Consider the following 49,579-nt stretch of genomic DNA (forward strand, 5'->3'; position numbering starts at 1 on the left):
AGCCACTCTGAGGTATTCTCCGAACATTGCAGTGTTAGCGTTATTTCACTGTACTCTGGGGCTGCGTTCAGTTGCCGGTCAATCACCGTCAGTGGTTCGATATGCAGAGGGCAGCAGGTTTCAAAACGGATTTCCTCTTCGCCTTCCCCGGCAGAAACCAACGTCCCTTCGGGTAGCGTCAGCGCGGCCAGGTGATGTTTCCCCGCGGGTGAAAATTGAACGATGCTGGTGGGCAGGACCGGGCACATGGCATATGGCCAAATATGTGCCATCATCCCTAAGGTGAGTTCGGGAAATTCATCCTCAATCTTTTCGCGAATACGGGCGGCTGACAGCGCAAAGCCCTGTATCACTCGCTCAATATCCGGATCACCGGCGCCCTCGGATAAAAAATCTGCCAGATGCGGATTTTTTTTTGCGACTTCCTGCGCCAATTGCCGTATATATTGCAATTCTTGTAGGAATAGAGACTGTTTTTTATTCATAACACACTGTCCTATAAGGTTTTTATCTGGAAAGATGTTTGTGAGGCGATTGCTGTAGCCTCACAAGGGGCATATTTTTCCCAGAGTTGAAATAATCAATTTTTTGTTAGAGAAATAACCTAGTAAAAATCCCATCATCACAGATAAAAGCAGTGCTTATAGCGTGAATAATGGCGAGCTGAATGAGAGGGAGAGAGAGATCAATCCCAATCAGTTAGTCCCCAAGGATAAGGGGAACAGGGGGTAATTTTTAAATATAGCCCATATAATGGCATTTAAGTAATAATTAAATATTCATCAGATAGCAAGAATTTTTTTCAAATTTACAAAAATATAAATTTGTAAGAAAGTGTTACAAATTCGATATGGAGTCAAAGAGATATTAGCCCATCTCGAATTCGCTAATTAAAAAAATATCTTTATTACAATCTCTTACGATGATTAATGGCATTATCTATTTAGTCGTTGTTTTAATAACTTTGTTAATGCAACCGGAAAGAAGTGGTGAGAGAAGAGAATCTTATATTCATGCTTCATTTTTGCATACGGTTTTTATTTTCTATTGATTGATAAGAGCGGTCGGTAATAGTAATACCTGCTGCGATAGTTACTCTGTTTAATATCAGATGGGTGATGATAATGGTATTAAATACCAGTGCAGTTTGATAGGGTTAATCTCAAAGCCCTCAGAAACTGCACTTGATACTGAGCTGAGTACCACCTAATACCATGAGAAAAGTTAATTCAAATCAAGCTCCAATGTCCATCATGGCGATTCATCCGAAACTTTTCTCAATGATGATAGATTTATCCTGCTGCTAGGTTTATTCCCAATCCCACAAGAGATGGTAACGATCTCGTGACCAGCGATAATAGAGCGCCAGGAAAGCATTGATATTGTTAATAGGAAATTGCTCGAAGTTGAATTGTTCATCTTCATCCAAATCAAGTAATTCACTTATCCATTGCCGCGTTTCTGCGTATTCCTCATGGTCAGGATCATTCAGTATTGCGATTAAATTTTCATAACTGTCAATTCCGCCGGTATCTTCAACAGGACAAGCGCGAGCGCCATCCAGACAATAAAAAGGAAACGGCAGGTCATTTATAGGATAATGACAGTTTTCTAAAGTAATTTCGTGTTCCCATCCATCACCAAAATCGTAGAGATAAGTGAAAGATCGCCCTTTTTGTTTAATCAGGTCAACCAGACGGTATAAATCTTCTTCCTTACCATCAGATGGGCTTTCTGGCGTTTCTGTTAATCGCAGTTTGCCAATACGAAATTCATGTAGATGACTATCCTGCCATCCCATTACGATCTGTATCACGTCATGCAGTCTGTCAAATGAAATAGAGGCTGGCACGACAAATTGCCGCCAAATAGCAGGTTTTGAGTCTATAAGTGTTATTTTTAATTGATAGAATCTTTCATTCATCGCTAATCTCCTCATGGTTTTGAGATGATTCTTTCTGTGTGTGCTATCTATTGTCAATATTTTATTGAGTTTTCCTGGCTGGATTTACTGGAATACCAACATGTTTGGCTATGTATGAAGAGCTTAGGTCATGTCATCAATTTCAGCAGCTAATGTTCATAATAGCTTTTAATAACCAATAATTTGACCTGATTTGCTTTCTCTTTACTGAGTATCGATTACGAGGATAATGTTTCTTTAAGATGTACAGTGTTTAAATAGATATTTTCACTATTTTTCAGTTAGTTACCTTTGTCATCGGATATATGTCTTCGTGCATGGGTTGCTGATTAAGTATAGTTTAAAATCGTGAGCAGGATCGATATAGTCATAGTTTTTGCTATTAACAAAAAAAACGCATATTATTTACATGCTGTTAATCAAATATGGAAGGTTACTAACTGTCCTATCTCAGGAAATTCCTTAACTAAAGTTACAGATATGAGTAAGGTGTTTTTTTATGCGTTAGTTTAATGGCTTAGTGTCGCAATCTGAATGGTGCTGCTTGAAGCTGTATCATGATGGTAGCTGATTAACCACAGATTTTCTTATTGTAAAATCACTCCTATTAATAAGAAATGATTATGAATTTTTGGTGTTTTATTGCATAGATTGAAGGAAATGAGTGAGTATGCTATTGGGTAAAAAAATCAAAGAAAATTTCACTTTGATATGCTTGTTTGGTTTTATTTCATTGGTTCATTTAACCCTTGGATATCAGTTAAAGTTTATATATGTATTTAGTGCTTTTTCAATGCTGATATTATTGTCCAGTTTGAATAAATATATATATTATATTTTGGTATGCATGATTGGATTAATTGGTGTGTTCTATGCTCCCGTAGGATTGAATTATGGCTGTCCCGATATCAATTCAGTAGGGTCTTTAATTTATACTAATAAAAATGAAGCGTTAGAATTTATCAGCGGGTTGCCTCTTTTTACCTATTTGGTGGTGTCGGCTACTATTATATTAATGATTTTATCTTTGAAGGTAAGAGTGACGCTAAAGAGAAAAAGTATAATATTTCTGTCACTGTTTTCTGTATTGTCAGCTTTCTGGTCACCGGTAAAAGGGTATATAAAATCTGATTTCGATCCTAACTTTAATCTATTGGCATCAGGATTACCCGAAATTAGGTTTTTTAGTGATGTCGTTGAGAGCTATAAAGCGGTTAATTCAGAAAGAATTAGGTTCGCTGAAATAATAAAACAGAAAGACTCTTGGCAGCCGGTGATAAAAGAGGATAAATATGAAACCTATATTATGATCATTGGTGAAAGTGTTCGAAAGGACTTTATGAATGCATATGGTTTCCCTTATAACAATACGCCGTGGCTGGACAAGGCGAATGGCAAGATATTTACAAATTACATCTCATCAGCGGCATCGACTCAGTTATCTTTGACCAACTCACTGGCCTTGAAAGGTGAGAATGCGATCAATTTGAATGATAGTGTCATAACATTGGCGAAAAAAGCCGGGTTTTATACCTATTGGATATCTAATCAGGGGATGAAGAGCACTTTTGATTCTCCGGTGGCGTTGATTGGACAACAGGCGGATAGTGTCCATTTCCTGAAAAGCGGCAGCTCTGATGACCGGCGTTATTTGCCTGATGATAAATTGATGCCTTATATTAAGGAGGCATTAATACCAGAACAGAAGAAAAAACTGATTGTTATTCATCTGATGGGATCTCACCCACAGGCGTGCGTCAGAACGAATGGGAAATATGATCTGTTCTTACAATCGGAAGAAATTTCTTGTTATGTTAAAAGCATATCTAATACAGATCAGCTACTTTCTGAAATTGCGGCTGAGACTAATCATCATCATGTAAGATGGACGATGCTTTATTTTTCAGATCATGGGCTTTCTTATGTTGATAAAGGAACCGATCAAGAAAACCTGACACATGATGATGAAAATAAACAGAGTTTTCAGGTGCCGTTTTTTATTACCGGCAGTGATTACTCTTATCGTGAGGAGATAACAGCACAAAGAAGTGGATTGCATTTTCTGACGCTATTTTCTGAATGGCTTGGAATAAGTGAAAAGAATATTCCTGATGATTGTAATATGGTATCTAATAGTCAATGCAGTGGGCAAGATAAGATTATTACCTTTAACAATGAAGTTAAAGATTATGATGAATTAAATGACGATCTCCCCGATACACAATTCTTGTCGAAGAATATCAACTGATAATTTACTTTAGGTAATCATTATAGTGATGATTATTTTATTGATGAATTAATCGTTGAGTAAAATTGAATTAAATAAGAGGGTTTCTTCTTTGAGGAAATCCTTCTTAAGGCAAGTCATAATGTAGAATTTGTTAATATAAAAATATCGATAAGGTTAATATCTTCGAGATTAAATAATACAATCAATTATACCTTAAAAGAGTACTAATCTGTTTATGAACTAATATCGTTATGATATTAATTTGATATAAATTCTTTTTTTAAATAATAAATTATTGGTAGGATTTGGCTGTGTCTAAAAAGATTTCTGATAAATATATAAGTAATTTTTTTATCTAAACTGTGATTTATACCAGTAGTTATTTCAGGTTTAGTAGTTAATTATTAGGATGATAGAGGACTCTTAGTTCAACTTAATCCAATGAGGGTTAATCCAATGAAGGGGTGCAAAAATGAATCAAACTGTAAGTGTTCTTATTTGTGTGGATGTTGATGGTATTATTAATGATTACGATAAACTGGGAACAAATCCGGATAACCCTACAATGGTAGGTAATAAATATTTTCATTACATTACTAATAATGAAAACGCTTATACACCTAAAGATAATGCTACGGGTGGATTGATAGTGAAAATAGGTGTCGACGATACTATCCGGTGGAGAGTCATATCTTTAACGCAACAATTGATACATTCAGTAAACTTATACAAAAAAACTAAAGAAAATAGCTATAAAGCTATAGCGCCGCTAAAATATACTCAGGAAGTAACAAAGGTCACTTACCCAGAACAGAACAATAATCAATTACCCGGTACGCCGTTTAAATATGGCATAGAATCTATAACGCAATCCTATATGGAATCAAAAGGTAAGAAATCAGGTAAAGAAAAATTGACTTTTATAATAAGCATACACTATAACCTTGAGTTAATTGGGTATATTTCTCATAGCTCTTTTGTTCAAGTTTTATAAACTACAAAATTAATATAAGGTAATAGGGCTAACATTATGAATATTGATGATAATGCTGAATTTACTAATAACATAGATATTTTAATCTGTATTGATGTGCAATCTATTTTAAATAAACTGAATAGAAATAAACTAAGTCTTAGCCAAGATTATAAAAAGCCGACTAAAATTGATGATAGTTTCTTCTATTATATTACCACTGAAAGTCAAGAGTATTCTCCTGAGAAAAATTCTACAAATTCACTTAAAGTTACAGGTAAGGTAGGTGATATAGTTAGATGGCAATCTTCTAGCATATCTGCTCAATTTAACCATAAGGTGTTTTTATATCGAGTGGAAAAAAAAGATGCGAATGATTGCGTTTCTCAACCAATGACTGTATATACATTAACTAATGTTGTTGTCCCCAAGCTTAAAAAAGCATTAACGCCTCAGGAAGAAAATAGCATTGAATTGCCACAAGCTCCTTTAGCTGATTTTATCCATGAAAAAAGACATATTTACTATCAAAAATCTACGCTGCGTAAGCCAGGTATAGTTCAATATGCATGGTATATATCTATTTATGATAATTTAAATAAACTTGTTGGTTATTGCTATCATACTCCATTAACTAGTATCGTTGTTTCTGAGGATTAGTTGTAATCTAATTGTTCAACATAATTAATGTAACTCAGTATTTTAGTTTACCGAATTAATATACGTGTTACGCCAAGGATAGGCAGAATTACATTTAATATAAAAATTAAGAGTTTCATTGCCATATTACTGACTAAATATATGAAATTTATTTTCATTTAATTTTACAGTTAAATATCACAAAAGTATAACTTTAACATAAGAGAGAATATTGAATTATTCATGTTTGCAAATAGTAATTCAATACTGAAAATAATAATTTTTTGTTTCAATATTAATACGAAACTTATTTATATATTAAGCAATTATTTCAAATATATAGATAATTTATTTTTTAAAACTATGATTTATATCAGTGGTTTTTTTAGACTTAATTATTAATATAATAGATGATTGTTAAACAATCTAACACTTTATTGTGAAGGAGAATAGATATGAGCGACGTTATAACGGCTTCTAAATATCAAACTGTAGATATTCTTATTTGTGTGGATGTAGAGGCTATCCTTCGTAATTATGATTTAAGTAAATCAAAAACGCTAGGGACGGCGAAATCAATACATAACAAATATTTTTATTATGTAACAAGCAATGGAAATCTTTATACTCCTAAAAATAATGCTAAAGGAGAGCTGGAGGTAGTGGTTAATGTTGCTGATGACATTAGATGGAGGCCGATGTCTTTGACACAGCAATTTGAATATACAGTACTTTTATGCTACATGAGATTACAAGCTGATGACGGTGGTGATGTTTCGCTTATAACATTACCGCAACTTGATTATGGTGATATTTCTATTCCTTATTTAGCTAAAACTGATAATAATAATGTCAATAATGTGGTATATAAAAGAGATGGAGAAGATAATGGCGGATTAATAACAAGATATTATCATCAATCAACAGCTCAGAGGGCGGGACGCGGTTCGTATGTCTGGTATATGAAAATATATCGTAAAAAACAACTCATTGGATATATTGGTCATGATCCTTTCATTACAGTTTTAGATGATTAAATACTTATAAAACCGATATATAAAAATAGGAATAGTATTATGAATAATGTTGAATATACAGATCTGGATGATATAAAACCCATTATTGGTGTACAATTGATTGATGTTCTTGCCGTTGTCGATGTAAAAGCTATCAAAAACGATCTCGGTGATTCTATTAGTAAGGAACCTGGCGCACCAACGATAATGGATGATAAATACATTTATTATATTACCTCTCAAAATAATATCTATGTGCCCAAAAATAATGCTCAAGCTACACTTCTAATTCAAGGTAAGGTGGGGGATGTCGTTAGATGGCGAGCTTCCACTTTATCAGCTCAATTTGATGATCAGGTTTTTCTATATCATATGGCAGGGGTAGATGCTAAATCGATAATTTCGCCGCCAACTCTAACATCAGCGATATCTCAAGTTGCAGCTCCAAGCAAAGAGGCGACATTAGGGACTAATCAAGACTATCCTGTAGTACTGGAAACACGTAATATTTTCAATCAAGGATCTAAATTACGTACTCCAGGTATAGCCAAATATTCATGGTATATATCTATTTTCGAAAGATGGAATGTTAAAGACAACATTGGCAATCTTGTTGGCTATCTTGCTCATTCTCTAAATGTTCAAGTGGTTGATTAAATTTAACATTGCCTAAGAGTTTAATAAATCAACCATGAAATATTAAAAGTTGGTAAGTTATCACTGGAAAACAGAGTATAATTTCCAGTGATTTTACTTTATTTACGATGATTAATTGTAACCTAATATTTTGGCTTACCGAATTGATATACTTATTACTCCAAGGATGGGCAGTATGATATTTAATATAAAAATTAAAATTTTACTGCCATATTGCTGACTAAGTATATCAAATTTATTCTCATTTTATTATTAAACTAAGTGTTTTTATTGTTAGCTATGAAAAAAATAATTTCATAGTTAAATATCAGGAAAGTATAACTTTAACGCAAGAGAGAATGTTGAATTATTTATGTTTACAAGTGGTGATTTAATACTAAAAGTAATAATTATTCATTTCAATATTAACAGGAAATTTGTTTATATATTAAATGATTTTTGTAAATATATAGATAATTTATTTTTAAAAACTATGATTTATATCAGTAGTTTTCTTGAACTGAATTATTAATATAATAGGTGATTGTTAAATAATCTAACGCTTTATTGTGAAGGAGAATAGATATGAGCGACGTTGTAGCGGTTTCGAAATATCAAACTGTAGATATTCTTATTTGTGTAGATGCAGAAGCTATCGTTAGTCATTATGATTTAAGTAAATCACAAACATTAGAGACTGCGAAAGTGGTATCTAACGATTACTTTTATTATATAACAAGTACTGGGAATCTTTATGCTCCTAAAAATAATGCTCAGGGAGAGTTGGAAATAACCGTCAATGTTGCTGATGACATTAGATGGAGGCCACTGTCCTTGACACAGCAGTTTGAATTTACAGTACTTTTATGCCACATGACAGGATCAGCTATTGATGGTGATGATGTTACGCTTATAACATTACCGCAACTTGATTATGGTGATATTTCTATTCCTTATTTGGCTAAAGATAATAATACTATAAGTAGTGTGGTATATAAAAGAGATGGAGAAAGTAATGGTGGATTAATAACAAGATATTATCATCAATCAACAGCTCAGAGAGAGGGATACGGTCAATATACCTGGTATATAAAAATATATCGTAAAAGGCAACTCATTGGATATGTTTGTCATGATCCTTTCATTAGAGTTCTGGATAATTAAATACTTATAAAACCAATATATAAGAATAGGAACAGTATTATGAATGATATTGAATATACAGATCTAGATGATATAAGATCCATTAGTGGTGTACAATTGATTGATGTTCTTGCCATTATTGATGTAAAAGCTATCACAAACGATCTCGGTAATTCCATTAGTCAGGACCCTGGCAAACCAACGGTAATGGATGATAAATACATTTATTACATTACCTCTCAAAATAATATCTATATTCCCAAAAATAATGCTCAAGGTACACTTTTAATTCAAGGTAAGGTCGGGGATGTCATTAGATGGCGAGCTTCAACGCTATCAGCCCAATTTGATGAGCAGGTATTTCTGTACCATATGGAAGGGGTAGGCGCTAAATCGTTAGTTTCGCCACCAACCCTAACTTCGGCTGTATCTCAAGTTGCGGCCCCAAGTAAAGAGGCGACGTTAGGGACTAACCAAGACTATCCTGTAGTACTGGAAACGCGTAATATTTTCAATCAAGGATCTAAATTACGTACTCCAGGTATAGCTAAATATTCATGGTATATATCGATTTTCGAAAGATGGAATGTTAAAGACAATATTGGCAATCTTGTTGGTTATCTTGCTCATTCTCCAAATATTCAAATAGTTGATTAAATTTAACATTACCTAAAAATTTAATAAATTAACCATGAAAGATTAAAAGTCAGAAAGCTATCACTGGAAAACAGAGTATAATTTCCAGTGATTTCATTTTCTTTATTTCGGCGAAAATATCCATTTATGCACTAATGGAAATTATTATTTAAATTATCCTTAACTAGATGTTTTTATTTAATTGTTTTATCAGTTAGTTTCCAAAAAAACTATTTAAAAAGTAATTATAAGAAATAATAGGCAGTGTCTTATGATATGGATAATGGGTTTGTTGTATGAAAAATCCTCACCAATAGGTGGACGAGGATTTTTACCATTGGATGATTAGATGATTTTTTTGTTTCCAAGAGAAATAGTTTCTCATACTACATATCTTACATAAAAAGAGATATTGAAATTAATCGAGTCCTTTTGCAGGAGCCTCCCATATCTTGAAGAATCGTTTTACATTGCTTGCGGTGTAAATAACGGTATGGGATATATTTCGATGACCGAGATAATCTTGAATAAGGCGTGTATCTCTTCCTAAATCAGCGAGAGCATAACCACAAGCATGTCTTAACATGTGTGGATGAGGTGAAATATTAACTAATGCTTGCTTGCCATAACGTTTTAATAAACCATAAACTTGCTGGCGTGAAATAGCTCCTGATTTTTGTGATAAAAACACCCATTCTGTATCTGATTCTCGCCAACTCTTTCTAATATTAAGCCATTGATTTAGCGCTTTAATTTCTTCTGGTATTAGCGGGTGTGTGGTTGATAATCCCCCTTTTAATCGCCTGACATGAATAATTTCTGAGCTAAGATCAAGATCGGATAACGTTAGATTACATAGTTCGCTCACTCTAAAACCATGAATAAAGCACATCAATAACATGCAATAATCTCGCTCGGCGTGACGTCCCTGACGTGCTTTTTCTAAAATCGCATTAATTTCATATCTGGTCAAAAACTTACGTTTCTTCATGAAAATAATTCCTGTGCAATTGGGGCGGATAGTTATAGGTAGAAAAATAATATTAATCTACCGTAATATATCAATGAATAGAACTTTTATAAAATTATTAGCTGGTAACTCTAATTATTTTGACCAAAATCTATAATTATCGTTTTTAGATAGTTATAGATAGCCATTTTTTAATAGAAAATATCAGCTTGTAAGCTTTGTAATTATATATATGGAAATTATTTGACAATAAAAAGAAACTAAACAGAATGCACCAAACTGTAAATATGTTCCTATAAAACGACTGATTAAGTCAAATTTTGTGTAATGCCAAATTGCTAATGTTTAACTATTTATAATAGTTGGTTTTTTTTCATTGTTTTTTACTATTTTTTACACTCTGCCATTAATTTATTGTAAAAAATTAGTAGGTTCATCTGAATTCAATCAAATATTAATCGATTAATTAGATTATAAGTTCAAATTAATATCTTTTTTCGAGTGTTAACTCCGAAATATTATGTACTCTTAGTGTTTTTGACTGAAAAAAACAGTTTGGTGCATTTTGTTTGGTTTAGAAAATATTAATCCGAGATTTTTAAACTATTTTTGCACTGAATATTGGGTGCATGGAGCTGGAGTCCTGCACGGTTATTTTTTTATGGTATTGGGTATTTTATCCTTAAATTCAAGGAATTAATTCACATGATATTGAATAAATTGGTTATGGCCCTGGGGTTAGGCGTAGCTTTGGCTGCGGGTTCTGTAAATGCAGCAAATCCTAGCCAAGGTCACGGAACGGTGACTTTTACCGGGTCTATTACTGATGCGCCTTGTTCTATCACCCCGGAAACGGTTGATCAGGTAGTTCCAATGGGCTCTATTTCTAGCAAATCTTTGCAAAACGGTGGTCGTTCTTCTTCCACGCCATTCAAAATTTCTTTAGATAACTGTACGACTGAAACGATAAGTACAGTCACCACGACATTTGTCGGCGCTAAATCTAGCATCACCGGCGGTGATGGTTTGCTAGGTATCGAAGGCGTTGCTAAAGGCGCGGGTATTGCGATCACTGATGCGGGCGGTAACAAAATCAAACTAGGTACCCCTTCACCGGCTGTAGCTCTGCATGATGGTAATAATGATTTGCATTTTGCTGCCTATCTTCAAGGGGATACTTCACCTGATGCCGTTGTCCCGGGTAATTTCACCGGCATTGCCAACTTCCAGCTGACTTATCAATAAGTCTTTTCATGCATGGAAACGCTGACAGGGAGGCGAGCGTTTCCTAATTAAAAGTTTTGAATGAGTTTAGCTGGAGAGACGTTATGAGTCGATATGCCGCCGTTGTTGTAGTGCCCTGCCTGTTAATGTTTTCCTGTGTTATTGCAGCTGAAACGGCAGCTCCACAAGGAACACAAGGATATGGTCGCGTTAGCATGCAAGGCGCCATCATTGATACGGCCTGTGCGATTGACGCAGGTAGCCGTGACCAGACGATTGAGTTAGCCACGATCCCGGTAAGCCGGATGATACATGATGGACAGGGACTAGCGCGCCCCTTTTCCATCCGTTTGATTAACTGTGTTCTGACTTCCGCCACTTTGGGTAAACCTGATTGGCGCCACTTTCAGGTGACGTTTGACGGCGTACCGGATGGGAACAATTTCCGCTTATTGGGTGTGGCTCAAGGAGTGGCGTTACAAATTACCGACATATACGGCAATCAAGCGTACCCGGGAACTCCACTACCGGTGGGGGACTTACAGGCAGGGCAGATGACGCTTAATTACGCGATGCGATTGGTGGGTAATCACCAGTTATTGCAAGCAGGGCAGTATCGAACCTCTGTTCGGTTCAGGCTGGATTATTACTAATCATCGATCTGGGAATGCTATGGCTTTATTTTTGGGTTCGACCACTGAATATGACAAGGTGGTCTCGGTTCGGTGTGTCCTGAAACCTCTTATTATTTCGGTATTGCTTGCTTTAATAGGTACTCATGCTGTGTATGCGGAAGAGGAAATTGAATTTAATACGGACGTGTTAGATGTTCAGGATCGTTCTCGGATTAATTTAACAGAGTTTTCCCGTGCGGGTTATATCATGCCGGGGGATTATCAGATGGCGATACGTCTGAACAAGAGCGAATTGCCGGAAATGCCGGTCACTTTTATGGTACCACCGGATGATCCTCAAGGCAGCGTGGCGTGTTTGCCGCCTGAATTGGTGAAGCGGTTGGGGTTGCGGGCGGAATGGGAATCAAAGATGACCTGGTGGAACAATAACCAGTGTCTGGAGACTAAAACGCTGCCGGGCATGAAGGTGCGCGGTGATCTGAGCAGTGACACGTTATACCTGAGTATGCCTCAAGCTTATCTCGAATATAGCTCACCCGACTGGGACCCGCCGTCACGTTGGGATGAAGGGATTTTCGGGATGATGTTTGATTATAACGTCAATGCTCAGGTCTCTAAGCCAGCGAAGGGAAATGAAAATCAGAATGTCAGCGCCAATGGTACGACCGGGATAAATTTGGGCGCGTGGCGTCTGCGGGCAGACTGGCAATCACAGTATAACCACACTACGGGACGGGGAGGGGGCACTGAGAAAAATTGGGATTGGAGCCGTTACTACTTATATCGGGCAATACCGCGTTGGCAGGCGAAGCTAACGTTGGGTGAGGATTACCTCAATTCAAATATCTTTGACAGCTTCCGTTTTACCGGGGTCAGTCTGGTGACGGATGACAATATGTTGCCTCCGAACCTGCGAGGCTATGCGCCGGAAGTGACAGGGGTGGCGAAAACCAATGCCAGAGTGACTATTCGTCAGCAGGGACGAGTGTTGTATGAAGCTCAAGTCGCGCCAGGGCCATTCCGTATTCAGGACATCAATGACGCAGTGAGCGGTAAATTGGATGTGCGGGTAGAGGAGCAAGATGGCGGTTTACAAGAATTTCAGATCGATACCGCGAATATTCCTTATTTAACCCGTCCGGGCCGGGTGCAGTACAAACTGGCGGCGGGGAAGCCAACCAACTGGAAGCATCACAGTGAAGGATCGGGCTTTGGTATCGGCGAATTTTCCTGGGGAGTAAACAACGGTTGGTCATTGTACGGCGGGATACTGGGAGCCGGGGATTATAATGCGTTGTCGTTGGGGGTTGGTCGTGATCTGATGACCTTCGGAGCGCTCTCCTTTGATGTCACTGAATCCCGCGCCCATCTACCGGCTGAGGATCAAACGTTGACTGGCGGCTCTTATCGTCTCAGTTATTCCAAGCGTTTTGAGGAGTATGACAGCCAGGTGACTTTTGCCGGTTATCGTTTCTCGGAACGTGACTTTATGAGCATGAGCCAGTATCTGGATCGTCGTTACCACGATGGTGATGCAGAGAGCAATAAAGAACTTTACACCATTATGTTGAACAAGCAGTTCACGCATATTGGTGCCAGTATCTACTTGAATTACAGCCACCAGACTTACTGGAATCGTTCGAATAACGATCGTTATAACGTATCAATATCACGCTATTTTGATATTGGCAGTTATAAGAACATTAACCTGAATCTGTCTGCTTACCGTAATAAATATGAAGGTAAAAATGACGACGGGATGTATATGACATTATCCCTGCCGTGGGGTAATTCAGGAACTATCAGTTATAACGCAATGGCCAACCGGGAAGGTAATTCCCACACGGTAGGTTATTACGATCGAATTAATGAAAACAGTAACTATCGTTTAGCGGTTGGCACCAGTATTGATGGCAAGGCCGCGGCTAACGGTTATTTAACCCATTACGGCGATCGTGCTCAACTGACGACCAGTGCGAGTTATCAGGATGGACGTTATACCACGGCAGCGCTTTCTATCCAAGGGGGCATGACCGTGACGCCGAAAGGCGCGGCGCTGCATCGCATTAATATGCCGGGGACCACCCGTTTGATGGTGGATACCGATGGTGTCGGCGGCGTACCCGTGAAAGGTTTCGGCGCGATTACCCATACCAATATGTTCGGTAAAGCGGTGATCTCTGATGTGAACAACTATTACCGTAACAGTGCGAGTATTGATTTAAACAAACTGCCGGACAATGTGGAAGCAGTACGGTCGGTACAACAAGCAACACTGACGGAAGGGGCGATTGGTTATCGCAAATTCCAGGTGATATCCGGTGAAAAAGCGATGGCCCTGATCCGCTTGCCGGACGGTAGCGCGCCGCCGTTTGGGGCAGCGGTACTGAATAAGGATCAACGGGAGATCGGTATCGTCAGTGATGGTGGGAATACCTACCTGAGCGGGATAAATCCCGGAGAGAAACTGGATGTGCGTTGGGATGGGGAATTGCAGTGTGTGATTGAGCTGCCGCATCAATTACCAAAAGTGGAAGAGATGGCTTCGTTATTGCTGCTCTGCCAACTGGCCGACGGTAATAAACAGCCATGATTTTAATTGACTGGCAGCGTGGGAACCTTGTCGCAGTCACAGAAGTGTATTGCGGTGACCTGAAATGATTATTCTAAGAATGAGTAATTGAGTATGAAATTGAACAATACAATCAATGTAATCACGATAGCTATCTTAAGTCTGTCAGTGATCAGTGAGTCAATGGCGGCTATTGCGCTGGATCGTACCCGCGTTGTGTTTAACGGTGAGGACAAATCCACCAGTATGGATATCAGCAACCAGAATAAAGAGTTGCCGTATCTGGCGCAGGGATGGATAGAAGATGAACAGGGTAACAAAATCAATGGTCCGTTAGTGGTGACGCCGCCGGTACAGCGGGTGGAACCGGGCGCTAAGAGCCAGGTGAAAATACAGTCACTGCCGACAATCGCACAGTTACCACAAGATCGGGAAAGCTTGTTCTATTTTAATTTGCGTGAAATTCCGCCGCGCAGTAAGAAACCAAATACCTTGCAGATTGCGTTACAAACTCGGATCAAACTGTTCTATCGTCCGAAAGCCATTTTTGCCAGCCGTACCGATTTGGATAATCCGTGGCAAGAGAAGATGACTTTGACGCGTCAGGGAGACCGATATCAGGTGAACAATCCGACACCGTATTACATCACCGTGGTGGATGCATCGAGCCAGCTTAAGGGCGGGACGGCGGCGGGCTTTAAACCATTGATGATAGCGCCTAAAAGTAGTGCGGTGCTGAGTGGCGGTGCCGGGGCGTTAGGGAGTGCGCCGGTACTAACGTATGTCAATGATTATGGCGGCCGACCGCAATTGACTTTTAATTGTGCGGGGAACCATTGTCAGGTGACTAAACATTCGTCGTGATGGGTAAAGTCGGGAGGGGCGATGATGAACATCAAGCGGATAAGTTGCGCACTGGCACTGGCGATCTGGCTGATACCGATGACGGAGAGTCAAGCGAGGGAGACGCGGGCAGCAGATATAGACGGGCTGCACGGTGAACTGCATGTGTTTGGTGGGCTGACTGAGGCGGCCTGTCGACTGGACATGACCTCTGCATGGCAGGAGGTGAATTTAGGGAGCACGCCAAACAGTGACTTACGCCAGCCAGGTGATAAAGGGACGCCGATACCGTTCATATTGAAGTTTCGTGACTGTCTAAGAACTAAAGGGGCAGTCAATGACAGTCGGACCGGCAATCTGACGTGGGATCAGTTACAGCCGGTGGTAACGGTCAGTTTTGCGGCGCCGATGGATCGCGATTATCCACATCTGGTGCAGGTGACTGGTGTCACCGGGGTGGGGTTACAGATAACAGATACCGCGAATAATGATATCCGGTTGGGAGAGCGGGGACGCCCACGTTTTGCGGCAGCCGGGCAGGATAGTTTGGAATATTACGTGACGCCGGTGCGGACGCCGAGAGCGCTAGGGATTGGGCAATATCGCGCGGTGGTGGATTTCAGGGTGAATTATGACTAATTCTCTTTGTTCTCTTTTTCAGTGTTCTCTGCGAATAGAAAGACAGTATCGCAGGCAGAAAAAATGGAGCGTATTACTGTTTGGCTGTTTGTTGAGTGTAAATGCTCAGGCTGATTTACTGACAAATTTATCGGCAAGACCGGCCAGTAATTTTGCGGGTAAAACACCGGTCAATATTTACGGCGTGGTTATCGCTCCTCCACCTTGTGTGATTAATAACGGTAATACTATTGATGTGGATTTTGGCGACGTGATGATTACCCGGATTGATGGGGTTAATTATATGCAACCCGTAAAATACACCGTGAGATGTGAAAAAATGCCGGCTAATGCGATGAAAATGATGATATCGGGTAACACTGCCAGTTTTGATCGAACGGTGTTACAAACTAATCACTCTGGGCTAGGTATCGCTGTTATTCATAACGGACGAAAATTGCCCATCAATGACTGGATGAAATTTAGCTATCCTAATTTTCCTGAATTGCATGCGGTGCCGGTAAAAAATATGGCTGCGGTATTGAAAGGCGGCGACTTTGGCGCGGGCGCAACCATGATGGTTGAATACCAGTGAACGGGAGACATGCAATGAACCCTCTGATCTATCGTGTTTTCTGGGGTGCGTGCTTGGGGTTAACCAGTGTGATGCCGGGACAGGCGGCAGATAATATGTGGTTTCACGGCACACTGCTTGAAGCGCCTCCTTGCGTTATTAATGACGGCAATATGATTGATGTCGATTTTGGTCGCAATGTTGGCATCTATCAGGTAGACGGGGTGAATTATACCAAGCCCGTGAATTACCAGTTGGTATGTGCGCCTAATATCTCAGGTTGGAGTTTAGGATTAACGGTGGTCGGCCCGCCAACCTCATTTGATGCTGCCGCGTTGCAAACCAATATTACTGATTTAGGCATTCGTCTGACGTTGGATGGTAAAGCATTCACCCTTAATGAGGGTATTCCGGTGACATCACAGAAACAGCCGGTGATACAAGCGGTGCCGGTGAAAAAACCGGGAAGTACATTGCCGGAAGGGGCATTTGAAGTGACGGCGACATTGCTGGCGGAATACCAGTGAAAGGAAACTTAATGAAATATTTAAAATTATTCGTGTTGCGTGTTGGTTTTATGGTTATTGCCGCCACGGTTTATGGTCATCAAGTGGTACAGGCCGCGGATAATATGCGTTTTCACGGTGCATTGGTTAAAGAACCTTGCTCGATTAAAACGGGTGATGAAGATATCCAGCTCGATTTTGCGACAATTTCTGAAAAATATTTGTATCTGCATGGTAGGACCCATAGCGAACCTTTTCTACTCAGGTTATCTGGTTGCGATATGAGTGTGGGGAAATCGATTAAATTGACGTTCAGCGGCATAGAAAATACGCAATTGCCGGGCTTATTAGCGTTAAGCGCAGGGAGCCAAGCCTCTGGGATTGCCATCGGTATAGAAACGGCGGAAGGCAAACGGTTGTTGTTGAATAAAGAGGGGGAAGAATATCCATTAAAAGAGAGGGAAAACTTGATTGTACTGCAAGCATATGTGCAGGCAGAACCTGCTGCGCTAGCTAACCAGACGATTAAGCGAGGTGCATTTCATGCGATTGCGACATTTAATCTGAATTATGACTAACTTGCACGGTTTTATTAGGTAACTAAATGAAAAAGTTATTCTCTGTTTGCCTGGTACTTTTATCGCTGTTTTCATCAAATGCGGTTGCATCGATATTTTCATATATCACTAAATCCGAGGGGATTCCGACAAATGCCTATTATACTTTTGTCATTGAACGTTGGGACCCAGAAAACGATTTTACGCCAAATCCTTGTTATGGTTATTCTGCGTGTTGGATATCGGTTAACCATCGTCATTTTGTTGATGGTTATTCAGGGCAGCCCTATAGGATATTTAATACTCGCGTGGAAAGATTTAAGACCATGAAACAAGTGCAATCGGAGATATTGAAATATACCAGTTTTCCGATCACCGGAGTTGCAAAACATTTTGGTCCTGCGATTCGGTCTCATCAGGAATGTGTCGGGCTATTTTATGAAACTGATCAAAATGGTTTTCATGGAAGATTATTACCTGGATCTTTATGTGGCGTTGCACCACCGCCGATAGGATTTTGCCAAGTCAGTGAAGGCTCCGTTGAACTTAATTACGGTAGTATTGATGAGGCAAAGCTAGAAGGCGCGACCAAAACGGAAAATATCAATGTAACCTGCAATGTAGACATCGAGATTATCGTGACAGCGACGGGGCCTGATCGGGGATTCGTACCGTTAAGAAGTGACGGTAGTTTGAAAGCTAAATTGCTATTAAATGAGAAAAACGGTGAAGAGGGTGTCACGGTGTTTGTACCGGCTGGCGGAAATGTACCCGTTACAGTGAAATCAATTTTACAGAAAAATGGCAGAGTAGAGGCAGGACCTTTCTCAGGATCAGGGGCAATAATTTTGGCGATGCCATAAAAAGGTGTTTTTTTAATTTAAAGGCTGGGATGAAAATGAAACAAGATCATCTATTAGTAGGGAAGCGGATTCAAAAAAGAAGGAAAGAGTTGGGTATGACCGCCGCAAGATTGGCGGAAAAAATAGGTATTAGTCAGCAACAACTCTCACGTTATGAGAGGGGGATAAACCGAATTAATTTATCCCATCTGGTGCGGATCGCTTCAATATTGGAGACGCCGATAAACTGGTTTTTCCTTGATTGTAGTTATCCTGTAACCAATAACAGCATCAATAAATTAACAGACCAATATATCCCTATTGCGGAGGCTACATTGGGTAAATTTGGATGTTAACTGATCTCGACGCCAATCGGGGGATCTATAAACCCGTTGATGACTGAGTTTCGTGACCGACGGAACGGTCACTTTTATGATTTATTCGTTAACCGTGTTATTACCATAACGTTATTACCACAAATTAAAAAGTCCATTCTTATTTATTTCCCCTTTTGACGAAGTTATTAAAGTTCAGATAGTAATTTAATTGAGGAACAAATACTCACGACACCATAACGTTCAGGAATTAATGTTGAATATGTCGGGGGCTAATAACTCGTTGTCTCAAAAAGAGAACAAACTGCCACTCAATATTTCCCGCTCAAAAATAGATATGTTATCGACGGTTTAACCAAAATTCAGAAGTTAATCAGCAAACAAAATAACTCAAATGACAAGTAAAACGCACCGCGTTAGCAATCTGGTTGTTTAATTTGTCGTGATGTTGTTTTAGGCAAAATGTATCGAATAAATAAAAGGAATCGATGAAATGAAAAAACAAATTTTGCAGACCTGTGCGATAGCGGCGCTGTGTCTGGGGGGGATGTCGCAGGCGATGGCGGAGGAAGTGAGTGCCGGTACTCTGACGGTGAACTCTTCAGTGACCGCGGAGACTTGTAAGTTTGCAGCAATAGAGCCTGTTAGCCTCACCGCGTTGGTATCTGATTTCACTGCGGTAGGAAATGGTGCAATCGTAGCTAACACGCAAAAATTCGTCACGATTAAAACGGAAAAATGCCCTCTGTGGAGTTCCGCGAAAAGCGTTAAATTGACGGTTGCCGGTACCGCATTAGCATCATCCGCTAATTACTTTCAGCTTCTTAACACTGCGGGTAATACTGCAATCACCGACCATGCGGTTGTGCTGACGTTAAACGATAAAGTTGTAGCAGCAAATGCAGGAATTAACCTAAAAGATCCCCAATACGCCCCCGCAGTAGCCGGTGATAATGCCATCACGCTTAAGGTAGGGTTGGCTAAGATTGGTGCGGCGGCGGTAAAAGCAGCAGACTCCAAAGCAAACCTGACCGTGAAAGTAGAGTATGACTAATTCAACGCCGCTAAGCGTTAGAAACAGATAGTTGTGGAATTGGACAGGGAGGTCCAATTCTTACTTATGCAATACCAACCCAGACATTTTCAGGTGAGTCAGTGAAAAGATTGATGACAGCAATGATAGTGACCGGTCTGTTAGGCTGGCCGGTTACTTCCGCGCAGGCGGAAGGGGTGGGGATTAGTACTACCCGCATTATCTATCCAGCGGATAGCCGCGCGACAACCGTCTCAGTGAGCAATACCAGTAAAGAGGCGGTCTATTTAATACAGGCGGCAGTCAGCTCTACTTCTGAGGGAGATAAAACCGCCCCATTTCTGGTGACACCGCCCCTGTTTCGTATGGAACCAGACAGCCAGAATCAGGTGCGCATCATCAAAACTGGCCCGTCGCTGCCTGCCGATCGGGAATCTCTGTTCTGGTTTACGGCGAAGGCCATTCCGTTAAGCTCTGAATCCGATAATCGCTCCCAGCGGAATGTCTCCGGCGGAATACAGTTTGCTATAGCCAACACGATTAAGCTGATGTATCGCCCGTCGGGATTGTCGGTTTCGCCGGAGCAGGGATTTGGTTCACTGCGCTTCAAACCGACAGCCGCAGGAATCACGATAACCAATCCGTCACCCTATTACATCACCTTAACCTCCCTAAAGGTGGGTGGACAGGAGGTGATGACGCAGCAGAAAGCGAACATGGTCTCCCCATTCTCTGACCTCTCTCTACTACTTAAAGGAGGGCATTATCCAGCCAAAGTAAGCTGGTCGGTGATTAATGACCTCGGCGGAGAATCCACCTATCAAGGGGAGATACGGTGATGCGTAAACCGTGGCCCCTTATCAGACGGGCAACACTGGCTTGCTTGCTCTGTATCGCCTCTCAGCCCGGGGGAGCGAACCCAAACACGGCGGAACTGACATTGGCGCTGACGCTGGAGCAGCCAACCTGTGAGCTTTACATGCAGACATCTCATGTCGAGTTTTCATCCGTACCACTCACCCAGGTGCAGCGCAGTACGGAACATATCGCAGCGGCGGGCAGCAAACCCATTATGTTGGCGTTGTCGGGCTGTGCGGGATCAGCCAGAGCAGGCCGTACTCCGGCCATTAAAATAGCCGGCCCCACGTCAGAAGGCCACCCGACGCTATTTCGGGATAAAGCTTCCACGGTGGCGGGAAATGTGGGATTTGGCCTGCGCTATCAATTGCCGGGAGGCGGATTGGGGAGCTACCTAAAAAATGGCGATTATGTGAATTTGGCGCCATCGGGTAACGCCGCTAAAGAGAGTCAAATTACCTTCCTGATGGATATGCGACATGAATCCGGCACGGTTGTGCCGACTCCCGGTGAACTGACCGCGCACATTCAATTTCAATTTGATTATCACTGAGCGCAGCTCGGGCAACAGGTTTCAGGAGACGTTGTGGAAACAGGTCGAGTACGCCCGGCGCGGTGCCGGTTGGCGCCATTGATGTTCTGGCTAGGGCTAGGGATGACCGGCACAGAATTCTGTCAAGCAGCCGGTATCAGCCTGAATAAAACCCGGGTGATTTTTACCCAAGGCGAGCGGGCGCAAACGCTGACGGTGGTCAATACCACACCTCAGGCGTGGCTGGCGCAGGTAAGGATAACGGAAGATCAGGAGAAAACTACTCCGTCGTTTGTGGTGACGCCGCCGTTGTTCAGGTTGGAAGCCAACAGTCAAAACAGCCTGCGTATTTTGTCAGCCTTTAATCAGTCTCCCTTTCCGGCGGATCGGGAATCGCTCGGATATGTGCAGATAAATGCCCTCCCCGCAACTCAGCGGGCGACGGATGAACTTGTTCGGGATCAGGTATCGATGAGCATGGGGATGCGGATTAAGTTTTTCTGGCGACCGCGTAGCCTGCCTCTGTTGCCGGAAGAGGCGTATGGACAGCTTCGCTTTCAGTCGCAACCCGATGGTATTGAGGCGTGCAATCCCACCCCGTATTTCTTGTCGCTGGACAGTCTCATGTTGGACGGACGAGCGCTCGATCTGAACCGCTATCCCTCAATGATAGCGCCGCAAGACTGTGTGACCTATGCCGGGCTGGTGGGTAAAAAATCGGTGAGCTGGTCGATGATTAATGATTACGGCGGGGCTTCAAACCTATTTACGGCCAGAGTGGAGCGTTAAATCCGCCATTGTTTTCTATTTTTCTACTTTTTTTCTACTTTCTACGGAGTTGGAGAATGAAGAGATTCAGTGACCGGCATGGGCGGACATACTGGGGGTTAATGCTTTATTCCCTCGGTTTCGTTCTGCTGTCAGGGAATGTATTTAAGGCGCAGGCGGTTGATAATCAAGGCTTATCGTTCTCCCCGATGCAGTTGTCTTATGTGGCTAAAGATAGCCCGAGAGGCGTGACGCTCAGCATGACTAATCATACGGGGCAGAACTATCTGGTACAGGGATTTGTCAGCCCGATGGACCCTGATACCGGTCGCTTTGACACTAAAGCTAGGCAAGTTCCCCCTTTTATCGTTCTGCCGCCGTTAAAACGGGTTGAGGCTGGCGAGAAATTTTCGTTCCGTATTCGCCAGCTTGGGGGGCAATTACCGTCGGATCGGGAATCGGCCTTTATAGTCTCGCTGCGAGCTATCCCGGGAGTTGCTGTACCGGATACCGAGGAGGCGCCGGCATTAGGCCACCGGACGGACAAAGCGTCGCAGGTGCAGGTCGCCTTACAGATGAATATTCGGCTGTTTTATCGTCCTCAAGGCGTGCCCGCCCGGGATAATGCCACGGTGGCTAAACAGGTGAAATTTTCCATTCATGGGACGCGGTTACGGGTGGAAAATCCCACGCCCTATTTTCTGACCTTTTCTGCCCTGAAAGTAGGTACCCAACAGGTAGATGATCACATACGTCAGGCGATGGCGCCCCCGAAAGGCATACAAAGCTATTCGTTTCAAGCCCATTCGTTTCAAACCCGTTCGTTTACCGCTGGGATACCGGGGCCGCTGGTCTGGCGTTTTCCCGGCGACAGTCAGGATCGCCATGTTTCGTTATAACGCGTCCTCATCTACAGGTAATGACCGGCTCCGCCCTGTATATGTATGTTTGCTATGCTCACTGACGGCGACAACCTTGCCCATCTCCGCGCGGGAATATTTTAATCCCGCTTTCTTGATGGGGGCGACGGGGGAGCAGGAGCATATCGATCTCTCGGCGTATGAAAACGCGGGCTATGTCGCACCGGGACGCTATTTGGTGGATATCTACATGAACCAGAATAAGGTGGATAACCGTGAGATTGAATTTAGATTGGTCAACGACCATCTGCAACCGGTGTTAACGGTTGCACAGCTCGAAGAGTATGGCGTCAACGTTCGTGGATTACCGGCTTTTCAGGGAAAAGCGAGCGACAGCCCCATCACAGATCTGACGAAACAGATCCCACACGCCAACGCGATATTGGATTTCGCCCGTTTGCGTTTGGACCTCAGTGTTCCTCAGGCGGCTATGCAGCCCCATCATTCTGGGATGGTCGATCCGTCACTGTGGGATAACGGGATACCGGCCTTTTTGATGAACTACACCGTTAACGGTTCGGAGGGGCGTTATGAAGGTCAGGAAACTGGCGGCGGATCACGCTCCCGTAACCTGTTTGTCTCTTTTCGTAATGGGTTGAATCTGGGAGCGTGGCGTCTGCGCAGCACGCAAACTTACAGTTACAATCGCCAGCGCAATGGAGGGGCCGCCGGTTTTTCCCCCTCTACCCAGACTCAATGGCAGGTGAGTAATACCTATTTGCAACGTAATGTGCAGTCACTGCGCAGTGAGTTCACCGCTGGTGAAACCTATACCGGTGGGGATATTTTTGACAGTATCCCGTTGCGTGGCATGAAATTGGCTTCTGAGGAGGCTATGTTGCCTGAAAGTCAGCGTGGTTTTGCCCCGGAGATAACCGGTGTGGCGAGCTCCAATGCGCAGGTGACCGTATCCCAGAATGGTTATACCGTGTATCAAACCACGGTGGCGCCGGGGCCGTTTCGTTTCACCGACCTGTACACCATCGGGGATTCTGGCGACTTGACAGTTACGATCAAAGAGGAAGATGGCAGTACTCGTGTCTCTACCCTCGCTTCTTCATCGGTCCCGATGATGCAGCGTCCCGGCGGCGTTAAATATGAGTTAACGGCCGGTCAATATCACGGCGGCAACCTCACCGATGGCAGCCGTTCCCCGGTATTTGCTCTGGGCACCTTGGTTTATGGTTTGCCGCACAATATCACCTTGTACGGCGGGGGATTGGTGGCAGGCAACTACCAGTCGGGTGTATTAGGTTCGGGCGTGTCACTGGGGGCATTAGGCGCACTGTCCGCGGATGTGACGTTTGCTTGTACTCAGTTACAAGGGGCTAAGGGTCAGGAAAATAACCGGCGGCAGGGCCAGGCTTATCGAGTGAAATATGCCAAGAACTTGATCAGTACCGGCACCAGTATTGATCTGGCAGCCTATCGCTATTCCACTCAGCATTATTACAGTTTCAGTGATGTTAATAGCATAGGGTACAACCTGAATGAATATCAGGTCCCGTGGGCGCTTGACCGACGTCAAAGCACCTGGCAGGTGAACCTGCATCAAACGCTGGGACGTTGGGGCGGTCTCTACGTCTCCGGGACGCGTAGCGATTATTGGAATGGCCGTACCGACAACAATCTGAATTTGGGTTATAACGCGATGCTGATGGGGATCAGCTATAACCTGAGTTATAACATTTATCGCATGGAAGGGGCTGGCAATTGGTCGGAGAATCGTCAGGTGTCATTCAATATGCAGGTCCCGTTCAGTCTCTTTGGTTCATCGTCTGCGCTACGGGGCGTTTACACCCGTTATACAGCCTCGCGCGACTCGCAGGGTAACCTCACTCAGCAGACCGGGATCAGTGGCATGTTATGGGATAACCGCTTGAATTATAACCTCCAGCAAGGTTGGGGGAACAGCGGCCGACAAAACAGCCGGGCCTTGTCTCTGAGTTATCAGGGCAGTCAGGGAAACGTTAATCTTGGCTACAATGATAGCGCAAATAGCTATCACTTCACCTACGGGGCTGCCGGCGCCCTCCTAATCCATCCTTACGGCTTGACGCTATCACGTTCACTGGGTGATGAAGCGGTGTTGGTCCGTGCGCCCGGGGCGAAAGGGGTGACGGTCGGCGACGGCAATGTGCAGACCGACTGGCGTGGCTACGCTGTACTGCCGGGTGGATCGGTATATCAAAAAAATACTATCAATCTGGACCCGTCTACCCTGTCGGAAGGGATCGATATTGACCAGACCAGTAAGAACGTTTATCCGACCAGAGGAGCAGTGACGTTGGCGAATTATCAGGTTCGTTCAGGCAGCCAGTTACTGTTGACGTTGATACATCATGGCAAACCCGTGCCTTTTGGCGCTATTGCGACGCTGGAAGAGAACGCCGCTCAGGTCGGCAGCGGCATTGTGGGCGATAACGGTCGGGTTTATCTCAGCGGCATGCCCCCTGCCGGTTATGTGAAAGTTAAATGGGGAAATGGGGCAACACAACAATGCGCCACCCGTTATCAGGCGCCGTCCGATACACCCGGGCAACTGGTACAGGCCGATGCCGTGTGTCTGTAAGCATTACCTTCATGTGGGCAGTCTGACCGGTGTGCCCGATAAGCAATTTGGAGAAAGAAGAATGTTAAACACTGAACGCTTGTGGGGCGGTAGTGTAGAAAATCCCGTGATCGGCTTGGGAGTATTATTGCTCTTTTTATTGGCCGCTTTGCCACTCCAGGCGGCGGAGACTTATCAGGACTGTGAGATTGAAATGGTGCAAATGGTTCGTAATGTCACCGGTTATGCAATGGCGCCAAATAACAAAAATAAGCGTGATTACTCACGGGATGAGATAGTGGGTTATACCACCAGCGGCCCTCTTGATTGGTCGACAACTTGTCGCGTCCCCATTGGGACGCGGTTTATGGCCTACACTGTGGGATTGGGAACGCGTCCATTGATCTCTTCGTCGTCACCGAGTAGTGTCCGGGTAGGAAGGATCGGCGACTTTATGGTTGATATCGGGCAATCTTCACTCTCTTGCCAAACGCATGGTTTACCCGGTACCTATCAATCAGCCAGTTTGGCTAAGGGGAATGCCAGCGTTAACATTCCATGCGTTCCAGATGCCAACGGTCTGGTTGATGTCACTATCCGTACCGTGACAGGGGCAATTTACCCGGACAGTGACGGTAATTTCAATGTGAAAGCCGGAGGTAGTCCCCAGTCAGTGGGCGCGATCGGCTGGACTCCTGCGCCCATATCGGGTTCTAACGGCATGCTGAAATCCCTATGGAGCACGGTTATTCTTTCACCAGTTAAAAAGCCATCCACTTGTGCGGTTGCCCTGACCCCTTCATCGGTGGATTGGGGCACGGTGAAAAGAGCCGGTAAACAGGCGGGAGATCCACTGGCGTCGGCCAGACAGATAGGGGTAAACAGCACATGTTCCGGCGATGACGCTGTATTCCAAAATTCACGCCTACTTTACCGAATCGATGGGCCATTTGTGCCGGGTAAACCGAATGCATTAGCTTCCTCAATAGCGGAAGTCGCCTTTGTGTTTTTCGATTCTGCCAATAAACCCTTATCTCTCGGGACTGGGCGCAGAGGCGAAGGAGAGAACGCAAGATACGTTAAACGGGGAGACGATAGCTATACCGCATCAACACAACTGTCTGTGGTACCGATTTTGTTGAGGACTGATGGCGCCGGAGGGCGAGCCAGCGCCGTAGCGGTTATTTCCGTGTGGTCGGATGTTAATTTTGTCGAACCATCTGCCTGGCAAAGACCGCCGTAAGCCCTTGTATCTTGAACATTGATTACAATGTCAACATGATTAACCTCAGTTTTGTTTAAACTGATTTATTGTGCGGAAAATATCTACAGAGTGTCATTATCATCATCGTATGTTCGACTCGCTTCCTGGATAACAAACTCTTTAACAGATTGAACTTTAGTGGGGCCGTTGGGGCCATATTTGTAGACATTACCAGCCAGATTGCTAACTAAAAACATGACATATGACATTCTATCGCGCTGCCCATTTCTTTCTGTGCGAGCAACGCCATGTATATTGGCCCGAACATTCGGGGTTAAATTCTCAGTCAGCACTTCGATCGAACTACCAAAGTTAATGATTAGGTGTCCTGGAACAGGATCAATAGCTAAAAGTTCATCATTTATATAGGCAAGAAGGCCACGTTCAGTTGATCTTAGAACTGTCACCCATCCTGAATCCCGGTGAAATTTAGAGCCTCGGGTGGCTTTCTCTGATCGGAAGTGGTTAAACGATAACATCTGGTTTTCTAACCCTTCTGAAATACCATTGGTAATGAGTTCCCAGTCACGACGAGGAATGCCAACATAAGTTAACACGGAGCGTAGTACACATATACCGATGTGCGCCATATGGCGACCCAGTGTCGCGACCTCTGATGGCATGAGGTGCCAATGTTTCCGTTCGAGGCGAAAATGTTCCCATTGATCATGTTCTCTGTCGAAATAACCTTCGTAGCTATTGGAAAAAGTAGTATATGATTTGAATCCCGTATAGGGGCGAAGGTCACCTTCTGTGGCGGGTTCAAAGAAATGGTATGCAAATCGATCGCCGTGTTCAAAATCCATGTATGATGGTGCTTTCAGGAGGAAAAAGCCATCCCGGAGGGCTCGATCAAAGCCGTCGTTGTCATCAAAAATAAGGTTATCTCCCTCTAGATAGGAGCGCGCCATATCTACTGATTTATATGTTTTTGAAGCTTCACTTTCCGATGGCATTGGTGGGAGTTTGACTGGAGTTCGCATTGTCGATGATGTTGTCATAATGATAGCCTTTAGATGTGGTAAAAGAACTTTTGTTTATTCTTTTTTATCTCGGAAATGTATATTGCCAATATTACATGTGGTGCTTATTCTTATATTGTTTTTTTATAGTGTATTAATCTATTTTTTCGTTATATTAACGGCTGGGTAATTATATTAACAAGTTTATTTGTTAAAACGTTAAGTAACTATTCGGCAAAGTAATCAATATTGAACGCTAACTATCCTAGCTGACTTTTTGAATATTACAAGAATTCGATGGATTATATATGAAAAATAATAGAAATATAAATGGCGACAATAGAGTTATATTCTTTTAATCTGTTGTTAATGTGAATGTTTTATAAATTATTTGGTGATGTTTTATTGCTTTTATTATTTGTTGTTAAACGTAATAGTTTATCAATGATATTTTTATGATTTTCATTAAGTTTAGTAATTAATGTTTTATCGTGATTATATTGTTGCATTATTTAAATGCTATTTCTTAAATAGCATGTTTAATACTTTAATATGTTGATGGTTAATTTGGTTTTAATGATTTAATTTTTTGTTTATCAATTAGTTATGTGATTATATTGCACTGTTTACCAATTCGTTTGATTCTGAAAAGAATGAGCAAAGGATTATTCCACTCAATATGAAGGAATGGCTCTAAAAGAGAGCCATCTATTATCTTCGTTCAACAATATAATACCTACTGGAAAAGATTTTAAGCTTCATCAGAAAATTCATCGACATAGAGCGTTAACTCAATTCCTGGTTTGATATCTGTTGTTTTTATGCCATCGTTCCAGTTCATTAAATCCTTAATGTTGATACCGTGACGTTTAGCAATACTGGCGATTGAATCGCCTTGGCGTACACGGTAAATAATGGCGTTGTCATTATTTACCCTTAATACTTGCCCAATTTTTAATAGTCTGGCGGTTCTCAGATTATTCATGCGTTGTAATTCACGGGTAGAAACGTTAAACCGCTTTGCAATAGCGGATAATGTATCACCTGAACGAACTTTATATTGGCTTTGTTGACTCAATCGGCGGTTGCTGTTAGCAACTTCCTGACGAATATTGCTTAAAACGGTTTTATTTGCCAGCGAGTGTTTAAATTGATCAACTTTTGCCTTTGGCAGCATGATGTAATGTGGACCGTTAGGCGATGTTACTCCTCGCTTATATCCGGGGTTATAGGCTTTAATCGATGTCAGGGACATGCCAGCCAGTTCTGCGGCTTGAGACAGCGTGATTTGTTGCCCGACATCAACTTGAGCAAGCGCCCGTTGATTATTGGATTTTGGCAGCGTAACGCCATATTTATCGCTGTTACGGATGACATCACTGAGCGCCAGAACTTTAGGCACATAGAGCGTAGTCTCCCGTGGTAGTGATAATGACCAGAAATCCGTTGGCTTACCTTTTATCTGGTTTTCTTTTATTGCACGCATAACACGGCCTTCGCCGCTGTTATAAGCAGCAATAGTCAATAACCAGTCGCCATTGAACATTTTATTCAGGCGTTGTAACAGATTCAGGGCGGCAGTTGTTGATGCGGCGACGTCCCGGCGTGCGTCGTACCATTTATCCTGAGTAAGACCGTAATTGCGGCCCGTATCCGGGACAATCTGCCACAGACCCGCGGCCTTGGCGCGTGAGGTAGCATGCGGGTTAAAAGCACTCTCCACTATGGGTACCAGTACCAGTTCCATTGGCATATCGCGTTGCTTGATCTGCCTGACTATCCAGTACATATACGGTTCAGCCCGTAAAGTTACATCGTGGAGATAGCTCTTATTTTTCAAGTAATAATTTCGTTGTTCACGAACCCTGTAATTATCAGGGATTTTCATCTTCAACTCATCACGGATGTATCCCCACAGCTCACGCTGAGCGCCAGAATCACCCTCTCCCCAGTAGGCAGCAAGCGGATCGGTATCATCAGTTGCTGCTATCTTGCCTGTCTTTAGACTCGTTGAAGACGAATTCTGTACCCGTTGTCCGGCTGTCGTCGACCAATCAGGCCCGGATTGACAGCCAACCAGCAAGACAGATGCGAACAGAATCGCTTTTGTCTTCATAATTAATTTTTATGGTTGCTTAAAAGACGACCAATAATACTTATCTTGGCTTGATATAGCAACTCTCTCAATCAGAATTGATCTTTTCGTCTTCTTAGTTGACAGAAAACGGCGGAAAGCGGTTGAGAGTTGGGGACAATTCCAATATTTCTTTGTAAATCAATATCATCACATTTTAAGAAAATATTAATTTTTTTCTCGGTTTGTAATGTGGTTGGTACTGTTGGTTGATTGTTTTCCCTCATTTGGGTTACTTTTTGCTGATATTCGCGGATAGTCTGATTGGGTAAAACAGCATGAGCAAATTTCATATTAGAAACGGTATATTCATGGGCGCAGCAGATCAGTGTGTCATCGGGCAGCTCAGCTATTTTACTTAGTGATGCATACATCTGTTCAGCGGTTCCTTCAAAGAGGCGTCCGCAACCACCAGAGAACAAAGTATCCCCACAAAAGAGGTAAGGCGCCTGATAAAAAGCAATATGCCCCAGAGTATGGCCGGGAACGTCGATGATCTGGAAAGAAAAATGACCGAAATGGATGCTATCGCCGCCACAGACTACCATTGTCGCACCTTTGCTCTTGGTTTCTTTTGGGCCGTATACTGGTAGTTCAGGGAATCGATCAATAATTCCAGGAACGCCGCCAACATGATCGTGATGATGATGGGTAAGTAAAATTGCATCGGGTATCCAGCCGCGGGATTTTAAGGTATCAAGAACAGGTTGTGATTCTGTCGGATCAACGATGACAACATGTCTATTTTCGTCACAAAGTAACCAAATGTAATTATCCGAAAGGGCGGGAATGCTGATAAGCTCCATTGTATACCTCTTATTAACAGCGGGTTATAAGGAAGAAGCCATGAAATCTGCACATACAATACAGAATATAAATCCCCCGGCTTCTTGGGCTGATTTACCTTGGGGAGAGTATTACCGTGCCGCTTTGGAACGTCAATTACAACCTTGGTGGCCGAAAATATTTGGTTTCCATTTGTTGAAAGTCGGTAATTTGAGTGCTGAAATCGACAGCAAGGAGTGTTCGATTTTTAATCAGATTAATGTGGGTAAGGAAGGAAAGAATATGCAGGTGATTACTGATCCTTACCATCTACCGTTTGAAGGGAAGTCCGTTGATGCTTGTTTACTGAGCCATATGTTGGCTTACAGCGCTGATCCCCATCGTCTTTTACGGGAAGTTGATCGAGTGATGATTGATGATGGTTGGCTTATTATCAGTGGTTTTAATTCATTGAGTTTGCTTGGTTTGGGAAAATTAGTGCCGGGATTATGGCGTCATCAACCCTATTGCAGCCGGATGTTCTCCCTAATGCGCCAACTTGATTGGTTGAGCTTGCTTAATTATGAAGTGGTGTATCGTGACAGTTTCCAAATATTGCCTTGGCGAAATGAAATGGGTTTTGTTAATCGGCGCTTGTCTGTATTGGGTTGTGTCAGTCTGATTATTGCCCGCAAACGCACACTGCCATTAACGCTAAACCAGATAAGAGTAACGTTATTAAAACCTAAATTGGGCAGTGCTGTTGGCGTAACAAAATGTTACCGAAAGCGCAGTTAATCTCTATTTTCGAGATATCCAGCATCGGTTTCTGTTGGTGAATTTGCTGCGGCACGGGCTAATTCATCACAACGTTCATTTTCATCGTGTCCGGCGTGGCCTTTGACCCACAGCCAATCAATGTCATGGCGGCTAATGGCTTGATCAAGACGTTGCCATAAGTCGACATTACTGACCGGAGATTTATCTGCTTTACGCCAGCCGCGTTTTTTCCAGTTATGAATCCATTGTGTAATGCCTTGACGCACATATTGGCTGTCGGTGGTTAAGGTAATTTTGCAAGGACGAGTCAGCGTTTCCAGGCCAATAATTGCCGCCATGAGTTCCATTCTATTGTTTGTTGTACGATAAAAACCTTCGCTAAGGGTTTTTTCGTGTTGTTGATAGCGTAATAACACACCGTAGCCCCCAGGCCCCGGATTGCCGAGACAAGATCCATCGGTGAAAATTTCTACCTGCTTGCTCATATCTGGTAGACTCTGCTTATTCAATTCAAAACCCTAAGTCTGACATAAAAAGGCATTATGAGCACGGCAATTACACGACAAGTTGTTCTTGATACCGAAACTACCGGTATGAATAAATTAGGTGTTCACTATGAAGGGCACAAAATTATTGAAATTGGGGCTGTGGAGGTTGTTAACCGTCGTTTAACCGGCCGCCATTTTCATGTCTATATTCAGCCGGATAGATTGATCGATCCTGAAGCATTTGAAGTGCATGGGATCAGTGATGAATTTTTGCAGGATAAACCGCTGTTTGCTGATGTTGCAGATGAGTTTATTGAATTTATTCGCGGCGCTGAATTGATTATCCATAACGCTCCCTTCGATATCGGCTTTATCGATTATGAGTTTGGCAAGCTGGATCGTGATATTCCACCAACTGCGGATTTCTGCAAGATTACTGATAGCTTACAACTTGCAAGAGGGTTCTTTCCGGGGAAAAGAAATAACCTTGATGCGCTATGTGATCGTTATGATATAGATAATTCTAAACGAACCTTACATGGCGCGTTGCTTGATGCCGAGATATTGGCTGATGTCTATTTGATAATGACAGGCGGTCAGACTTCTCTTGCTTTTTCAATGGAAGGGGAAATTGCTGGTGGTGCGAATGTTTCTGAAATACAGCGCGTTACCCGGTCTCAAACGGCATTAAAAGTTGTTTATGCAACGGATGAAGAACTCGCGGCTCACGAATCCAGATTGGATTTAGTTGAGAAGAAGGGCGGGAGCTGTTTATGGCGTATAAATCCTGAACAGAGTTAACATAAAATTGCAAATAAATCACCTTTTGGGGTGAAAAGTTGATCAAACTCGTCACTTTGTTATAAAAGATATTGACGGAATGATCTTGGATTCGTAATATTCACCTCGTTCTCAACCAGAACGCTGCGCGGTGCGGTAGTTCAGTCGGTTAGAATACCGGCCTGTCACGCCGGGGGTCGCGGGTTCGAGTCCCGTCCGCACCGCCAAAGATTTCGAAGCCCTGGGTAGTTTCCCGGGGCTTTTTCGTTCGTATCTATATCTTTTTTGTTTGTACTTATACCATGTTGTAATCTCTCGATAGACAATATAAATGATAATGAAATTGCATTAACATAAGGCATACAGGTGCTACCAGATTTCTACACAGCTTGTTTCTGCAACTTTTATTAAGAATTTGTTCTCTTTGCCGGGTCTATAGCGTGATGGCCAAATATCCGATGGATGTAAACCTAATTCAGTAGCGATTAATGCTTCTCCCTTCGGCCACGGGCGATGTAATGCGTTACTCAGTGTTGATGACGCTAGGCCAGCTTTGCGAGAAACGGCTGAAAGATTTGTTCCTTGTTTTCTCAGTGCCGCAATAATATCTGCCGGGTGCCAGTCTTGAATACCCATAAATAATCTCCAAGTTTTAATTGTGAGAAAAACATTGATAATAGATAAATTATCAATGTTTTGCTGTTTGGTAGTAATTAGGTGCAGATTATCGATCAAGGTTAATTGAATTGGCTATCGGAGAGAATACTGAATAATAGTATCGATTGTTTTATAACAGAATATTCCCTATATATTGCAGGTGTTTTTTCTTAATGTAAAGATCATTATTATTATCTGTGAAAAATATTCTTAGTTTAATAACTGAAATAACTAATAGTTTCTTATGAATACTTTTTTGTTATTTTTCAGACAATTTATTAACGGTAATTAATATTACATTTACATACAGAGAAATTCCTTGTTTTTTGCAAACTACGACTCTAGGGTTTTATTCCATATATAATCTGGTTAAGTCGTGTTAGAATCATTTTAATAGTTTCATATTTGGTTTTTATAATATTGTTTCCTTTTATAATAATTTTGATATAAAGGTGAGGTTTATAAATAAGGAAATAAAAATCGCTCTGGTATATAAAGGTTAAAATTATTGATACGGCAATACTCCTCAAATTGAGAATCAGAGTCCACTTTTAGTTTCTGGTATGTTTTTTCTATCTGATCTTTCACAGATTGGTAAGAAATATTAAGTCTCTCACTGATCTCCTTTCTGCTATGTTTTGCCAGAAATAGGAAAATAATTTCCCACTCTTGTTGGGAAAATTGTTCCGAGGGAGAGCAAAACATAATGGAAGGTGGCAGTTTCCCTTCGAAAAACTCCTTCAAAGAAAGCGCTTCTGCTTTTCGCCCATGAAAAATAATGCCAATACATTCATTATCTTCACTATAAAATGGGAATTTTTCGAAGTAGTAGGAACAAAGACGTTTTTCTTTGCCAAATCTATGGGTTTCTAATGAGCATATACTTTTTTCCAAATGCATGACAGTTCTGTCATGTCGTTGAAATTGCTTTTCAAAGATTGCTCCTTCCCAGGGTAATTCACAATCAAAACGCCCTTCAACGTCCAAATCAAGCGGGATATCTTGTAGCATAGCCATTGCTGTATTTTCATAAATAAAGCAAGTGCTTTGATCTTTAATGCCCCAAGGATCATGGCTATGTTTTATGGTGTTTATTATCTGCGCTGATATATTATTCATTGTTTTCACCTATTTTATTTACCTCATTATATAAACATTTTACTACCGGGTTTTAAAAATCTTTCAGGAACATAGAGATCAAAATCATTAAGGCGGCAATATTCATCCAATTGTTGACCAGAGTTAATACCAATTTTCTTGTATATCCGTAGCATATGTGTTTCTACCGTGCGATAAGAGATATTCAGTATTCTCCCGATCTGTTTACTGGTGTATTTCTGTAAAAATAGAAAAATGACATCCCATTCCCGTTGAGTAAATAGATTAGAAGGGGGCTGGAACATGATAGAGCCGGGGAGCTTGCCATAAAAAAATCGGGTCAGAGAATAGGCTTCGGCTTTCCAGGCATGGAAAATGACACCCACACATTGATTATTTTCATTATAAAATGGAAACTTTTCGAAGAAATAGGAGGAAAGTAATTTTTCTTTACCATATAAATGGGTTTCTAATGAGCATATCCTTTGCTCTGCTTGCATTACTGCTCTGTCATGGATCTGAAATTGTTCTGCAAAAGCGGCGCCTTCCCAAGGCAGATCATTGTCTAAACGCCCTTCTACATTAAAACCACGGGGAAGATCGCGCAACATAGCCATCGCTTTGTTTTCATAGACAAAACGGGAATTTTGATCTTTTATGCCCCAGGGTTCATGACTGGTTTCCATTAGATTAATGATTTGAGACGATACGGTTAATTTTTTATAGCTCACAACATAATTCCTATGGTTATTGGAAAAATATCTGGATTTTAGATTTAAATGACTTATTTCCACATGTAAATTAATTGCGGAGTGATATTACTTGGTCTGTTTTTGATATTTGACATGAGAATGTCCTAGTTGTTAATTAAGTAGTCATCTGCGTGTCTATTTTATATGTTCTATTTAAAATAACCCGATTATATAATGGATTGCAATAATTAATTCGTTAAAAAATAATATTTTTTATTTTGTCTATATCTGTTAATCAAATTGCTTATTACTTTAGGTAAAAACATCATTATATAAGAAAATATAACTATAAGTATTATTTTATTTTAAATTATTTATTTGGTTATTGATGTTGAAATAACATTGATTTTTGATTGGTGTTTTTTCTATCTATTCACTATTGATAAATCAAATTATTAAGAGATCATTAGCATATAATTAGGATAAATATAAACAATCAATCTAGTCGCTGAAAATTGCCATAAATCAAGAATATGTCTCTGTTTAATGGGTTATTTTATCTGTTGATTGGCAACTAATAGCTGTGTTTAATTCATTTACTCCTTTATATGCGCAATGAGTTTGTTTATTACTCTGATGACGCTGAAATTTATATAGAGCCATAAGGCAAATCAAAGAATTATCGTTCAGATGAAATTAAGATAGTTTCCTGATATTTGGCTTTAAAGATTGCGGTTTGTACGCCGTACTGAGAAAATTATCCCCCTAAACGTTTTTATCCCACTTGGAGTAGAAAATGACCATTCGTAAAACCCTTGCTAATGCTATTCGCTTCCTGAGCATGGATGCTGTGCAGAAAGCAAAATCAGGGCACCCTGGCGCGCCTATGGGAATGGCTGATATCGCTGAAGTTTTATGGCGTGATTATTTGAATCATAACCCAACTGATCCACATTGGGTTGATCGTGACCGCTTTGTATTGTCCAACGGTCATGGTTCTATGCTGATTTATAGCCTGTTGCATCTCACCGGTTATGATGTTTCCGTTGATGATCTGAAAAATTTCCGTCAGTTACACTCTAAAACCCCAGGCCATCCTGAGTATGGTTATACTCCAGGCGTAGAAACTACGACAGGTCCTTTAGGGCAGGGAATTGCCAACGCAGTAGGCTTCGCGATTGCTGAACGCACTCTGGCCGCACAATTTAACCGTTCTGGCCATGAGATCGTTGACCATAATACTTATGTTTTTATGGGTGATGGTTGCATGATGGAGGGCATTTCTCATGAAGTTTGCTCTCTGGCGGGTACTTTAAAGCTAGGTAAATTGACTGCTTTCTATGATGACAATGGCATTTCCATTGATGGTCATGTTGAAGGCTGGTTTACGGATGATACGGCAAGCCGTTTTGAAGCTTATGGCTGGCATGTGATTCGCGGTATCGATGGTCATAGTGCAGCTTCAGTTAAAGCTGCTATTGAAGAAGCAAGTAAAGTTGCTGATAAGCCTTCTCTGTTAATGTGTAAAACAGTTATCGGTTTTGGCGCGCCAACCAAAGCAGGTACCCATGATTCTCATGGCGCGCCATTGGGTGATGCGGAAATTGCCGCGACTCGTGAAGCACTGGATTGGAATTATCCGGCATTTGAGATTCCAGCGGACATCTATGCTGAGTGGGATGCGAAAGAAGCTGGCAATGTGAAACAAGCCGCTTGGAATGAAAAATTCGCTGCCTATGAAAAAGCGTATCCTGAATTAGCTGCTGAATTCAAACGTCGTACCAGTGGCGAATTACCGGCAAACTGGGAAGCTGAATCCAAAGCATTTATCGAACAGTTGCAAAAAAATCCGGCCAATATTGCCAGCCGTAAAGCATCCCAGAATGCTTTGGAAGCGTTTGGTAAGGTGTTGCCTGAATTTATGGGGGGATCTGCTGATTTGGCGCCAAGTAACCTCACGATGTGGTCAGGTTCTAAGCCATTGAACGAAGATCATGCTGGTAACTATATCCATTACGGCGTTCGTGAATTTGGCATGTCAGCCATTATGAACGGTATCGCTCTGCATGGTGGTTTTGTGCCTTATGGCGCAACTTTCCTGATGTTCGTTGAATATGCCCGTAATGCAGTGCGTATGGCGGCATTGATGAAAATTCGCAGCATCTTTGTTTACACCCATGACTCAATCGGTTTGGGTGAAGATGGTCCGACTCATCAGCCGGTAGAACAGCTTGCCAGTTTGCGTGTGACGCCAAATCTGAGTACATGGCGTCCATGTGACCAGGTTGAGTCTGCGGTGGCGTGGAAATATGCTATTGATCGTAAGGCAGGCCCATCAGCGCTGATTTTCTCTCGCCAGAATCTGGCACAGCAAGAACGTACTGCCGAGCAGTTGGCTAATATTGAGAAAGGGGCTTATATCCTGAAAGATTGTGAAGAGCAGCCAGAGTTGATTCTGATCGCGACCGGTTCAGAAATTGAGTTGGCGGTGAGTGCTTACAATCAATTGACTGAGGAAGGTCGCCAGGTGCGTGTAGTTTCCATGCCGTCTACTGACGCTTTTGATAAGCAAGACGCCGCATACCGAGAAGCGGTGCTGCCTGCCGCGGTTTCGGCACGTGTCGCCATCGAAGCGGGTATTGCCGATTACTGGTTTAAATATGTCGGTATAAATGGCGCCATCGTTGGGATGGATACATTTGGTGAATCAGCGCCTGCTGATCAACTGTTTAAAGCGTTTGGTTTCACTGTAGAGAATGTGGTCGCTAAGGCTAAAGCTCTGCTGAAATAGTTAGTCACTTCATAAATGAGCGCACCGGAGGTAAACGTTGAGCGGGTGCGCTCTTTTTCCGCACGATATCATTATCGAAGATAGATCGTGACAGTTTTCCTTGGCTTATGCCACGCAAATTCCAGGAACGGCGACTTTTTGGAACACGTGAGGCGAACCGACAATCCCATCAGGATACTTGGCGAGTTTCTCCTTGAATTCAGGATCTGTGAATGCGGCGCGGAAACGCTCCAGATTCTCCCAAATAGCATAGTTCATGAATGTGCCGCTGCCGGCGATTCCGCGATGTAATTGTGCGGAAATCAGCCCTACCTTAGACCGGAAATATTCTGCGTCTTCCTGCCAGGTTTCTATTAGGGTGTCAGCCATTGAGGGATCAACATGAAATATATTCACCAGCACTATGGAGCCGTCGGTGTTTGAAAATAATTGTTCCCGCAGGGTTACGTGGGTGTCCATTTCTTCTAGTTTGACCATTTCTATCTCCTGAAAATTATGTGTTTATATTTATGTTTGTATTACTGTCCTGCCGAGTCGCGTGATTTACGCGGCTTTTGACGGCAATATGTCAACGTAGAGACAATTGCGTTCCACCAATGCGTGCTGTTTCCACTCATTCAGTTTCCACATTTATCCGTTTCCACATTGTATTTCGTTTAACTGTTTGGTAATTCTTTATCGTTATTAACAACCGAATCTGTAGTGCCATTTGGTACCGGTGACTCTCCCAGCTTCGTTTCTAAGCTGATCAAGATGTTTAATGTCACTTTTAACTTGTTAGGATCAGAGGATTGCATCAGTGATCCGACCCACTTAGCTTCCAGCGATATCGCCGCGTCAAAAGTACGCCAACCAAGCTCGGTCAGTTGATAAAGTGGTGAGCGTTCATGGCGAGGATTAGTGAGGGTTCTCACCATCCCTGAACTTAGCCCGAGATTCAATTGCTTTTGCACGCCTTGGCGCGTGATACCCATTGCGGCGGCAATCTGAGGCGCGGTAGGTGGATGTGGCGCATGCGCAATCGCACCGAGTACTTGCCATCTCGCACTCGTGATTCCCAACGGAGCAACGAGCTGATCCCCTTTGGATAGCAGCAGGGCATTGAGCCGAAATACCGCTAATGTGATCTCAGTGAATACCTCAAACGCCGAAGTTTCCTCGGTTGACACGATTTACTTCCTTTTCCTTAGTTCCTCAAAAAAACGACAACCAGTTTCCATTTATTGAGATTGAATGTCAATGTTTCAACAAATGGTATTGATGATCAATGTCGCAGTTGTGAGTAAATAACGACGGGATTGTTTCTTTCTACTTGCTTGGGGCCGATGAATATGAGCAACGGTCTTTAATTCGAAGGTTGACCACTTTTTACTATTGCTTGCTATCAATCTCCTTTTCCCGTAACCTCGTTATTTGTAGCTGAATCGTTTCATTCTGTTGTCTAAAGCGGTTTTCTATGCACGGTTTTGATAATTTTGTGATAAGCAATCAGTACATCCGTGATTGAGTCGGTTATTCTAAGCGGTTGGGTGGTAATAACTATATTCAGGGAGTAACATGACAATCAAGGTAGCAATAAACGGTTTTGGCAGAATAGGGCGCAGTATTTTACGTGCTCTTTACGAGTCTGGGCGCCGGGCTGAAATTGCGGTTATTGCTGTTAATGAGCTGGCAGATGCTGAAGGAATCGCTCACTTGCTGAAATATGACTCCAGTCATGGCCGTTTTGCTTGGGATGTGCGTCTGAATAATGATTTGTTGCAGGTTGGTGATGATAATATTCGCCTATTTCATCAACCTGATATATCGACGTTGCCTTGGCAAGAGCTGGGAATTGATATTGTTCTTGATTGCAGTGGGATTTATGGCAGCCGAGCCGATGGCGAGGCGCATCTTGCCAGTGGCGCCAAAAAAGTGCTGTTTGCTCATCCGGGGGGCAATGATTTAGATGCGACGGTGGTCTATGGTGTAAATCAGCATTTATTGACAGCAAAAGATCGCATTGTGTCCAATGCTTCCTGTACCACTAATTGCATTATTCCCGTCATTAAATTATTGGATGATGAATTTGAGATTGAATCGGGCACAGTGACAACCATTCATGCCTCAATGAATGACCAGCCGGTGATTGATGCTTATCACAAAGATTTACGGCGTACTCGGGCAGCCAGTCAATCTATCATTCCGGTGGATACCAAGTTGGCCGCAGGGATAACCCGGATTTTTCCAAAGTTCTGTGACCGTTTTGAAGCTATCTCGGTGCGCGTACCAACGATTAACGTTACGGCTATTGATTTGAGCGTTACGGTAAAATCTTCAGTAACTGTTAAAAAAATCAACGAATTAATGCAAAAATCAGCAGCTACTTCATTTCGTGGTATAGTTGATTATACCGAATTGCCGTTAGTCTCAACGGATTTTAACCACGATCCCCACAGCGCGATTGTTGATGGCACACAAACGCGGGTTAGTGGGCAACACCTGATTAAGACATTAGTTTGGTGTGATAATGAGTGGGGATTTGCTAACCGAATGTTAGATACAACGTTAGCAATGGCTGCTACGGGTTTCAAATGATCTGTTGTTGATAGACGGCCATAATAGATTTGCACACGGCGCAAGATTAAATAATTTAGAGAATCAATAAGAGGATTCACCATGTCTGTAATTAAGATGACCGATTTAGATCTGGCGGGTAAGCGTGTTTTGATCCGCGCTGACCTGAACGTTCCGGTAAAAGATGGCAAAGTCACCTCTGATGCGCGTATCCGTGCCTCCTTGCCAACCATCGAAGCAGCATTGAAACAGGGCGCCAAGGTCATGATCACTTCTCACCTTGGCCGCCCGAATGAAGGCGAATACAACGAAGAATTCTCGCTGAAACCAGTAGTAGACTATCTAAAAGAGAAATTATCCTCCCCTGTTCGACTGGAAAAAGAGTATCTGGAAGGCGTGGAAGTTTCAGAAGGTGAATTGGTCGTGCTGGAGAACGTTCGCTTTAATAAAGGTGAAAAGAAAGACGACGAAACCTTGGCTAAAAAATATGCTTCCCTGTGTGATATTTATGTCATGGATGCATTCGGTACCGCTCATCGTGCCCAGGCTTCGACTCACAGCGTGGCTAAGTTTGCTCCTGTTGCTTGTGCCGGTCCTTTATTGTTCGGGGAATTAGAGGCATTAGGTAAAGCGTTGGATAATCCGGCTCGTCCAATGGTAGCTATTGTTGGTGGTTCCAAAGTTTCAACCAAGCTGACCGTTCTGGATACGCTGTCTAAAATTGCCGACCAACTGATTGTTGGCGGTGGTATCGCGAATACGTTTGTTGCTGCGGAAGGCCACAATGTCGGCCGTTCTCTCTATGAGGATGATTTGATCCCGGAAGCGAAAAAATTGCTGATAAGCTGTGATATTCCGGTGCCAACCGATGTTCGTGTGGCAACAGAATTCTCTGAAATGGCCGAAGCAACCTTGAAATCTACCAGTGATATTAAAGATGATGAGCAGATCCTCGATTTGGGAGATGAATCCGCTCAACGGCTGGCGGATATCCTGAAAAACGCCAAAACGATCCTATGGAATGGCCCGGTTGGTGTATTTGAATTCCCTAATTTCCGTCAAGGAACTGAAATTGTCGCGCGCGCCATTGCCGATAGTGATGCCTTCTCTATCGCCGGCGGCGGCGATACGCTGGCAGCGATCGACCTGTTCGGTATTGCTGACAAAATTTCTTATATCTCTACGGGTGGTGGCGCTTTCCTCGAGTTCGTGGAAGGGAAAAAACTGCCTGCGGTTGTGATGTTGGAAGAACGTGCAAAACAGTAATTAAGTCATGACGGGTAGCGGCTGGTTGGTTGGCTACCCGCTCTAAACAGGACCCACGTAACATGTCTAAAATTTTTGATTTCGTAAAACCGGGTGTCATCACTGGTGATGATGTTCAAAAAGTGTTCGCTATAGCCAAAGAAAACAACTTTGCTTTACCGGCGGTCAACTGTGTAGGTACTGATTCAATCAATGCCGTACTGGAAACCGCGGCCAAAGTTCGTTCTCCCGTGATCATTCAGTTCTCTAACGGCGGCGCTGCTTTTATTGCCGGTAAAGGTTTGAAAGTTGAAGGTCAACAAGCGGCTATTCTGGGTTCAATTTCTGGTGCTCGCCATGTTCATCAGATGGCTGAACATTATGGTGTTCCTGTGATCCTGCATACTGACCACTGTGCGCGTAAATTGCTGCCGTGGATTGATGGCTTGTTAGACGCGGGTGAAAAACATTATGCAGCGACGGGTAAACCGTTATTCTCTTCTCACATGATCGATCTGTCAGAAGAATCTCTGGAAGAGAATATTGAGATTTGCAGCAAATATTTGGCTCGCATGGCGAAAATCGATATGACGCTGGAAATCGAGTTGGGTTGTACTGGTGGGGAAGAAGATGGGGTTGATAACAGCCATATGGATAGCTCCGCGTTGTACACGCAACCGGAAGATGTGGCTTATGCTTATGAGAAACTGAATGCTATCAGCCCACGTTTCACTATTGCGGCTTCTTTCGGCAACGTTCATGGTGTTTATAAGCCGGGTAACGTTAAACTGACGCCAAAAATTTTGCGTAACTCTCAAGACTATGTTTCTGAGAAATTCAATCTGCCGCATAACAGCCTGGATTTTGTTTTCCACGGTGGTTCCGGTTCTACCGCGGAAGAGATCAAAGAAGCGGTCAGCTATGGTGTTGTTAAAATGAATATCGACACTGACACCCAATGGGCGGCTTGGGAAGGCATCCTGAATTATTACAAAAAGAACGAAGGCTATCTGCAAGGCCAATTAGGCAATCCAGAAGGCGCGGATAAACCTAATAAAAAATTCTACGATCCACGGGTATGGCTGCGTGCCGGTCAGGTTTCTATGATTGCCCGTCTGGAACAGGCATTCAAAGAATTGAACGCGATTGATGTATTGTAATTAGTGAAAGCGTTCCCTCTGAGTTTTCATTCAGAGGGAACGTTAGCCGCATTCAGTAAATGAGATGTTACATCGCATCTACTCTTTTTATCATTTCCATTGCAACAGCCATAGACATGAACAGTTTGCTCTTTGTCTGAGGAAACTCCTCAAACCCTACGTTCATATACAGTTTTTTGGCTATGTCGTTCTTTGCATCGACGATAATCATCGGGGTAGGAATAGATTGTGACGACTCTATAGCTTTTCGAATTGCATCTATAAGCAAGATTTCACCAAACCCTTGGCGTTGAAATGACTTACTTATAGCTAGGCGACCAATAAGTGCGCAATGTAGTGTAGAAGGGTACTTTTTCGATATTTTCTCTGGTAGTTCGTCTAGCTCTACCGTGCATAGTGCTAGGGAATAGTATCCCTTTATTTGAGATCCATTTTGACTACTTGTAAGGACGAATGTTCTTGATAAGTCCTTTTTATCATGTTGTCCCGATACTGCCTTCAAGTAGTTGTTTAGTGCGGGTTCACCACAGTTAAAATTATTTCTATCGTGTTTGTTTTTATCTAGACGTTCTATCTTCATTTTTTATTGTTTCTTTATGTCTACGAGCAGCACGAAGGAAACGTTCGTTTACCTTGATTGGTTTTTCCAATGCATGAACAAACGCCAATGCATCTTCTTGACACAATTGAATACGCATATTTTGTTCAATGAGTCTTTTTGCCTCTGCTACAGCAGCATTGGCAATAAAGCTATTCAAACTGGCATACCCTGATAGTGATAACGCTCTTTCAAGTAACTCCTTGATCTCTGAACTCACCCTTGTGGTGATTCTTTCATTTGCTAATGTGGCCATAAGCCTTACTCCTACCGCATTGCGGTTATTAGTTCTTTAGTTCACTATAGATATCCACTACTCGTTTACATTATTTATTTGGAGCTAGCGGAACATATTATTTGGTGAAACGCTAAGTTTGTTTCATTGGTTAGTCTAACATTGTTTTTAACAAAATTCAATGAATGTGCCAAAGTGACACCATGTTGTGAGACTAAACAAGCCATAGTCAGATAGAACAAAAATCATCAAAATTCGGACGCAAGTGAATCCGAGTATGCAGAGTTGTTAGCAAAAACCGCCGTAAACTCTCTTTACTGCGGGGGGAAGTCACCGGAGTTGTACTAGCTCGGGTCTGAGCTAGTACAGTTAGCTTCTATTTAAAGTTCTATTACCAAATTTATGAAGCTCTCCGCATTCCTAAATTTTCAGCGATAGCGGCAGAGCGAATATTAATAGCGTCTGTTGATATCTTATTGATCTTCTGGCCTTTCAATGATTTTTTAATGGCTTTCATTGTCAGGAACTTACCAACGCCTTTAAAATTGTATTCTCTATTGATTGCAACATCGGGTTCTGTTGCTTGTAGCTGCGTTCTTTCTTCATTACTCAATTGAGTATAGGGGTGAGCGAGTGCATAGTTGACATGTAATTCTGATTGTTTATTTTTTAAATCATGATATATCTTCACCTCCATTGCCGCATAAATTTTTCTTTCACCGGAATAATCATTTTTTTCACTTTTATCCATTAAAGCAAAAAAGTTGGTTTCTGAATAGAAATCAGGGTGATTGCTTCTATACCTATGCTCTTCGGCATACTCTGATATCGTATCTTGTATGGTTCTTGCCATATAACCGGATATTTCAGATCCTAAAGAAAGATTTGTTTTTGATTTTTCCGAAAGGGTGCTGTTTTCTTCAAGCCGGCTATATATTATTTGGCTTTTTTCTATACCTTTTAGGAACTCTTCATGGCTTAACAAATAACCCGATGGATCGGAGTCACCGACACGAACCACTTTCAATGATTTATTCTTTGTATAACTGCTCTCTTTCTCGTTCCATTTAACAACATGTGAATTTTTAGCGGCCAATTTAAATTTTAATTCATCAAAGAAATTCACCTCTTTGGTATATTTTCCTCTTTCTGGCGCTAATCCATTTTCATCCTGTAAACTCACAGGATTATTTCTTACCATTCGGTATAGATTTAGCCCATCAATGGTTCCTGCCGGGTCCGCGCTTAACCATCTGCCCGCCCACGGTTGGTAATAACGGTAGCCGTAATAATACAGACCGGTGGCGTCCCGCTCTTTGCCGGAATAGCGAATCGTTTTATAGCTGGCTTCTATTTGGCCGCTCGCTGCCCACAGCGCTGTCCCGCCAAATGGATAATACTCTTCCTCACTGATAATCTGCCCTTGATTGTCCAGTTCAAGTTGGCTGGAACCGATCAGATTATCGTAGCTGTAGCGTAGTTGATTATCGTTGACACCTTCTGGCTTACCGCTCTCCCAATGCAACACCCGTACCTGTGCGCGACCGGCTTCACCGAGTGTGATAACGTGTAACTCTTCCGTTGTTGTAGCGTTGCTCTGGGTTATGCGTAGTTCCAGCCCCGGCAAATAGATTACCCGTTGTTGCTGCGTAGTATTCTGGGTTGGCTGTTCACTCACTTTCAGTTGCCTCATGCCGTTGCTGTCGTAGCGGTACCACTCATTTCCCGGGCCATTATTCACCTGCTTTAACTCTCCTCGTGGTGTCCAGATAAGCGTCTGGCCGGGTAATAAACTGGTTTGGTGACCACCGGCATCAAATAACGTATCCACTTGATTAGGATCGGTGGTCAGCGTACTGAGAACACCTCGATTGCTGCGGTTTGAGAGGGTGATAGCCACGGTGTAGTTGTTCTGGGTAGCCGGTGAACTGTGCCGAATTTGCGTCAGATTACCGCTGTGATCATAGCTGTAGCTGCGAGTATAGTTAGTGTAAGAATTGCTGTCAGAAGGTAGCGCAGGGGAGGGCAGTTGGTTACTTTGCTGACCTATATTAGCCATTTCACGCCCGGTGGCACTGATGAGCTGATACAGGGAATCGTAGGTATAGTTATTCTCCGGGACCACTTTCTGATTGCGCCAAAAGCGGGTGGCTTCCGCATCATTACGGATATTGATGACATTGCCTACCGGATCATATTGATAGCGTAAGTCTTGCAACACTTTGGCGTCTGACGGACGGCGGGTGGTAATACCGATAAGCCGTTGGGTTTCTGGTTCATAGCTGTATTCAGTGATAACGCCGTTACCGTGCTCTTCGCGTAATTTTTGTCCGGCGGCGGAGTAGGTCAGCGATTTGATAATCACTTGTTCAGCTTGACCTTTGAGCGTCAACCAACAGCCTTTTAGCTGCCCGGCTACGTCGTAGGCCAGACGCTGGGTGTTGCCTTTAGCATCGGTCTGGGTCAATAAAGCCCCGGTGGCATCGACTTTATTTTGGGTGGTATAGACATCACCGCTCAGTTTTTGCTGCCACAGACTCTGGTCTTCCCCTGTCCAATCAGCATCCTGGTTATCGACAAGCAGTTGTTGAGATTGTGATAGCACGACGCCAGCCAGAGAAAGGCTATTGAGTTGAGTAAGTCCTGCGGTATCGTAATGGCGGACACACTGACCGGCAAGGTTGTAATCTTTTTCTTGCGGCGTATTGCCGGCCCAGATAAGACGTTCGGTCGTTTTCTCTCCTGCCTGTACTTGTTCGGTGATAGCGAGCAGACGACCGGGAAGGGTGTTGTCTTCATAACGATGGTTTTGGCGGATGCCGGTTGCATTGATGATCAACACCGGGCGACCTTCAATATCATTGAGGTTAATCGTTCGACCGGCATCAACACTTTCTTCACGTAAAACCTGACCAGTAAGATTAAAGACGCGAATCAAGTTCGGACCGCTTTGGTTTTTATTCTTACGAGGATCGGTACTTTTTACCTGAAATCCCGGAATATTGAACTCATAGAGCGTAATTAATTCATCACTGTTTTCATCAGCTTGAATGCGTAGATATTCTAAAGTACGGACATTTAATTTCCTGTTATCTAATACCCTAATCGAGGGGGTCTTTTGGTTAATTGCGGAAGTGTAACTGCTCATATTTTAACTCCTTAGATGGTGTTAATCGTTAAGAAAATTTAAGTTATGGCAACAACCAAAAGACCTTATCACTAAACAGGCAAGGAAAGCGATTTATCGTGATGTCATTAATGCAAACGCTTTGGTAATTTTTGAGATTGTATAAATGGAAATTAAAGTTTCAGATAGTGGGCGTGATTAATCAACCATCAGGAAAACAAGTGGTTGGCAGATTTGATATATCGATGATGCTTAATAACCAATCACTTGTATATCACAGTTAAAGATAAAAGAAATTTATTAAACCGCGATAGTCACAATACTTTAAAAACAATACCTTAAAAACAGAGGATGTTATGAGTTCTACATTCGATACAGCGAAGTCAGGAGATGATAATAAGAACATACCGCTTCTATCATGGTTCTGCACCTGTTGGGTATAAGACACCTAACGGGCTGTGATGTAACACAGATGAGGCTAATCCTTCAAATAGATGATGTTATTGGTCGCTTGATAAATGGTAATAAAGGTATTTTTAATTAAAAATTAATATGTTGAATGTTTAGAGTCATGATCATTGAGTGGAAAATCAGTAAAGGCCAAATGGTTTCATACATCGTAGACTGCTATTTTGGGGATGAGTTATTTTTGTCATTGCATCCGCCATTATATTTACAATAACTTAATCATTATTGAATTTGTAACACTTTGTTACAAAGTTTACTTTTTGTAAATGAAAAAAGTGGAAATTTTTTCTTGCTATTTGGTGATGATTTAATAATCATAACTTGAGTTCTGTCATATGGACAATATGAAGGACCTTCCAACTCCTGTTCCCTTATTCAAAGGGATTAATCGATAGGGATACATTTCGTCTTCCTGTCGTTCAGTTTGCTATTACTCACGGCATAAGCGGTGTTTCTTATCTGTGGTAATAGGATTTTTACTATCTTGTTTCCTTAGTGACGCAATCAATCACGGCTATTCCTGACAGGATATTGATGCTGATGAAGGTGATTGATAGCCGGGCGGGGAAATCTTGTGGAATTTTCAACACATGATGTTCGGGCTGTGAGCCTATCTGTAATAATAAGCAAAGGAAACAACACTGATGAGTACATTAGATCCGCGAGAATGTTTCGATTGTAGGCTGTTGAAACACTGGGTGGAATTTCAATTGGTGGATGAACAGGGGAAACCCTTGGTTAATATGCCTTATAGCCTGATAAGCAAGGGGCTACCGAATTATGTGCGCAAAGGAAAGACGGATGGTTTCGGGGTGCTCAGGGAAGAAGACCTGTCAGCTCATCCGGTGACATTGTATATCCATGCCCAATCGTTGGCCGATGAGATGGAACAGCGCCCGTTGCGGGAAAAACGGGGAGAAGAATTTTCAGTGGTGAAGCCAAAAGCAGAAGCCGAAGGCCATCAATATCGCTATGTGACTATTGGGCAGATCAGTGATGGGTTGCCAGCGTTAGACGATTGGAATGATCCCAAAAAAATTCCACCTCCCTATCATTTCCCAGATCCGGAACCCAAAGGGCTTTATTCCCGTCCGCTCAACTGTCGGCATGTTCTGGAGGTATGTCCATTCCGGGCTTGGATTCTGCTGCTACATCATCAAAAAGAGTATTCCATTGTGAATGCTTATAATCAGTGTTTGATGAGCGTGCTGGCCTATGCTGACGGGGATGTCAATGTAGCAGGCTCTGTGAAACACTTTTTTAACCGGCAAATGGTGGATGTTTCAAAATTGCCCTATAAAGTGGAAGCATTGTCGGCAACACCTGTCGTTTACGATGTGCCGTTTAGTGAACGTTATGCCCGGGTGGAGTTTATTGATTCACAAGCGGGGAACAACAAGCAGGGTGATACCAAACTGTTTTATGCCGCCAGTAAGAAAGATGTGATTGTTAGTTGGCGGGGAACCGCTAGTCTGGATAATTATCTGACTGATGCCACTTTCCAGCCGTTGGCTTTAAGCTGCGATGATGACAAATCTCTGTGTAGTGGGTTTATCCACAGTGGTAAAGTGCACAAAGGGTTCTGGGAGGCATTTAATTTGGTTGGAGAGTTAATAGTCCCCAGTGATAAAAAGAAAGAAGTATTCAGTGATATCTTGGATTTGGCTAAGAAAGGGAAGTTATTTATTTGTGGGCACAGTCTCGGAGGAGCGCTGGCATTATTGCACAGCGCACAACTGAAAGAACACAGTCCTTGTCTCTACAGTTACGGGATGCCGCGGACATTAACCCGTAGTGCGGTAGAGGAATTGTCTTCTATTATCCACTATCGTCATGTTAATGAAGATGATGTCATCCCTGCTGTGCCATTTGAGCAGGATATGGATAATGTTTTTTTCAATTATTGGGCGCCGGCGGGGTACGACTGGGCAGTGATGAAGTTGTTGTCGCCGTCACCGATTATGCAGGTAATTAAACAGGCGACAGCCAGTAAAGAAATTTATCTGCATCACGGTAAAGTGGTTCATTTCTTTCAAGCCAACAGTTGCCCGGAATGGCTGATTTCCGCCCGGAATGCCTCTCTTATAACGGGTGTTGCTGAAAAAATATTGGATAACACCACAAAACTCTACTTAATTCCTGAGTTAAATCAGGAGACAGAAAAGGATTTTTCGCTGGCCGGTGAGCGGCAAAACGCGTTGTTTAATCAGCTCAGTCAACAAGAAAAAGACAAACTGTTTGTTG

The 49,579-nt window shown here is 42.5% G+C and carries 46 protein-coding genes and 1 tRNA gene; 32 read left to right on the top strand and 15 right to left on the bottom strand.

Features of this window, described 5'->3' with window-relative positions:
- Window positions 1–485: type VI secretion system baseplate subunit TssF (locus Phpb_RS26980; protein WP_240492579.1), on the bottom strand; the 485-nt coding region annotated here is incomplete at its 3' end.
- Window positions 486–1,309: 824 nt separating this feature from the next.
- A complete protein-coding gene (locus Phpb_RS15835; protein WP_065391182.1) occupies window positions 1,310–1,924 on the bottom strand; it encodes a plasmid pRiA4b ORF-3 family protein in 615 nt (204 codons plus the stop codon).
- An 847-nt stretch (window positions 1,925–2,771) separates the two neighbouring features.
- On the opposite strand from Phpb_RS15835, the gene Phpb_RS15840 reads away from it, so the two are divergent.
- The 7 genes from Phpb_RS15840 to Phpb_RS15870 all read left to right on the top strand — a co-directional run bounded on the left by Phpb_RS15840 (window position 2,772) and on the right by Phpb_RS15870 (window position 9,218).
- Window positions 2,772–4,172: a phosphoethanolamine transferase family protein gene (locus Phpb_RS15840; RefSeq protein ID WP_165603310.1), complete on the top strand. Its 1,401-nt coding sequence runs from the start codon at window positions 2,772–2,774 to the stop codon at window positions 4,170–4,172.
- A 454-nt stretch (window positions 4,173–4,626) separates the two neighbouring features.
- Window positions 4,627–5,148: an AidA/PixA family protein gene (locus Phpb_RS15845; protein WP_065391184.1), complete on the top strand. Its 522-nt coding sequence runs from the start codon at window positions 4,627–4,629 to the stop codon at window positions 5,146–5,148.
- A gap of 36 nt (window positions 5,149–5,184) precedes the next feature.
- A complete protein-coding gene (locus Phpb_RS15850) occupies window positions 5,185–5,787 on the top strand; it encodes an AidA/PixA family protein (protein ID WP_065391185.1) in 603 nt (200 codons plus the stop codon).
- A gap of 434 nt (window positions 5,788–6,221) precedes the next feature.
- Window positions 6,222–6,803, top strand: a complete 582-nt coding sequence (locus tag Phpb_RS15855) for an AidA/PixA family protein (RefSeq protein ID WP_065391186.1) — start codon at window positions 6,222–6,224, stop codon at window positions 6,801–6,803.
- A gap of 39 nt (window positions 6,804–6,842) precedes the next feature.
- The gene (locus Phpb_RS15860; protein ID WP_065391187.1) at window positions 6,843–7,439 is read left to right on the top strand and encodes an AidA/PixA family protein; all 597 of its coding nucleotides are present in this window, start codon (window positions 6,843–6,845) and stop codon (window positions 7,437–7,439) included.
- A gap of 564 nt (window positions 7,440–8,003) precedes the next feature.
- The gene (locus tag Phpb_RS15865; RefSeq protein ID WP_065391188.1) at window positions 8,004–8,582 is read left to right on the top strand and encodes an AidA/PixA family protein; all 579 of its coding nucleotides are present in this window, start codon (window positions 8,004–8,006) and stop codon (window positions 8,580–8,582) included.
- Window positions 8,583–8,621: 39 nt separating this feature from the next.
- Complete coding sequence (locus Phpb_RS15870) at window positions 8,622–9,218, top strand: AidA/PixA family protein (protein WP_065391189.1); 597 nt, start codon at window positions 8,622–8,624, stop codon at window positions 9,216–9,218.
- 397 nt (window positions 9,219–9,615) lie between these two features.
- Here Phpb_RS15870 and Phpb_RS15875 read toward each other — a convergent pair whose 3' ends face one another.
- Window positions 9,616–10,188, bottom strand: coding sequence for a tyrosine-type DNA invertase (locus Phpb_RS15875; RefSeq protein ID WP_046396168.1), 573 nt, complete (start codon window positions 10,186–10,188; stop codon window positions 9,616–9,618).
- A 684-nt stretch (window positions 10,189–10,872) separates the two neighbouring features.
- Between Phpb_RS15875 and Phpb_RS15880 the strand changes: the two genes are divergently transcribed.
- The 17 genes from Phpb_RS15880 to Phpb_RS15960 all read left to right on the top strand — a co-directional run bounded on the left by Phpb_RS15880 (window position 10,873) and on the right by Phpb_RS15960 (window position 26,778).
- On the top strand, window positions 10,873–11,412 hold the full coding sequence (locus tag Phpb_RS15880) for a fimbrial protein (protein ID WP_046396169.1): 540 nt from the start codon (window positions 10,873–10,875) through the stop codon (window positions 11,410–11,412).
- Between the two features lie 83 nt (window positions 11,413–11,495).
- Window positions 11,496–12,044 carry a fimbrial protein gene (locus tag Phpb_RS15885; protein WP_065391190.1) on the top strand — a complete coding sequence of 183 codons (549 nt, stop codon included), beginning with the start codon at window positions 11,496–11,498 and terminating at the stop codon, window positions 12,042–12,044.
- 19 nt (window positions 12,045–12,063) lie between these two features.
- Window positions 12,064–14,619: an outer membrane usher protein gene (locus Phpb_RS15890; protein WP_065391191.1), complete on the top strand. Its 2,556-nt coding sequence runs from the start codon at window positions 12,064–12,066 to the stop codon at window positions 14,617–14,619.
- Between the two features lie 93 nt (window positions 14,620–14,712).
- Window positions 14,713–15,462: a fimbria/pilus periplasmic chaperone gene (locus Phpb_RS15895; protein WP_065391192.1), complete on the top strand. Its 750-nt coding sequence runs from the start codon at window positions 14,713–14,715 to the stop codon at window positions 15,460–15,462.
- Window positions 15,463–15,483: 21 nt separating this feature from the next.
- On the top strand, window positions 15,484–16,080 hold the full coding sequence (locus Phpb_RS15900; RefSeq protein WP_240492580.1) for a fimbrial protein: 597 nt from the start codon (window positions 15,484–15,486) through the stop codon (window positions 16,078–16,080).
- Window positions 16,073–16,654, top strand: coding sequence for a fimbrial protein (locus Phpb_RS15905; RefSeq protein ID WP_065391194.1), 582 nt, complete (start codon window positions 16,073–16,075; stop codon window positions 16,652–16,654). Before Phpb_RS15900 ends, Phpb_RS15905 begins: the two co-directional genes overlap by 8 nt.
- Before the next feature lie 14 nt (window positions 16,655–16,668).
- Window positions 16,669–17,160, top strand: coding sequence for a fimbrial protein (locus Phpb_RS15910; RefSeq protein ID WP_065391195.1), 492 nt, complete (start codon window positions 16,669–16,671; stop codon window positions 17,158–17,160).
- A gap of 11 nt (window positions 17,161–17,171) precedes the next feature.
- Window positions 17,172–17,717, top strand: a complete 546-nt coding sequence (locus tag Phpb_RS15915; RefSeq protein WP_065391196.1) for a fimbrial protein — start codon at window positions 17,172–17,174, stop codon at window positions 17,715–17,717.
- Window positions 17,718–17,743: 26 nt separating this feature from the next.
- A complete protein-coding gene (locus Phpb_RS15920) occupies window positions 17,744–18,559 on the top strand; it encodes an MrpH family fimbial adhesin (RefSeq protein WP_065391197.1) in 816 nt (271 codons plus the stop codon).
- A gap of 29 nt (window positions 18,560–18,588) precedes the next feature.
- On the top strand, window positions 18,589–18,894 hold the full coding sequence (locus Phpb_RS15925) for a helix-turn-helix domain-containing protein (protein WP_065391198.1): 306 nt from the start codon (window positions 18,589–18,591) through the stop codon (window positions 18,892–18,894).
- A 472-nt stretch (window positions 18,895–19,366) separates the two neighbouring features.
- Entirely contained in the window at window positions 19,367–19,927 is a 561-nt protein-coding gene (locus tag Phpb_RS15930) for a fimbrial protein (RefSeq protein ID WP_065391199.1), read from the top strand.
- 101 nt (window positions 19,928–20,028) lie between these two features.
- Entirely contained in the window at window positions 20,029–20,745 is a 717-nt protein-coding gene (locus Phpb_RS15935) for a fimbrial biogenesis chaperone (protein WP_082302606.1), read from the top strand.
- Window positions 20,745–21,317 carry a fimbrial protein gene (locus tag Phpb_RS15940; protein ID WP_065391200.1) on the top strand — a complete coding sequence of 191 codons (573 nt, stop codon included), beginning with the start codon at window positions 20,745–20,747 and terminating at the stop codon, window positions 21,315–21,317. Before Phpb_RS15935 ends, Phpb_RS15940 begins: the two co-directional genes overlap by 1 nt.
- Before the next feature lie 33 nt (window positions 21,318–21,350).
- A complete protein-coding gene (locus Phpb_RS15945; protein ID WP_075489493.1) occupies window positions 21,351–22,085 on the top strand; it encodes a fimbrial biogenesis chaperone in 735 nt (244 codons plus the stop codon).
- 56 nt (window positions 22,086–22,141) lie between these two features.
- Window positions 22,142–22,963, top strand: a complete 822-nt coding sequence (locus tag Phpb_RS15950; protein ID WP_065391201.1) for a fimbrial biogenesis chaperone — start codon at window positions 22,142–22,144, stop codon at window positions 22,961–22,963.
- A complete protein-coding gene (locus Phpb_RS15955; protein WP_082302607.1) occupies window positions 22,950–25,556 on the top strand; it encodes a fimbria/pilus outer membrane usher protein in 2,607 nt (868 codons plus the stop codon). The genes Phpb_RS15950 and Phpb_RS15955 overlap by 14 nt, the downstream gene beginning before the upstream one ends.
- Window positions 25,557–25,617: 61 nt before the next feature.
- Window positions 25,618–26,778, top strand: coding sequence for a hypothetical protein (locus Phpb_RS15960; RefSeq protein ID WP_065391202.1), 1,161 nt, complete (start codon window positions 25,618–25,620; stop codon window positions 26,776–26,778).
- Between the two features lie 83 nt (window positions 26,779–26,861).
- Here Phpb_RS15960 and Phpb_RS15965 read toward each other — a convergent pair whose 3' ends face one another.
- From Phpb_RS15965 to gloB, 3 genes are all read right to left on the bottom strand, one after another.
- The gene (locus tag Phpb_RS15965) at window positions 26,862–27,800 is read right to left on the bottom strand and encodes a 2OG-Fe(II) oxygenase family protein (protein WP_065391203.1); all 939 of its coding nucleotides are present in this window, start codon (window positions 27,798–27,800) and stop codon (window positions 26,862–26,864) included.
- A gap of 712 nt (window positions 27,801–28,512) precedes the next feature.
- Entirely contained in the window at window positions 28,513–29,877 is a 1,365-nt protein-coding gene (gene mltD / locus Phpb_RS15970; RefSeq protein WP_065391204.1) for a murein transglycosylase D, read from the bottom strand.
- 71 nt (window positions 29,878–29,948) lie between these two features.
- A complete protein-coding gene (gene gloB / locus Phpb_RS15975; RefSeq protein WP_065391205.1) occupies window positions 29,949–30,701 on the bottom strand; it encodes a hydroxyacylglutathione hydrolase in 753 nt (250 codons plus the stop codon).
- A 40-nt stretch (window positions 30,702–30,741) separates the two neighbouring features.
- Between gloB and Phpb_RS15980 the strand changes: the two genes are divergently transcribed.
- A complete protein-coding gene (locus Phpb_RS15980) occupies window positions 30,742–31,458 on the top strand; it encodes a methyltransferase domain-containing protein (protein ID WP_065391206.1) in 717 nt (238 codons plus the stop codon).
- Here Phpb_RS15980 and rnhA read toward each other — a convergent pair.
- Window positions 31,455–31,925 (bottom strand): ribonuclease HI, encoded by a 471-nt coding sequence (gene rnhA / locus Phpb_RS15985; RefSeq protein WP_065391207.1) that lies wholly within the window; start codon window positions 31,923–31,925, stop codon window positions 31,455–31,457. The two genes, Phpb_RS15980 and rnhA, sit on opposite strands and share 4 nt — an antisense overlap.
- Window positions 31,926–31,982: 57 nt before the next feature.
- Here rnhA and dnaQ point away from each other — a divergent pair, with 57 nt between their 5' ends.
- A complete protein-coding gene (dnaQ, locus tag Phpb_RS15990) occupies window positions 31,983–32,729 on the top strand; it encodes a DNA polymerase III subunit epsilon (protein WP_065391208.1) in 747 nt (248 codons plus the stop codon).
- Window positions 32,730–32,858: 129 nt separating this feature from the next.
- A tRNA-Asp gene (locus Phpb_RS15995) sits at window positions 32,859–32,935 on the top strand.
- Between the two features lie 142 nt (window positions 32,936–33,077).
- Here the strand turns inward: Phpb_RS15995 and Phpb_RS16000 are convergent.
- The 3 genes from Phpb_RS16000 to Phpb_RS16010 all read right to left on the bottom strand — a co-directional run bounded on the left by Phpb_RS16000 (window position 33,078) and on the right by Phpb_RS16010 (window position 35,194).
- Window positions 33,078–33,344 carry a helix-turn-helix domain-containing protein gene (locus Phpb_RS16000; protein WP_065391209.1) on the bottom strand — a complete coding sequence of 89 codons (267 nt, stop codon included), beginning with the start codon at window positions 33,342–33,344 and terminating at the stop codon, window positions 33,078–33,080.
- 480 nt (window positions 33,345–33,824) lie between these two features.
- Window positions 33,825–34,484, bottom strand: coding sequence for a helix-turn-helix transcriptional regulator (locus tag Phpb_RS16005; protein WP_065391210.1), 660 nt, complete (start codon window positions 34,482–34,484; stop codon window positions 33,825–33,827).
- A 26-nt stretch (window positions 34,485–34,510) separates the two neighbouring features.
- Complete coding sequence (locus tag Phpb_RS16010) at window positions 34,511–35,194, bottom strand: helix-turn-helix transcriptional regulator (RefSeq protein WP_082302609.1); 684 nt, start codon at window positions 35,192–35,194, stop codon at window positions 34,511–34,513.
- A 757-nt stretch (window positions 35,195–35,951) separates the two neighbouring features.
- Here Phpb_RS16010 and tkt point away from each other — a divergent pair.
- Window positions 35,952–37,946, top strand: coding sequence for a transketolase (gene tkt, locus Phpb_RS16015; protein WP_065391211.1), 1,995 nt, complete (start codon window positions 35,952–35,954; stop codon window positions 37,944–37,946).
- A 105-nt stretch (window positions 37,947–38,051) separates the two neighbouring features.
- On the opposite strand, the gene Phpb_RS16020 is transcribed toward tkt, so the two are convergent.
- On the bottom strand, window positions 38,052–38,423 hold the full coding sequence (locus tag Phpb_RS16020; RefSeq protein ID WP_065391212.1) for an antibiotic biosynthesis monooxygenase family protein: 372 nt from the start codon (window positions 38,421–38,423) through the stop codon (window positions 38,052–38,054).
- A 179-nt stretch (window positions 38,424–38,602) separates the two neighbouring features.
- Window positions 38,603–39,115 (bottom strand): MarR family winged helix-turn-helix transcriptional regulator, encoded by a 513-nt coding sequence (locus Phpb_RS16025; protein ID WP_065391213.1) that lies wholly within the window; start codon window positions 39,113–39,115, stop codon window positions 38,603–38,605.
- 388 nt (window positions 39,116–39,503) lie between these two features.
- Between Phpb_RS16025 and epd the strand changes: the two genes are divergently transcribed.
- The 3 genes from epd (at window position 39,504) to fbaA (ending at window position 42,907) form a co-directional block, all read left to right on the top strand.
- A complete protein-coding gene (gene epd / locus Phpb_RS16030; RefSeq protein ID WP_065391214.1) occupies window positions 39,504–40,523 on the top strand; it encodes an erythrose-4-phosphate dehydrogenase in 1,020 nt (339 codons plus the stop codon).
- 81 nt (window positions 40,524–40,604) lie between these two features.
- The gene (gene pgk, locus Phpb_RS16035; protein WP_065391215.1) at window positions 40,605–41,768 is read left to right on the top strand and encodes a phosphoglycerate kinase; all 1,164 of its coding nucleotides are present in this window, start codon (window positions 40,605–40,607) and stop codon (window positions 41,766–41,768) included.
- A 62-nt stretch (window positions 41,769–41,830) separates the two neighbouring features.
- Window positions 41,831–42,907 (top strand): class II fructose-bisphosphate aldolase, encoded by a 1,077-nt coding sequence (fbaA, locus tag Phpb_RS16040; protein ID WP_065391216.1) that lies wholly within the window; start codon window positions 41,831–41,833, stop codon window positions 42,905–42,907.
- 67 nt (window positions 42,908–42,974) lie between these two features.
- Here the strand turns inward: fbaA and Phpb_RS16045 are convergent, their stop codons facing one another.
- The 3 genes from Phpb_RS16045 to Phpb_RS16055 all read right to left on the bottom strand — a co-directional run bounded on the left by Phpb_RS16045 (window position 42,975) and on the right by Phpb_RS16055 (window position 46,888).
- A complete protein-coding gene (locus Phpb_RS16045; RefSeq protein ID WP_036808078.1) occupies window positions 42,975–43,487 on the bottom strand; it encodes a GNAT family N-acetyltransferase in 513 nt (170 codons plus the stop codon).
- Entirely contained in the window at window positions 43,465–43,761 is a 297-nt protein-coding gene (locus tag Phpb_RS16050; RefSeq protein ID WP_036808074.1) for a type II toxin-antitoxin system TacA family antitoxin, read from the bottom strand. The genes Phpb_RS16045 and Phpb_RS16050 overlap by 23 nt, the downstream gene beginning before the upstream one ends.
- A 379-nt stretch (window positions 43,762–44,140) precedes the next feature.
- Window positions 44,141–46,888, bottom strand: coding sequence for an RHS repeat protein (locus tag Phpb_RS16055; protein WP_065391217.1), 2,748 nt, complete (start codon window positions 46,886–46,888; stop codon window positions 44,141–44,143).
- 1,091 nt (window positions 46,889–47,979) lie between these two features.
- Between Phpb_RS16055 and Phpb_RS16060 the strand changes: the two genes are divergently transcribed.
- Window positions 47,980–49,579, top strand: a 1,600-nt coding sequence (locus Phpb_RS16060) for a lipase family protein (protein WP_240492581.1), incomplete at its 3' end; no start/stop codon positions are given.

The sequence above is a fragment of the Photorhabdus namnaonensis genome (assembly GCF_001684335.1).
Taxonomy (GTDB): Bacteria; Pseudomonadota; Gammaproteobacteria; order Enterobacterales; family Enterobacteriaceae; genus Photorhabdus; species Photorhabdus namnaonensis.

Coding starts and splice junctions, on each gene's coding strand:
- Phpb_RS15920 (WP_065391197.1), top strand. CDS start 17,744: ATGAAAAAGTTATTCTCTGTTTGCCTGGTACTTTTATCGCTGTTTTCA.
- Phpb_RS15910 (WP_065391195.1), top strand. CDS start 16,669: ATGAACCCTCTGATCTATCGTGTTTTCTGGGGTGCGTGCTTGGGGTTA.
- Phpb_RS15845 (WP_065391184.1), top strand. CDS start 4,627: ATGAATCAAACTGTAAGTGTTCTTATTTGTGTGGATGTTGATGGTATT.
- Phpb_RS15865 (WP_065391188.1), top strand. CDS start 8,004: ATGAGCGACGTTGTAGCGGTTTCGAAATATCAAACTGTAGATATTCTT.
- rnhA (WP_065391207.1), bottom strand. CDS start 31,925: ATGAGCAAGCAGGTAGAAATTTTCACCGATGGATCTTGTCTCGGCAAT.
- Phpb_RS15895 (WP_065391192.1), top strand. CDS start 14,713: ATGAAATTGAACAATACAATCAATGTAATCACGATAGCTATCTTAAGT.
- pgk (WP_065391215.1), top strand. CDS start 40,605: ATGTCTGTAATTAAGATGACCGATTTAGATCTGGCGGGTAAGCGTGTT.
- Phpb_RS15960 (WP_065391202.1), top strand. CDS start 25,618: ATGTTAAACACTGAACGCTTGTGGGGCGGTAGTGTAGAAAATCCCGTG.
- Phpb_RS15870 (WP_065391189.1), top strand. CDS start 8,622: ATGAATGATATTGAATATACAGATCTAGATGATATAAGATCCATTAGT.
- Phpb_RS16055 (WP_065391217.1), bottom strand. CDS start 46,888: ATGAGCAGTTACACTTCCGCAATTAACCAAAAGACCCCCTCGATTAGG.
- Phpb_RS15900 (WP_240492580.1), top strand. CDS start 15,484: ATGATGAACATCAAGCGGATAAGTTGCGCACTGGCACTGGCGATCTGG.
- Phpb_RS15980 (WP_065391206.1), top strand. CDS start 30,742: ATGAAATCTGCACATACAATACAGAATATAAATCCCCCGGCTTCTTGG.
- Phpb_RS15840 (WP_165603310.1), top strand. CDS start 2,772: ATGATTGGATTAATTGGTGTGTTCTATGCTCCCGTAGGATTGAATTAT.
- fbaA (WP_065391216.1), top strand. CDS start 41,831: ATGTCTAAAATTTTTGATTTCGTAAAACCGGGTGTCATCACTGGTGAT.
- Phpb_RS16050 (WP_036808074.1), bottom strand. CDS start 43,761: ATGGCCACATTAGCAAATGAAAGAATCACCACAAGGGTGAGTTCAGAG.
- gloB (WP_065391205.1), bottom strand. CDS start 30,701: ATGGAGCTTATCAGCATTCCCGCCCTTTCGGATAATTACATTTGGTTA.
- Phpb_RS15860 (WP_065391187.1), top strand. CDS start 6,843: ATGAATAATGTTGAATATACAGATCTGGATGATATAAAACCCATTATT.
- Phpb_RS15880 (WP_046396169.1), top strand. CDS start 10,873: ATGATATTGAATAAATTGGTTATGGCCCTGGGGTTAGGCGTAGCTTTG.
- epd (WP_065391214.1), top strand. CDS start 39,504: ATGACAATCAAGGTAGCAATAAACGGTTTTGGCAGAATAGGGCGCAGT.
- Phpb_RS15875 (WP_046396168.1), bottom strand. CDS start 10,188: ATGAAGAAACGTAAGTTTTTGACCAGATATGAAATTAATGCGATTTTA.
- Phpb_RS15950 (WP_065391201.1), top strand. CDS start 22,142: ATGAAGAGATTCAGTGACCGGCATGGGCGGACATACTGGGGGTTAATG.
- Phpb_RS15925 (WP_065391198.1), top strand. CDS start 18,589: ATGAAAATGAAACAAGATCATCTATTAGTAGGGAAGCGGATTCAAAAA.
- Phpb_RS15915 (WP_065391196.1), top strand. CDS start 17,172: ATGAAATATTTAAAATTATTCGTGTTGCGTGTTGGTTTTATGGTTATT.
- Phpb_RS15855 (WP_065391186.1), top strand. CDS start 6,222: ATGAGCGACGTTATAACGGCTTCTAAATATCAAACTGTAGATATTCTT.
- Phpb_RS15930 (WP_065391199.1), top strand. CDS start 19,367: ATGAAAAAACAAATTTTGCAGACCTGTGCGATAGCGGCGCTGTGTCTG.
- Phpb_RS16020 (WP_065391212.1), bottom strand. CDS start 38,423: ATGGTCAAACTAGAAGAAATGGACACCCACGTAACCCTGCGGGAACAA.
- tkt (WP_065391211.1), top strand. CDS start 35,952: ATGACCATTCGTAAAACCCTTGCTAATGCTATTCGCTTCCTGAGCATG.
- Phpb_RS16005 (WP_065391210.1), bottom strand. CDS start 34,484: ATGAATAATATATCAGCGCAGATAATAAACACCATAAAACATAGCCAT.
- Phpb_RS15835 (WP_065391182.1), bottom strand. CDS start 1,924: ATGAATGAAAGATTCTATCAATTAAAAATAACACTTATAGACTCAAAA.
- Phpb_RS15885 (WP_065391190.1), top strand. CDS start 11,496: ATGAGTCGATATGCCGCCGTTGTTGTAGTGCCCTGCCTGTTAATGTTT.
- Phpb_RS15890 (WP_065391191.1), top strand. CDS start 12,064: ATGGCTTTATTTTTGGGTTCGACCACTGAATATGACAAGGTGGTCTCG.
- Phpb_RS16045 (WP_036808078.1), bottom strand. CDS start 43,487: ATGAAGATAGAACGTCTAGATAAAAACAAACACGATAGAAATAATTTT.
- Phpb_RS15940 (WP_065391200.1), top strand. CDS start 20,745: ATGCGTAAACCGTGGCCCCTTATCAGACGGGCAACACTGGCTTGCTTG.
- dnaQ (WP_065391208.1), top strand. CDS start 31,983: ATGAGCACGGCAATTACACGACAAGTTGTTCTTGATACCGAAACTACC.
- Phpb_RS15850 (WP_065391185.1), top strand. CDS start 5,185: ATGAATATTGATGATAATGCTGAATTTACTAATAACATAGATATTTTA.
- Phpb_RS15905 (WP_065391194.1), top strand. CDS start 16,073: ATGACTAATTCTCTTTGTTCTCTTTTTCAGTGTTCTCTGCGAATAGAA.
- Phpb_RS16000 (WP_065391209.1), bottom strand. CDS start 33,344: ATGGGTATTCAAGACTGGCACCCGGCAGATATTATTGCGGCACTGAGA.
- mltD (WP_065391204.1), bottom strand. CDS start 29,877: ATGAAGACAAAAGCGATTCTGTTCGCATCTGTCTTGCTGGTTGGCTGT.
- Phpb_RS15955 (WP_082302607.1), top strand. CDS start 22,950: ATGTTTCGTTATAACGCGTCCTCATCTACAGGTAATGACCGGCTCCGC.
- Phpb_RS15965 (WP_065391203.1), bottom strand. CDS start 27,800: ATGACAACATCATCGACAATGCGAACTCCAGTCAAACTCCCACCAATG.